Origin of the sequence: Streptomyces sp. NPDC002701 (assembly GCF_042889045.1) — a bacterium.
In the GTDB taxonomy this organism is placed as follows: Bacteria; Actinomycetota; Actinomycetes; order Streptomycetales; family Streptomycetaceae; genus Streptomyces.
Genome location: NZ_JBIAQL010000001.1, coordinates 594,808 through 652,478, shown reverse-complemented (window position 1 = coordinate 652,478; position 57,671 = coordinate 594,808). Strand labels below are relative to the sequence as shown.

The 57,671-nt window shown below is 73.3% G+C and carries 40 protein-coding genes, 3 tRNA genes and 2 pseudogenes (1 of these 45 running past the window's edge); 26 read left to right on the top strand and 19 right to left on the bottom strand.

Annotated features, from left to right (window positions below; translation table 11 throughout):
- Window positions 1–737: the 3' portion of a LysR family transcriptional regulator gene (locus tag ACFYXC_RS02735; RefSeq protein ID WP_388909126.1), read on the top strand. 169 nt of this gene lie to the left of the window's left edge; the window shows 737 of its 906 coding nt (coding positions 170–906); its start codon lies off the left edge, out of view; its stop codon occupies window positions 735–737.
- Window positions 738–810: 73 nt separating this feature from the next.
- Entirely contained in the window at window positions 811–2,331 is a 1,521-nt protein-coding gene (locus ACFYXC_RS02730; RefSeq protein WP_389546054.1) for a helix-turn-helix domain-containing protein, read from the top strand.
- 64 nt (window positions 2,332–2,395) lie between these two features.
- On the opposite strand, the gene ACFYXC_RS02725 is transcribed toward ACFYXC_RS02730, so the two are convergent.
- The 8 genes from ACFYXC_RS02725 to ACFYXC_RS02690 form a co-directional block, all read right to left on the bottom strand.
- The gene (locus ACFYXC_RS02725; protein WP_389546051.1) at window positions 2,396–3,913 is read right to left on the bottom strand and encodes an alpha-N-arabinofuranosidase; all 1,518 of its coding nucleotides are present in this window, start codon (window positions 3,911–3,913) and stop codon (window positions 2,396–2,398) included.
- 118 nt (window positions 3,914–4,031) lie between these two features.
- Complete coding sequence (locus tag ACFYXC_RS02720; protein ID WP_388908614.1) at window positions 4,032–4,940, bottom strand: carbohydrate ABC transporter permease; 909 nt, start codon at window positions 4,938–4,940, stop codon at window positions 4,032–4,034.
- Window positions 4,937–5,887, bottom strand: coding sequence for a carbohydrate ABC transporter permease (locus ACFYXC_RS02715; protein WP_389546047.1), 951 nt, complete (start codon window positions 5,885–5,887; stop codon window positions 4,937–4,939). The genes ACFYXC_RS02720 and ACFYXC_RS02715 overlap by 4 nt, the downstream gene beginning before the upstream one ends.
- Entirely contained in the window at window positions 5,884–7,242 is a 1,359-nt protein-coding gene (locus ACFYXC_RS02710) for an extracellular solute-binding protein (RefSeq protein ID WP_388908618.1), read from the bottom strand. Before ACFYXC_RS02710 ends, ACFYXC_RS02715 begins: the two co-directional genes overlap by 4 nt.
- A gap of 187 nt (window positions 7,243–7,429) precedes the next feature.
- Window positions 7,430–8,335 (bottom strand): SMP-30/gluconolactonase/LRE family protein, encoded by a 906-nt coding sequence (locus tag ACFYXC_RS02705; RefSeq protein ID WP_389546044.1) that lies wholly within the window; start codon window positions 8,333–8,335, stop codon window positions 7,430–7,432.
- Entirely contained in the window at window positions 8,332–9,105 is a 774-nt protein-coding gene (locus ACFYXC_RS02700; RefSeq protein ID WP_388908622.1) for an IclR family transcriptional regulator, read from the bottom strand. Before ACFYXC_RS02700 ends, ACFYXC_RS02705 begins: the two co-directional genes overlap by 4 nt.
- Before the next feature lie 167 nt (window positions 9,106–9,272).
- Complete coding sequence (locus tag ACFYXC_RS02695) at window positions 9,273–10,514, bottom strand: helix-turn-helix domain-containing protein (protein ID WP_388908624.1); 1,242 nt, start codon at window positions 10,512–10,514, stop codon at window positions 9,273–9,275.
- A gap of 2 nt (window positions 10,515–10,516) precedes the next feature.
- Entirely contained in the window at window positions 10,517–10,669 is a 153-nt protein-coding gene (locus tag ACFYXC_RS02690) for a hypothetical protein (protein ID WP_389546039.1), read from the bottom strand.
- Window positions 10,670–10,987: 318 nt separating this feature from the next.
- On the opposite strand from ACFYXC_RS02690, the gene ACFYXC_RS02685 reads away from it, so the two are divergent.
- The 10 genes from ACFYXC_RS02685 (at window position 10,988) to ACFYXC_RS02640 (ending at window position 23,641) form a co-directional block, all read left to right on the top strand.
- On the top strand, window positions 10,988–11,965 hold the full coding sequence (locus ACFYXC_RS02685; protein WP_389546037.1) for a DUF3068 domain-containing protein: 978 nt from the start codon (window positions 10,988–10,990) through the stop codon (window positions 11,963–11,965).
- A gap of 444 nt (window positions 11,966–12,409) precedes the next feature.
- Window positions 12,410–13,561, top strand: a complete 1,152-nt coding sequence (locus ACFYXC_RS02680; RefSeq protein WP_389546034.1) for a glycosyltransferase family 4 protein — start codon at window positions 12,410–12,412, stop codon at window positions 13,559–13,561.
- Window positions 13,562–13,623: 62 nt separating this feature from the next.
- Window positions 13,624–14,415 (top strand): class I SAM-dependent methyltransferase, encoded by a 792-nt coding sequence (locus ACFYXC_RS02675; RefSeq protein WP_389546031.1) that lies wholly within the window; start codon window positions 13,624–13,626, stop codon window positions 14,413–14,415.
- Window positions 14,412–18,890 (top strand): alpha-(1->3)-arabinofuranosyltransferase family protein, encoded by a 4,479-nt coding sequence (locus ACFYXC_RS02670; RefSeq protein ID WP_389546751.1) that lies wholly within the window; start codon window positions 14,412–14,414, stop codon window positions 18,888–18,890. The genes ACFYXC_RS02675 and ACFYXC_RS02670 overlap by 4 nt, the downstream gene beginning before the upstream one ends.
- On the top strand, window positions 18,887–20,257 hold the full coding sequence (locus ACFYXC_RS02665) for a condensation protein (protein WP_389546028.1): 1,371 nt from the start codon (window positions 18,887–18,889) through the stop codon (window positions 20,255–20,257). Before ACFYXC_RS02670 ends, ACFYXC_RS02665 begins: the two co-directional genes overlap by 4 nt.
- On the top strand, window positions 20,254–20,994 hold the full coding sequence (locus tag ACFYXC_RS02660) for a methyltransferase domain-containing protein (protein ID WP_389546025.1): 741 nt from the start codon (window positions 20,254–20,256) through the stop codon (window positions 20,992–20,994). Before ACFYXC_RS02665 ends, ACFYXC_RS02660 begins: the two co-directional genes overlap by 4 nt.
- A gap of 3 nt (window positions 20,995–20,997) precedes the next feature.
- Entirely contained in the window at window positions 20,998–22,020 is a 1,023-nt protein-coding gene (locus ACFYXC_RS02655) for a DMT family transporter (protein ID WP_389546022.1), read from the top strand.
- Complete coding sequence (locus ACFYXC_RS02650) at window positions 21,920–22,198, top strand: Trm112 family protein (protein WP_388908640.1); 279 nt, start codon at window positions 21,920–21,922, stop codon at window positions 22,196–22,198. The genes ACFYXC_RS02655 and ACFYXC_RS02650 overlap by 101 nt, the downstream gene beginning before the upstream one ends.
- Window positions 22,195–23,046 carry an FkbM family methyltransferase gene (locus ACFYXC_RS02645; protein WP_389546018.1) on the top strand — a complete coding sequence of 284 codons (852 nt, stop codon included), beginning with the start codon at window positions 22,195–22,197 and terminating at the stop codon, window positions 23,044–23,046. Before ACFYXC_RS02650 ends, ACFYXC_RS02645 begins: the two co-directional genes overlap by 4 nt.
- Window positions 23,012–23,641, top strand: coding sequence for a hypothetical protein (locus ACFYXC_RS02640; protein WP_389546016.1), 630 nt, complete (start codon window positions 23,012–23,014; stop codon window positions 23,639–23,641). Before ACFYXC_RS02645 ends, ACFYXC_RS02640 begins: the two co-directional genes overlap by 35 nt.
- A 4-nt stretch (window positions 23,642–23,645) precedes the next feature.
- Here the strand turns inward: ACFYXC_RS02640 and ACFYXC_RS02635 are convergent, their stop codons facing one another.
- Both ACFYXC_RS02635 and ACFYXC_RS02630 read right to left on the bottom strand, forming a co-directional pair.
- Complete coding sequence (locus ACFYXC_RS02635) at window positions 23,646–24,536, bottom strand: RimK family alpha-L-glutamate ligase (protein WP_389546013.1); 891 nt, start codon at window positions 24,534–24,536, stop codon at window positions 23,646–23,648.
- Window positions 24,537–24,659: 123 nt separating this feature from the next.
- Window positions 24,660–25,382, bottom strand: coding sequence for a FadR/GntR family transcriptional regulator (locus ACFYXC_RS02630; protein ID WP_388908648.1), 723 nt, complete (start codon window positions 25,380–25,382; stop codon window positions 24,660–24,662).
- Between the two features lie 197 nt (window positions 25,383–25,579).
- Here ACFYXC_RS02630 and ACFYXC_RS02625 point away from each other — a divergent pair, with 197 nt between their 5' ends.
- From ACFYXC_RS02625 to ACFYXC_RS02615, 3 genes are all read left to right on the top strand, one after another.
- Window positions 25,580–26,968 (top strand): SLC13 family permease, encoded by a 1,389-nt coding sequence (locus ACFYXC_RS02625; RefSeq protein WP_389546009.1) that lies wholly within the window; start codon window positions 25,580–25,582, stop codon window positions 26,966–26,968.
- 83 nt (window positions 26,969–27,051) lie between these two features.
- A complete protein-coding gene (locus ACFYXC_RS02620) occupies window positions 27,052–28,572 on the top strand; it encodes an acyl-CoA synthetase (RefSeq protein ID WP_389546006.1) in 1,521 nt (506 codons plus the stop codon).
- Window positions 28,565–30,058 (top strand): carboxyl transferase domain-containing protein, encoded by a 1,494-nt coding sequence (locus ACFYXC_RS02615; RefSeq protein WP_389546003.1) that lies wholly within the window; start codon window positions 28,565–28,567, stop codon window positions 30,056–30,058. The genes ACFYXC_RS02620 and ACFYXC_RS02615 overlap by 8 nt, the downstream gene beginning before the upstream one ends.
- Here ACFYXC_RS02615 and ACFYXC_RS02610 read toward each other — a convergent pair.
- A pseudogene (locus ACFYXC_RS02610) lies at window positions 30,036–33,773 on the bottom strand (S8 family serine peptidase); the annotation flags it as partial. The gene ACFYXC_RS02615 and the pseudogene ACFYXC_RS02610 sit on opposite strands and share 23 nt — an antisense overlap.
- A 212-nt stretch (window positions 33,774–33,985) precedes the next feature.
- Between ACFYXC_RS02610 and ACFYXC_RS02605 the strand changes: the two are divergent.
- The 6 genes and pseudogenes from ACFYXC_RS02605 to ACFYXC_RS02580 form a co-directional block, all read left to right on the top strand.
- Window positions 33,986–34,327, top strand: a pseudogene (locus ACFYXC_RS02605) (CU044_2847 family protein); the annotation flags it as partial.
- Between the two features lie 49 nt (window positions 34,328–34,376).
- Window positions 34,377–36,233 carry a trypsin-like peptidase domain-containing protein gene (locus ACFYXC_RS02600; protein ID WP_389546000.1) on the top strand — a complete coding sequence of 619 codons (1,857 nt, stop codon included), beginning with the start codon at window positions 34,377–34,379 and terminating at the stop codon, window positions 36,231–36,233.
- A 36-nt stretch (window positions 36,234–36,269) separates the two neighbouring features.
- A complete protein-coding gene (locus ACFYXC_RS02595) occupies window positions 36,270–37,310 on the top strand; it encodes an AAA family ATPase (protein ID WP_389545998.1) in 1,041 nt (346 codons plus the stop codon).
- Window positions 37,300–39,774, top strand: a complete 2,475-nt coding sequence (locus ACFYXC_RS02590; protein ID WP_389545995.1) for an SAV_2336 N-terminal domain-related protein — start codon at window positions 37,300–37,302, stop codon at window positions 39,772–39,774. The genes ACFYXC_RS02595 and ACFYXC_RS02590 overlap by 11 nt, the downstream gene beginning before the upstream one ends.
- 147 nt (window positions 39,775–39,921) lie before the next feature.
- A complete protein-coding gene (locus tag ACFYXC_RS02585; RefSeq protein ID WP_389545992.1) occupies window positions 39,922–40,959 on the top strand; it encodes a rod shape-determining protein in 1,038 nt (345 codons plus the stop codon).
- 47 nt (window positions 40,960–41,006) lie between these two features.
- Window positions 41,007–42,713, top strand: coding sequence for a GAF domain-containing sensor histidine kinase (locus ACFYXC_RS02580; protein WP_389545989.1), 1,707 nt, complete (start codon window positions 41,007–41,009; stop codon window positions 42,711–42,713).
- Between the two features lie 173 nt (window positions 42,714–42,886).
- Here ACFYXC_RS02580 and ACFYXC_RS02575 read toward each other — a convergent pair.
- From ACFYXC_RS02575 to ACFYXC_RS02565, 3 genes are all read right to left on the bottom strand, one after another.
- Window positions 42,887–42,963 (bottom strand) — tRNA-Ile (locus ACFYXC_RS02575).
- A 167-nt stretch (window positions 42,964–43,130) separates the two neighbouring features.
- Window positions 43,131–43,203, bottom strand: a tRNA-Asn gene (locus ACFYXC_RS02570).
- A 6-nt stretch (window positions 43,204–43,209) separates the two neighbouring features.
- Window positions 43,210–43,282 (bottom strand) — tRNA-Asn (locus ACFYXC_RS02565).
- A gap of 174 nt (window positions 43,283–43,456) precedes the next feature.
- On the opposite strand from ACFYXC_RS02565, the gene ACFYXC_RS02560 reads away from it, so the two are divergent.
- From ACFYXC_RS02560 to ACFYXC_RS02545, 4 genes are all read left to right on the top strand, one after another.
- Entirely contained in the window at window positions 43,457–43,765 is a 309-nt protein-coding gene (locus tag ACFYXC_RS02560; RefSeq protein WP_388908664.1) for a YtxH domain-containing protein, read from the top strand.
- A gap of 150 nt (window positions 43,766–43,915) precedes the next feature.
- Window positions 43,916–45,370, top strand: coding sequence for an FGGY family carbohydrate kinase (locus tag ACFYXC_RS02555; RefSeq protein WP_389545986.1), 1,455 nt, complete (start codon window positions 43,916–43,918; stop codon window positions 45,368–45,370).
- A gap of 159 nt (window positions 45,371–45,529) precedes the next feature.
- Window positions 45,530–47,263, top strand: a complete 1,734-nt coding sequence (locus tag ACFYXC_RS02550) for an ABC transporter ATP-binding protein (protein WP_389545983.1) — start codon at window positions 45,530–45,532, stop codon at window positions 47,261–47,263.
- A complete protein-coding gene (locus ACFYXC_RS02545; protein ID WP_389545980.1) occupies window positions 47,263–49,191 on the top strand; it encodes an ABC transporter ATP-binding protein in 1,929 nt (642 codons plus the stop codon). The genes ACFYXC_RS02550 and ACFYXC_RS02545 overlap by 1 nt, the downstream gene beginning before the upstream one ends.
- Before the next feature lie 138 nt (window positions 49,192–49,329).
- Here the strand turns inward: ACFYXC_RS02545 and ACFYXC_RS02540 are convergent, their stop codons facing one another.
- The 5 genes from ACFYXC_RS02540 to ACFYXC_RS02520 all read right to left on the bottom strand — a co-directional run bounded on the left by ACFYXC_RS02540 (window position 49,330) and on the right by ACFYXC_RS02520 (window position 56,613).
- On the bottom strand, window positions 49,330–50,655 hold the full coding sequence (locus ACFYXC_RS02540; RefSeq protein ID WP_389545977.1) for an RNA polymerase sigma factor: 1,326 nt from the start codon (window positions 50,653–50,655) through the stop codon (window positions 49,330–49,332).
- Window positions 50,656–50,844: 189 nt separating this feature from the next.
- Window positions 50,845–52,752, bottom strand: coding sequence for a DNA primase (gene dnaG, locus ACFYXC_RS02535; RefSeq protein ID WP_389545974.1), 1,908 nt, complete (start codon window positions 52,750–52,752; stop codon window positions 50,845–50,847).
- Between the two features lie 46 nt (window positions 52,753–52,798).
- A complete protein-coding gene (locus ACFYXC_RS02530) occupies window positions 52,799–54,064 on the bottom strand; it encodes an NAD(P)/FAD-dependent oxidoreductase (protein WP_388908677.1) in 1,266 nt (421 codons plus the stop codon).
- Between the two features lie 114 nt (window positions 54,065–54,178).
- Window positions 54,179–55,567, bottom strand: coding sequence for a deoxyguanosinetriphosphate triphosphohydrolase (locus ACFYXC_RS02525; RefSeq protein WP_389545971.1), 1,389 nt, complete (start codon window positions 55,565–55,567; stop codon window positions 54,179–54,181).
- 155 nt (window positions 55,568–55,722) lie between these two features.
- Window positions 55,723–56,613 (bottom strand): sirohydrochlorin chelatase, encoded by an 891-nt coding sequence (locus ACFYXC_RS02520; RefSeq protein WP_389545969.1) that lies wholly within the window; start codon window positions 56,611–56,613, stop codon window positions 55,723–55,725.
- A gap of 207 nt (window positions 56,614–56,820) precedes the next feature.
- Between ACFYXC_RS02520 and ACFYXC_RS02515 the strand changes: the two genes are divergently transcribed.
- Window positions 56,821–57,537 (top strand): vancomycin high temperature exclusion protein, encoded by a 717-nt coding sequence (locus tag ACFYXC_RS02515; RefSeq protein ID WP_389545966.1) that lies wholly within the window; start codon window positions 56,821–56,823, stop codon window positions 57,535–57,537.
- Window positions 57,538–57,671 lie beyond the last annotated feature (134 nt).

The window sequence follows — 57,671 nt, the reverse complement described above, 5'->3', positions numbered from 1 at the left end:
GGCTGACCCCGGCCGCACGCAGTCTGATCACGCACGCCGACGCGATCCAGGCCCGCTGGGACCAGGCGGAGCTCGACCTGCGGGCCGACCACGAGGAGCCGGCCGGAGTGCTGCGGGTGAGCGGGGTCCCGACGGCCGTCTCGGTGCTGCTGGCCCCGATGGCGGCCCGGCTGCGCGCCCGCCATCCCCGGCTCTCCGTGCGGATCCAGGAGGCGGCCGTCCTGGAGGGCTTCGACCTGCTCTTCGAGGGCGGGACCGACCTCGCGATCGTCGAGGTGACCCCGCGCAACCCGCCGCTCGCCGATGCCCGGTTCGACCAGCGACCGCTCCTCGACGACCCCTTCGACCTGGTCGTGCCCGACACGCACCGGCTGGCGGGCCGCGACCGCATCGACCTCGCGGAGGCCGCGCGCGAGGACTGGATCGCGCCGGTCGAGGACAGCCCCTGCCGCCCGCACGTGCTGTCCACGTGCGGTGCCGCGGGCTTCACCCCCGACGTCGTCCACCTGGCGATGGACTGGAACGTCATGGCCCACCTCGTCGCCCACGGCCTCGGTGTCGCGCTCATCCCCCGGCTCGCCCAGCTGACACCGCACCTGCCGATCACGCGCGTACGGTGCACCGGGGACCCGCACCGCAAACTCCTCACGTGCACCAGGGCCGGGGGCCGTCAACGCCCCGCCGTCGCGGCGGCGTTGGCCGAACTGAGCGCACTGGCACCGACAGCGGTGGCGTGACCGGTTCGGCGGGGCGCACTAGGGTGGCCCCCCTGTCGAACCGTCGACGCGCGGCAGGGAGGGTGAGTGGACCGTGGAGGTGCTGGGGCACGGGGAAGGCGTGGCCGAACTGCTGCGGCTCGTACGGCGGCAGGGCGGCCCGGCCGAGGTGCTGGAGCTGCTCGCCCGGCGGACCGGAGCGCACGTCGCGTGGATCGGACGCGAGAGCGCGGTCGAGGCGGCCTCGGCCGGCTTCCCCCGCCGGCTGGCGGGCGCGCTGACGGAGCACCTGGAGCGCCTGGCCGAAGGACGCGTGGCCGCCGTCACGACCCGCGTCGGCGAGCTGGAGGTCCATCTCCAGACCTTCGGCGGGCGCGAGCCGCGTCCGGTCCTGGTGACCGTCGGCGCGTCGGCGCTGGGGCGGGAGGCGGCCACGCTGGTCTCGCAGGCCGGCGGCATCCTCGACCTGCTGAGCCGGGCCTCGCAGGCCGACGGCGGCACCCGGGGCTACGAGGCGAAGGCGGCGCAACTGCGGTTCGCGGTACTGACCGCGCTGCTGGAGGGGAACGTCACCATGGCGCGGCGGATGACCACCGGTGACGTCCCGCCGCTGCTGGACGCGGAGCGCGTGCGGGTCCATCTCCTGCACTGCCCGCCCGCCGACCGTGACCGGCTGACCAGGACCTATCTGGACCCGGCGGGCTATCACGGGCCGGGGCTGATGGTGAACTGCCCGGTGTTCAAGGAGCAGTTGATCTGCCCGGTCGCCGACGACCCGGGACTCGGCGGCCGGTTCCGGCAGGGCGAGGTGTTCCGCCGACTCGTCGAGGAGAACCCCGGGTACGCGCTGGGCGTCAGCAGGCCGCACCCGCTCGCCGCCACCGCGGCCGCCTACGGCGAGGCCGTGCACGCCCTGGCCGTCGCCCGCAACTCCCCCGGCCGCCTCGCCGCCTACCGCGGACGGCCCTCACTGGCGCACGTACTGCCCCGCCGTGCGGCCCTCGCCTGGGCGCGCGCCCATCTGGAGCCGCTGCGGACCGTCCCCGAGCCCACCCTGGACGTCATCCGCCTGGCCGTGACGTTCTCCCGGTCCGGCGTGGCCCGCCTGCTGCACCTCAGCCGCACCACCGTCACCGCCCACTGCCGCCGGGCGGAGGAGGCCATGGGCATCGACCTCGGCGAGGTCCGCACCCGGGCCACGCTCGATCTGGCGCTGTCCCTCACCGCCCTGCGGTCCGACCCCGCCGACACCGTCCAGCGGGTCGCGCCACCGCTCGGCGAGCTGCTGCGCGCCGCCCCCGCCACGGCATGGGCGGAATCCTTCCTGCGCCCGCTGCGCGACACCCGCCACCGTGCTCCGTACCGCACCCTGCAAGCCTGGACGGACGCCAACACCGACGCCCGGCGCACGGCCGCGCACCTGGGTCTGAGCCGCAACACGGTCCGTGCCCACCTGCGCGCCGCCGAGCGCCTCCTCAACCGGGATCTGCTGACCACCGGTTCGGGCGTCCACGACGTCGTGCACGCCCTGCGCGTGACGGGTGCGCAGCGTGCACAGCAGCCCGCCGAATCTGGGCAGTGTGCACGGTGGTCGCCGGCGGACGTCGCCTCCTAACGTGCGGAGTACGCGGCGAATGGCCCACGGGGGAGGTCATTCGCCGCGGCCCGCCCCTCCGCGGTCAGCTCAGCCGGATCACGTTCCAGGACAGCGGCTCCAGGGTCGCGGTGAGCGTGCCGTCCCGGAGCGTGGTCCCGGTGACCTCGTGCGGGACGACCCGCTCCGGCTCGTCGAGGGTGTTGCGGGCGCCCGGGTCGGCGTCGGACAGGGCACTGTGCTCCACCACGGTCGTCAGGCCGAGCGCACCGAGTGCCACCTCCAGCGGCAGCGCTCGGGTCCGGCCGCGGTTCACGGCGAAGACGGTGACCGAGCCGTCCTCGGCACGCACCGCGGTGGCGTGCAGCAGGTCCGCCTCGCCGTACTTCTGCGTCCGGTACGTCGGTGAGTCGACGCGTACGTCGAGGACCTGGCCGCGCCCGTACCGCGACGCCTGAGCGAACGGGAAGAAGGTCGTCTGGCGCCAGGCCGGACCGCCCGGCTCGGTCATGATCGGCGCGATGACGTTGACGAGCTGGGCGAGGCAGGCGACGGTCACCCGGTCCGCGTGCCGCAGCAGCGCGATGAGCAGGGAACCGAAGACGACGGCGTCGGTGACGTCGTAGTTGTCCTCCAGCAGGCGCGGTGCCTCGGGCCAGTCCAGCGGGTCGCGCTCGGCCTCCTCCTGGAACCGCGACATGTACCAGACGTTCCACTCGTCGAAGGAGAGGTTGATCCGCTTCTTCGACTTCAGCCGCGCGCCGATGTGGTCGCAGGTGGCGACCACGTTCTCGATGAAGGACTCCATGTCGACGGCGGAGGCGAGGAAGGAGTCCACGTCGCCGTCGAGCGGCTCGTAGTAGGCGTGCAGGGAGATGTGGTCGACGAGGTCGTACGTCTCCTTCAGGACCGTCGCCTCCCACTCGGCGAAGGTCTCCATGGACTGGCCGGAGGAGCCGCAGGCGACGAGTTCGACGCCCGGATCGATCTGCCGCATCGCGCGGGCCGTCTCGGCGGCGAGCCGGCCGTACTCCTCGGCGGTCTTGTGTCCGGTCTGCCAGGGCCCGTCCATCTCGTTGCCCAGGCACCACAGGCGGATGCCGAAGGGGTCCTTGTCGCCGTGGGCGACACGGAGGTCGGAGAGGGCCGTGCCCGCGGGGTGGTTGGCGTACTCCTGGAGTTCCAGGGCCTCGGCGACGCCCCGGGTGCCGAGGTTGACCGCCATCATGGGTTCGGCCTGGGGGCCGAGCTTCCTCAGGAACGCGATGTACTCGGAGAGGCCGAAGCGGTTGGTCTCCGTGGAGCGCCAGGCCAGGTCGAGGCGGCGGGGCCGCTCGTCCACCGGGCCGACCGAGTCCTCCCACTTGTAGCCGGAGACGAAGTTGCCGCCGGGGTAGCGGATGGTGGTGACGCCGAGTTCCCGCACCAGGGCGAGGACGTCCTGGCGGAGGCCGGTCTCGTCCGCGGTGTCGTGTTCCGGCTCGTGGATGCCGGTGTAGACGCAGCGGCCGAGGTGCTCCACGAACGAGCCGAAGAGCCGGGGGTTGACCTCGCCGACGGTGAAGGCGGGGTCGAGGGTGAAGCGGGCCTTGTCGTTGCGCATGGGTGCCTTGTTCGCCTTTCGGGTGGGGTGGCTCTTCGGGTGGGGTGGCTCGGGGTTCGTCGGCGGGTGCGGGTGTGTGGGGGTTGCTCGCGCAGTTCCCCGCGCCCCTTCGGGGGCGCTACTGGCCCGCCAGGCCCGTGTGGGCCACTCCCGCCACGATCTGGCGTTGGAAGAAGACGAAGACGACGATCAGCGGGAGGCCCGCCATCAGGCCGCCGGCCATGAGCTGGGCCCACTGGATGCCGTAGGAGTTCATGACGGTCGCGATGCCGTTCGGCATGGTCATCAGGTCGGGGTTGTTGGTCACCATGTACGGCCACAGGAAGTTGTTCCAGGAGGCGATGAAGGTGAAGATGCCGACCGCCGCGAGGGAGGGACGGGAGAGCGGGAGCACGATGGTGAAGAAGACCCGCCAGCGGCCCGCGCCGTCGATGAAGGCGGCCTCCTCCAGCTCGCGCGGGATGCCCTGGAAGAACTTGTAGAGGATGTAGACCATCGCGGCGGGCGCGCACTGCGGCAGGATCATGCCCCAGTAGGTGTCGACCATTCCCATCTGCTGGACCGTGGTGAACAGGGGCACGCCGAGGACCGCGGGCGAGACCATCAGGCCGGTCATGACCAGGCCCAGCAGCGCGCCCTTGCCGCGGAACTCCGTGCGGGCGAAGCCGTATCCGGCGAGTGCGCTGACGAACAGCACCACGGCCGTCACACACACCGACACCACCAGCGAGTTCACGAACCAGTTGGTGATGTTCCCGGTCTCGAAGATGGCCGACCACGCCTGCGTCGTCCACTCCCGCGGCAGCCAGTGCGCCGGCACCTCGACGGCCTCGGTCTCCGACTTCAGCGAGGTGAACAGGGCCCAGACGAGCGGCGCCAGGAACACCGCGGAGACGGCTGCGGCGAGGAGGGTGAGCACGATCTGGCTGGGTGTCCAGGGCCTGCGGGCCGTCCTGCCCACCGGTGTGCCCGCTGTCCCGCCGGCCGTCCCGCGGGGCCCGGCGGGTGTCTGTGCGGCGGTGCTCATCGGCCGCCCTCCTCACGGTTGCGCAGCAGCCACATCCGCGCGAGGGCGACGGCCGCGATGATCACGAAGAAGATGATGGAGATCGCGGAGGCGTAGCCGACGCGGTAGCTGGTGAAGCCCTCTTCGAGGGTGTACTGCACGAAGGTGCGGGTGGAGCCCTCCGGTCCCGGCAGGAAGTCCATCATCACCACGGCCTGGTCGAAGACCTGGAGCGAGGCGAGGATCTGCAGGGCGACGACCAGGCCGGTGATGTGCCGCAGCAACGGCAGGGTGATGTGCACCATGCGGTGCCAGGCGTTCGCGCCGTCCAGTCTGGCGGCCTCGTAGAGGTGCGCGGGGATGCCCTGGAGTGCGGCGAGGTACAGCAGGAAGCTGAAGCCGACCGTCCACCACAGGGTGCAGACGACCACGGCGAGCATGGCGTACGACGTGTCGGTCAGCCACGCCGTCTCGATGCCGAGGACGTGGTTGACCATGCCGGTGCCGGGGTTGAACAGCCACTGCCACAGGTTGGCGGCGACGGTCGACGGCAGCAGGAACGGCGCGAAGAAGCACAGCCGCCACAGCCACGTGCCGCGCTCGATGTGGTGGGCCAGCATCGCGAGGAGAAAGGCGAGGACCGTGATGCAGGGCACGACCAGGAGCGTGAAGTACGCGCTGTGGCCCAGCGATTCCCACACCAGCGGGTCGTCCAGGGCCTCACGGTAGTTGTCGAGACCGATGAAGCTGGTGGCGTCGCCGGAGATGTTGGCGTCCGTGAAACTGAGGTAGAGGCCGCGCAGCAGCGGCCAGATCACGAACAGCGCGAACAGCACGAGGAACGGGGCGACGAACCAGGCGCCGTGCTGGAAGCCCTGTCTGCGGCGGACGGTGGCGCCGGCCGCCGCGGTCCTCGCGCGGGCCGGGGCGAGGACGGTCTGCGGGCCGGTCTGCGCGCTGGTCGTCATACGCCCGCACCTCCCTGGGCCGCGGTCCTGCCGTCCATGGGGTTCTTCATCGCGAGGAGTTCGGTGAGCGTGCTCCTCATGCTGCGGGCGGCGGCGTCCGGCCTGGCGGAGCCCATCGTCGAGGAGACGACGATGGGGCCGACGCGCTGGGCGAGGATGCCGGTGGATCCGGCGAACCACACCTTCGGCTCGGTCGCCTGGTGGTCCATCGCCGAGACGTACTCGCTCTGCGGGTTCAGTTCCTTGTACGCGGCCGTGGAGAGGGTCGGCGTGTACGCGGGGATGTGGCCGCCGGCCGCCCACTGCTGGGCGTGCCGGACGATGTGGGCGGCGAGCTGGTGCGCGCCCTCGTCGGCGGCTCCGCCGCGGCCGGACTGGTGCGGCAGGACGAAGGCGTGCGACTCGGCGTGGGTGGCCTGCTCGCCGAAGACCGGCGGCAGCGGGGTGGCGCCGTACTCGATCTTCGCGCCGTCGAAGACGGGCACCGACCAGTTGCCCTCCCAGACGAACGGGCCGCCGTTGACGAACTGTTCGGCGCCCGCGCCGCCCGCGAAGCCCGGGTTCACGTACCCGTCGGTGATGTGCCGGCGCAGGAACTCCAGTACCTGGGTGGCCTTTTCGGTGTCGAAGGTGACCTCGGTGTCGGTGTCGTCGAACCAGGTGCCGCCGAGCTGGGTGTAGAAGGCGACGAAGAACCACCACTGGAAGTTCTGGTCGGCGGACCACATGCCGAGGGTCTGCAGACCTTTCCTGGTGGCCCTCTTGGCCTCCTTGAGCACGTCGAACCACTCGTCGGCGGAGGTGACCGGCACCATCCTGCCGTCGTCGCCGAGGAGGCCCGCCTTCTTCAGCACGTCCTTGCGGTAGAAGCAGAGCTGGACGTGGATGTCGAGCGGGAGGGCGTAGAGCTTGCCGTCGATGACGGCGCGCTTCCACAGCTCGGGGTTGAAGTCCGCCTCCCGCACGCCGTACTCGGCGAGCAGGCCGACGTCCCAGGGGTCCAGGAGGCGGCCCGGTGAGAACCCGGTGACCCGGCCCAGGTGCATGACGCCGAGGTCGGGGGCGCGGTTGCCGGCCGCAGCCATGGCGAGTTTGGTGTAGAAGGGGCTGCCCCACTGGAGGGTGGAGTCCTTCACGTCGATGTCCGGGTTCGCCGTCCGGAAGGCGTCCAGCATCGCGATCATGTTGTACCCGTCGCCGCCGCTGAAGAGGTTCCAGTAGCGGACGCGGGTGTCCGCGCCGGAGGCGAGCGCGTCCGCCCCGGTGCCGAGTGCCGCGAATCCGAGGCTTCCCGCGACCGTCAGCCCGCTCAGTCCCGCCAGGAAGTGCCTGCGATCCAGGCCAGGTCGTCCCATGCCCTGCCCTATCTGTTCGTGATGGCTGCTCACATGACTCTGTTCGAGATTTCGATGCGTGCTCGTAACTTCGAACGGACCGTAGATAGGAAGCGCTTACTCGTCAATGGTTTGCGCAAAAAACAGCGGCCCCCGTCCTGATCGGACGGGGGCCGCCGGGTGCGGTACGGAGGGATCGGCCGGGCCGTCAGCCCGCGAACGGGGGATGCGGCAGGCCCTTGCCCGCGCCGGGGACGACGAGCAGGGAGCCGGCGAGCGGGTGCGGCGCCTCCAGGCCCGTACGGGCTGTCGTGATGTAGAGATCGGTCAGGCCGGCACCGCCGAACGCGCAGGCCGTGACGCGCGGTACGGGCAGCTCCACGACGCGGTCCAGCACGCCGGACGGGGTGTAGCGGCGGACGGCGCCGCCGTCCCAGAGGGCGACCCAGACACAGCCCTCCGCGTCGACGGTGAGCCCGTCCGGGAAGCCGTCACCCTCGTCGACGACCGCCAACTGCCGCCTGTTGGTGATCCGTTGCCCGTCGAAGTCGAAGACGTCGATCCGGCGCGTCGGCGTGTCGATGTAGTACATGAGGCGGCCGTCCGGGCTCCAGCCCGTGCCGTTGCTCACCGTCACGTCGTCGAGGACGACCTCCGCCGTGCCGTCCGGGGCGATCCGGGAGAGCGAGCCGCCGCCCGGTGCCTCGTCGTAGCGCATGGTGCCCGTCCACAGGGCGCCGTCGGGCGCGACCGCCGCGTCGTTGGCGCGGCGCCCGGGGACGGCCTCGTGGTGCAGCCACCGGAAGCCCTCCCCGCCGGATCCGGAGCCGGAGTCGGCGTCGGGGCCGGAGTCGGGGCCGGAGACGGGGCCGTAGAGGCCCACTCCGTCGCGGAGGTTGACGACCAGGCCGCCGCCCGTCCGCGGCTTGGCGGCGCCCACGTGCTGCTCGGTGGTCATGACGGTGCGCCGGCCGGAGACCGGGTCGTAGGTGAAGACCCGGGAGCCGAGGATGTCGATCCAGATCAGCCGCTGGGCGCCGACGTCCCAGGTCGGGCCCTCACCGAGGGCCGCTTCCGCCCGGACTGCCACGTCGTACGCATGTGTGCGGGTCATCCCACGCTCCGGTGTCCGAGCCGCTCCGACAGTTCGGCGGCTCCCTTCGCGGCGAGCTGCTCCAGCTCGGCCTGGCGGTCCCCGCTCCAGCGGATCATCGGTACGGAGATGGAGAGCGCGGCCACGACCTGGCCCGTGCGGTCGCGCACCGGCGCGGCGACACAGCTCACGTCGGGGTTCGACTCACGGCTCTCGACCGCGATGCCGCGGGCGCGGATCTCGGTGAGGGCCTCGCGCAGGGCGGCCGGCTCGGTGATGCTGTTCGGCGTCATGCGGACCAGGTCGGCGTCGTCGGGGATCCGGGAGGTCAACTCGGGCTCGGACAGCGAGGCCAGCAGCATCTTGCCCACGGAGGTGCAGTGGGCGGGGAGGCGGCGGCCGGCCGCGGACACCATGCGCACGGCGTGCGTGGAGTCGACCTTGGCGATGTAGATGACGTCCGTGCCCTCCAGGATCGCCACGTGCACGGTCTCGTCGCAGGTCTCCGCGACGGACCGGGCGACCTGCTGCCCCTCGGCGGCCAGGTCCAGCTGCTCGGAGTAACGGCTGCCGAGCTGGTACGGCCGCACGCCGAGCCGGTAACGTCCGGGCTGACCCGGTACGGGCGTGATGTACGAGCGGGCCGCGAGCGTCGTCACCAGTTCGTGCACGGTGGTGCGCGGCAGCTGGAGCCGGCGCACGATGTCGGGGGCGGAGAGTGTGCCGTCCCCGTCGAGGAAGAGCTCGAGTATGTCGAGAGCCCTGGTTACGGCAGGTACGAGGCGTCCCACAACTGGCCCCCTCCCTTGTGTTCGAAATTTCAACAGCCGATCGGCATAGCGAACACAGGCTACTCACACGGGTGAGGCACGGGCAATGGGCACGCGCCGGCGGGGCACGGTCCTGGCGGCCCACGGGTCGAGGTGCCGCGAACGGACGGGTGGGCGGGAAAGGGCTTTCAACGCCGGGCGCGGGGGTCCCCCAGTTCACCCCGTAACCGCTGGGCGCGAAGTACCAGCTCCAGCTCGAAGCGCCGGTCAGGGTCATCCACCTCGTCCCCCCACAACTCACGGATCTGCCGGAGGCGGTACCGCACGGTCTGCGGATGGACCCCCAGGCGCGCCGCCACCTCCGGCGCCCCGCCCCGCGTCTCCAGCCAGGCCAGCATCGTCTCGGCGAGCCGCCGCCCGTGCGTGGGACCGCAGTGGGCGAGCGGCTGCAGACACCGCAGGGCCAGGTCGTCGATCAGCTCCTCCGGTTGCAGCAGGACCAGCGCCTCGGTGTGTTCGGTGCAGTACAGCACCTCTCCCGCCGGCAGCAGCCCGCGTTCCATGAGCCGTACCGCCGCCTCCGCCCAGCGCAGCGACTTCGCGGCGTCGGCCAGCGGCACGGGCGGGCCGATCGCGCCCGCCCAGCCCGTCAGCGCCCGGTGCAGCAGTTCGGGGCGCCCGGCGGCGTCGGGGTCGGGCACGACCATGCGGGGCTGCTCGTACTCCATGTCGAGGAGCACGCTCTGCCCCACCGCCGGTGCGACGGCCTCGCGGGCGGGTCGCAGGAGTACGCCGACCGCGACCCTGCCCGGCAGCGGCCAGCCGATCCGCGCGGCCCGCTCGGCGAGCGCCTCGGCCGGATCGCCCCGGTGGTGCTCGGCGAGCAGCAGCTCCATCAGCCGGCGCTGCAGCCGCAGCCGCTCCCCCGCCTGCCGGGCCGCCGCCTCGGCGTAGCCGCGCACGGACTGGTCGACCAGTCCGTCCAGGTACTCGTAGCCGGCGTCGACCAGTTCGTACATCGCGGGCGGCGGGATCTCCACGCGCTGGCCGATCTCGGCGAACCGGCGCCAGGCGAGCCGTACGCCGAGCCGGTAGATCGCCTGGAGCGCGTCGAGGCTGCGGCCGTTGAGTCCCTCGCCGCGGCCGAACTCCTGGAAGACCTCCGGGTGGACGCGCGGCCGGCCCTCGGCGGTCTCCAGATGCTGCACGAACACCTCGATGGCCCGGCGGATCCCGACCAGCGCCATCGGTTCACCGGAGTCGTCGAGCACGACCGGCAGGTGGGGGTACTCGCGCTGTATCTCCTCCAGGATCTCCTCGGCGAGCACGGGTGCCTCGGCCATCGCGAGCGCGGCGAACTGCCGCACCTGCAGGCGCGGTACGTCGTGCCAGGCCGAGCGCACGGTGACGGGTCCGTGTCGGAGGGCCATGGTCAGCGCTCCCTGCCGGCCGTCTCGTAGGTGATGAGCGGCGTGTTCGGCTGCTCGGGGGTCGCGTCGAGCAGCGCGACAATGCCGAGGGCGGCGCCCACGGCGAGCAGGGCGGCGACCGCCACGGTCAGCAGGGCTGCGAGCAGTCTGGGCATCGCGGGTCAGCCTCTCTGTCGAAAGGTCACTCCCACCTGAGCGCTCCACCGGGAGCACCCTCGGGATCTGCGGGCCGATCGCGGCCGATCGCGCAGTTCCCCGCACCCCGTGCGGGGCGCGGCACTTCCCCGTCGCCGCCGGACCCACCTCGTCCCGGCCGACGAGTCCCCAGTGTCGGCAAGCCCTCAGTGTCATCAACGCATTGACACTTCGTCAAGGGTGCGCCTACGGTTCCCGGCCCATACCGCACCTGCACCCTCCCCCACCGTGCCGGCACCTGTTCGTGCCGCGTCACCAAGAGCCCCTGGAGTGCCCGGATGCGCCGTACAGCAACTCCCTTCTCCCTGATCGTCCTGGGTCTGGGCGTCTTCCTGCTCGTCCTGGCCCCGCTGCTCGCCTGGTACGTCGAACCACGCGCCCAGCGCACCCCCGTCGACATCGACACGACGACCGTCTTCACCGGCACGGGCAGCTATTTCGACACCGACGAGATCGAGACCGTCCACGACCAGAGGATCACCATCACCCGGCAGGTCCGCGGCGATGTCGCCGACAGCGAGCGGAGCGGCCGGGCGGTCTGGGACGTGTCCACCTCGGTCGACACCGACAAGTCGCTGCCCGCGGCCGACCCGCACGACTCGCTCCAGTGGACGACGGAGCGCTGGGTGACCGACCGGAAGACGAACGAGCCGGTCCACTGCTGCCAGGAGAAGCCCTACTTCGAGGGCGAGGCGTACCTGAAATTCCCCTTCGACGTGCAGAAACGCTCCTACATCTGGTGGGACAACACGCTCGGTTCGACCGTCACGCTGGCGTACAGGGGCAAGAAGCGGATCCAGGGGTACGAGGGCCTCCGGTTCACCGGCTCGGTGCCCGCCACCAAGACCGGCACCCGGCTCGTTCCCGGCACCATCGTGGGCGAGAAGGACGCGGGTCAGGTGCTCGCCGAGGAGTGGTACGCCAACCACGGCATCGAGCTGGTCGCCGACCAGCGCACCGGCCGGATCATCTACGCGGCGATCGGCCCCCGCAAGACGCTCCGGGCGCCCGGCGGCGAGAAGGACGCCGTCGTGCTGCTCGACAGCGAGCGGGTCGCGTTCACCCCGGAGACCCAGAAGGAGCAGGTGGACCTCGCCGACACCGACAGCGGCCTGCTGCGCCTGGTGGGGCGCACGCTGCCGCTGGGGACGGGAATCGCCGGGTTCCTCCTGGCCGTCGTGGGTACCGTTTTGGTCGCCCGCGGGCGTCCGCATCCCGATACGCCCGAGAGCTCCCAGCAGCCGCTCACAATGTGATGAGACGTCAGGTCCACAAAGCCCCGAAATTGTCACTTCGGTGAGTAGCCGCAACGAACCAGCGGGCGAAAACTGTCCACCCCACCCGAACACAGCCCACCCACATCCCCGTCACAGCAGACCTCACGGCACGACGTCACGGCAGACCCCACAGGACGCCCTCACCGCACGACCGGCCCCACCGATCCCCACGGATGTGCGTCGCGGGACATCCAGGAGTCCCGCATCGGAGCCGTAGGGACCGGCTTTGCGGGAACCCGGACCCCGGGACACACAGGGACCCGGCGCCTCCCGCGCCACGCACGGCGGGCCCCCACAGGTCCCGCCGTACCCCGACCTCGACCGATCCGCACCGGGAGACCGTCACCACCCCACCCACGCACGAGCCCCACCAACCCCCCACCCCCACGCTGGTTCCGCACCCCGAGACGAGTTGGAGCACCCATGCCCCAGCACGTGCCTTCGTCGTTGCGCGCCGCCTTCCCCCGCTCCGCGCAGCGACACCCGGCGCTCCCCCCACAACCGCGCCGCATCGTCTTCCTCGCCCGTCGTGACTTCGGCAACGAAGCCGCGGGCGGTTCCGAACTCCTCGTCGACAGACTCGCCGAGGGCCTGACCCACCTGGGCCACCAGGTCACCCTGCTGTGCGGCGGTCCGGCCGCGTACCGCGACTACCGCGTCGTGTCGGCGGGGGGCGACCTCGGCCACTACCTGCGCGCCCGCTCGGCGTTCCAGCGCCAGGTCGGCGACTGCGACCTGCTCGTCGAGGTGTGCAACGGCATGCCGTACCTGGCGCCGCTGTGGCACCACGGACCGACCCTGTGCCTGGTCAACCACGTGCACACCGACCTGTGGCGGATGCGGTTCGGCGGACCGCTGGCGCCCGCCGCCCGGCTCGGACGAAGACTCGAACACTGGGCGCTGGCAGGCGCACAGCGCCACGGACTGCTGGTCGCCGTCTCCCCGTCGACGGCACAGGCGCTGCGCGCGATCGGGGTCGAGCGCGAACGCATCCGGGTCGTGCACAACGGTGTGGAGGAGCCGGGCCCGCCCGCCGCACGCTCACCGGAACCGCTGTTCCTGGCCATGGGCCGGCTCGTCGAGTACAAACGGATCGACCTGCTGCTGCGCCTGTGGGAACGGGTCCGTCCGGTCACCGGCGGCCGGCTGGTGATCGTCGGCGACGGACCCGAACGCGAGCGCCTGGAGCACCTCGCGGGCCCCGGTGTCGAGTTCACCGGCCATGTCTCCGAGGCCGAGAAACACCGCCTGCTCTGTGCCGCCTGGCTGCTGCTGCACCCTTCCGCCGTGGAGGGCTGGGGCCTGGTGGTGACGGAGGCGGCGGCCCGCGAGACGCCGGCCATCGCCTTCGACGTACCCGGCCTGCGTGACTCGGTCGTGGACGGCGAGACGGGCCTGCTGGCCCGGGGCGAGTCCTCGTTCGCCGCGGCCTGGTGCACCCTCGCCCTGTCCACCCACCGCCGCACCCTGATGGGCAAGGCGGCCGGCGACCGCGCCGCCCAGTACCGCTGGAGCCGCACGGTACGCCAGTTCCGGGCGGTGGCGACGGAGGCGGTGAGGGGCTGGACGCCATGATCCCCCGGCGGAGACCCGCCCGACGGCAGCCTCCCCGGCCGCCGGCCCCCGGGCAGACGCCCTTGCGGCAGCCGTCCCCCGGGCGGCGGCCCTCCCGGCGCGGCAGCGCGGTCCCCGGTCCGGGCACGGGCCTGCGGGACCCCTCGCTGCGCCGCTCCCTCGCCCTCTTCCGCGCCTTCCGCCATGAACAGGACGACCCCGAGGGCTGCTACTCGCTGCTCGCCCGGGACGCCGCCGACCAGGTGGAGGCGTACGACGGTCCGGTGAAGGGCCGGACCGTCGTGGACGTGGGCGGCGGGGGCGGCTACTTCACGCGGGAGTTCCGGCGGCGCGGCGCCCACGGCCACCTCTTCGAGCCGGACGTGCGGGAGCTCGGCCCGGAGCCCCCGGAGGGATCCGTCGTCGCCGACGGGTACCTGCTGCCGCTCGCGGACGGGGTGGCCGACGTCTGCTTCTCCTCCAACGTCCTGGAGCACGTCGCCGACCCGCAGACCTTCCTCAGCGAGATGGTCCGCGTCACCCGGCCCGGCGGACTGATCTACGTGTCGTTCACCAACTGGCTGTCCCCCTGGGGCGGTCACGAGTGGGCGCCCTGGCACTACCTCGGCGCCGAGCGGGCCCGCGCCCGCTACCGGCGCCGTACGGGCAGGCCCGCCAAGCACACCCTCGGCGAGAACCTCTTCGCCGTGCACATCGGACCCACCCTGCGGCAGGTGCGCGCCCGGGACGACGTCACGGTCGTCTCGGCGCGCTCCCGCTACTGGCCGTTCCTCGCCCAGGCCGTCGCCAGGGCGCCGGGACTGCGCGAGTTCGCCACCTGGAACCTCCTCCTCATCCTCCGGCGGTGTCCATGACCAGCACGGTCCAGGCCCCTCCCCCGGCGACGACCCGCCCCCTCGCCCCGGACCCCGGCCCTCCGCGGGGGCCCCGGTCGAGGCGGTGGCTGCTGGGCTTCTGGGCCGTGGTCCTCGTGCTGTTCCTGGCCGTGGACCCGGGCCGGCAGACCTTCGACACGAAGCTCGGGGTCGCGCTCGCACCGCGGCGGTTCCTCGCCGACCTGGGCCAGCTCTGGCACGACCAGGGCGGCTTCGGCGGCATCGCGGACCAGTACGTCGGCTACGCCTTCCCGATGCTGCCCTACTACTGGCTGACCGATCTGGTCAGCCTGCCGGTGTGGCTGGCGGAGCGGCTGTGGATGTCGCTGATCGTGGCGGTCGCCTTCTGGGGCGCGCTGCGGCTCGCGGAACGGCTGGACATCGGCAGTTCCGCGTCCCGGCTGCTCGGCGCGGTGGTGTACGCGCTGTGGCCGGTGTTCACGGTCGTCGTCGGCTCGACCTCCGCCGCCGCGCTGCCCGGCGCCTTCCTGCCGTGGGTGCTGCTGCCGCTGACGGACGACCGGTACAGCGCCCGGGTCGCGGCGCTGCGTTCGGCCCTGGTCATCCCCTTCATGGGCGGCGTCAACGCGGCCTCGACGCTGGCCTCCCTGCTCCCGGTCGGCCTGTACCTCCTGTCCCGCCCGCGCGGCCCGCGGCGCCGCAGGCTGATCACCTGGTGGGTGCCGGGGGTCCTCCTGGCGACGGCCTGGTGGGTCGTCCCGCTGCTGCTGCTCGGCATCTACGGCGAGAACTTCCTGCCGTACGTCGAGAGTTCGCAGACCACGACGGACACCATGTCGGCCACGGAGTCCCTGCGCGGCGCCGGCAACTGGGTCGCCTACCTGCACTTCGGTGAGGCGTGGCTGCCCGCCGGCTGGACCGTGGCGGCCTCGGCGGCCGCCATCGTCTCCTCGGCGCTGGCGGCCGGGCTCGGCCTCGCCGGGCTGGCCCGCCGGGACCTGCCCGAGCGGCGCTGGCTGGTGCTGACCGTGCTGTCGGTCGCGCTCATCACCCTGGCCGGGTACGACGGTCCGTTCGGGGCGCCCTTCCACGGGGTGGTCCAGGGCTGGCTGGACGGCTGGCTCGTCCCCTTCCGCAACATCTACAAGTTCCAGACGGGGCTGGCGCTCGCGCTGGTCCTCGGCCTCGTCCACCTGGTCGGGGTGGCCGCGCGCTCCCAGGGCGCCCGTCCGGTGCGCGGACGCCGGTACGCGGCACTGGCCGCCGCCGTCCTCGTCCTTCCCGGTCTCGCCTGGCCGTACCTCAACGGGTCGATCCTGCAGCCGGGTTCGTTCCAGGAGCTGCCCGCGTACTGGAGGACGACGGCGAACTGGCTGGAGAAGTACTCGCCGGACTCCCGTGCCCTCGTCGTGCCGGCCACCGCGCACGGCATCTACACCTGGGGCTCCCCCATCGACCAGCCCCTGGACGTGCTCGCCGACTCCCGCTGGGCCCAGCGGGACTACGTGCCGTTCGGCACCGCGGGCAACCGGCGCGCGATGGACGCGGTCGAGCAGTCCCTGCTGACGGGCGGCGAGGTCCCGGGCCTGGCCGACTACCTGGGCCGGGCCGGCGTCCACTATGTCGTCGTGCGCAACGACCTCGACCCGGACCAGCTCGGCTACGTACCGACCGCGACCGTCAAGCGCACCCTGGAGGAGTCGGGCTACCGGCGCCTGGCCGGCTTCGGACCGCTGATGACCGGCGGGCGCATCGCGGAGAACACCCCCGTCCAGGTGGAGGGGCTGTATCCGCGCCAGCGGGCCGTCGAGATCTACGAGCCGGCCGCCGACGTGCCACGCCCCGGCCAGGCCGGGCTGAAGGCCGTCGCCGACACCGCCGTCGTGTCCGGCGGGCCCGAGGCACTGCTGCCGCTGTCGGCGGACCCGACGATGCGGGACCGGCCGGCCGTCCTGACCGGCGACAACCATCCCGGTCTCGGCGCTCCCCCGCTGCAGGTGGTGGGCGACGGGCTGCGGCGCGCCGACACCCGGTTCGGCCTGGTCAACGCCAACACCTCGTACACGTACACCCGGAACGAACGCAATCACTCCGGCAGCCACCAGGACGCCGGGGAGAAGCCGCACCAGATCCTGCCGACGGACGGGATCCGCCACCAGACGGTGGCCGAGCTGCGCGGGGCGCGCTCGGTGACCGCCTCGTCGAGCGGCAACTGGCTCTTCCACCTCCCGCAGTACGACCCGGTGAACGCCTTCGACGGCAACCCGGACACGGCGTGGGCCGAAGGAGCGGCGGGCTCGGCGGACGGGCAGTGGCTGCGGATCGGCTTCACGGACGAGACGGAGATCCCGTCGTCGATCCGGGTCACTCCGCTGCCGCAGGACAGTGTGCGCTCGGCGCCGACCCGGGTGCGGGTGGAGACGGAGCGCGGCTCGCAGACGAGCACACTCCGCGCCGACGGCTCCCGTCAACGCGTCAAGGCCCCCGAGGGGGCGACGAGTTGGCTGAAGGTCACCATCGTGGAATCGGCGGCCCGGACCTCCGCTCTGTCCGGCGCCGGTTTCTCCGAGATCAGCGTCCCGGACGTCCAGGTGACCCGTCTGCTGCGGCTCCCGACGGACGCCGCGACCACCGAGGCGGCCGCCGAGACGGTTTCCCTGCACCGGGCCACCGACCCGGGCGGCTTCTCCCCGACGGGTACGGAGGTCGGGCTGCACCGGCGCTGGACCTCGGAGTCGGCGGGCACGTACACGGTCAGGGCGAGCGCGGTCCCGGTACCCGGCGACGCGCTCGACGGGCTGCTGTACGACGTCGCGCCCGAGCAGCGGGACCGGATCACCGCGACGGCCGGTTCGACGGCCCTCCTCGGCACCGGCCTGTCGCCGCGCAACCTCACCGACGGCGACCTGACCACCGCGTGGATCGCCGGGGACGACCCGACCATCCGGCTGCGCTGGCCGGACAAGCAGGCCGTGGGCGAGATCGTCCTCGCCCCGGCCGGCGGCCTGTCCACCCGGCCCACCGAGGTCGGCATCCGGTCCCCGGACGGCTCGACGATCGCCGGCGTGGACGAGAACGGTGTCGTCCGCTTCGACCCGATCACCACGGACCGGCTCGACATCACCGTCACCGACACGGCCCCGATGACCGTGCACAACCCGCTCGCCGACGAGGACCTGCAACTGCCGGTCGGTCTGACCGAGGCGTACGTCCCCGCCCTGGACCAATACCGCACGCCGAAGGCCGACTCCGCCCGTCCCTTCGAACTGCCCTGCGGGAAGGGGCCGACGCTCGCCGTCGACGACGAGCTGTACGAGACGAGCGCCGAGGGGACGGTCGGAGACCTCGTGGAGCGGCGGCCGGTCGAGCTGACGCTCTGCCAGGAGGGCCGCGGCGACGCCGAGTTGACGCTCGACCCGGGCGCCCACCGGGTGGAGGCGGGCGACGCGGGACCGCTGGCCGTCACCGATGTCACGCTGACGCGCGGCACGGTCACCACACCCACCGCGCTCACCCGTGAACTGGGCATACGGGACTGGCTCGGCGACCGCCGCGAGGTGACCGTCGGCCCGGGCGCGGCCTCCTACCTGACGACGTACGAGAACTTCAACGACGGCTGGAAGGCGACGCTCGACGGCCGGGAACTCGACCCGGTACGGCTCGACGGCTGGCAGCAGGGCTGGCGGATCGAGGCCGGCCGGAGCGGCACGGTGAAACTCTCGTACGAGCCGTCCACGCTGTACGAGACCGGGCTGATCGGCGGCGGGGCCGCGGTCCTGGTACTCGCCGGACTGGTGCTGTTCCGGCGCCGCTCGCCCAACGTGGACGGGCCCTCGCCGGTGCCGCCCGCGCCCGGGTTCGTCCTGGGCACGATCGCGCTCACCGTGGTGGGCGTCGTGATCGCCGGGCTCCTCGCCCTGCTGGTGCCGGTGCTCGCCCTGCTCGCCCGGCGGCGGCACACGTTGCTGGTGCCCCTCGCGTTCCTCGCGCTCGCGGGCGCCGGAATCGTCGCCGCGACGGGCGCCGGGGAGCCGGTCGCCGAGGGCACCGGAGCGTTCGGCCGCACGGCGCAACTCCTGGCCCTGATCGCCCTGTTCGCGGGCCTGGTCTCGATCGGTGAGCCGCCGCACGCCACGCGCGGCGCGGGCCACGGCGCCGGGCAGCCGGGCCCGCTGCCGCCCCCGGGCTCCGAGGCACCGACGACCCCGCTGCCGCAGCGGACACGCGAAGAACCCCCGGACCCCGGAGCACCCGAAGCGCCCAAGGCGCCGGGGACACCAGGGGCACCCGGAGCGCCGCCGCCGCCCTTCGCGTCGGCCGGGCCGTCGCAGGTCGCGGCCGGGCCCACCGTGTCGGCCCGGGGGCCGGGGGGCGCGGGGGCGGAGCCCGATCCGCCCACCGTGCGGATGCCGTTCGGCAAGCACGGGCCGCGGGAGGCGGCGACCGCGCAGCCCGAGGACCGCCGAAGGACCGGGGAGGGAGAATCGACATGACCGCGCTGGACCGCCCCGCACGCGACGGCACGGACGGCCCCGCGGGACCGCCCGCCCGCATCCCGTTCCCGGTGGTGGACGAGGTCGCCCGGCACTGCCTCCAGGAGGAGGAGCCGGAGACCGTCCACATCGAGGTCCACCTCCCGGGCCGCCTCGACCCGGACCGCCTGCGCGCCGCGTTCGCCGGGGCCCTGCACCGCCACCCCCGGATCCTGATACGCGAGGCGGCGCGCCCCTGGTACGGGCGGCGGTACGAGTGGGAGCTCACGCCCGAGGCCGACGTGGAGGTCGTGCTGTTCCCGGCGCCGGACCGGGACGCGCTGAAGCACGCCCGGGACAGGGCGCTGCGCGACGCCCCGCCGCTCTCGGCCTCGCCGCCGATCCGCCTGGAGGTCGTCCGCGTCCCGAAGGCCGCCGGCACCGGTCGTCCCGACAGCACGGTCCTGTTCCTCACCGTCAACCACACCGCCCTCGACGGTCCCGCCTGTCTGCGGGTCCTGGCGACCGCGGCGGAACTGTACGGCGGCCGGGACAACGCCCCGGCCGCGCCCCCGAGCCGCACGACGGCCGAGACCCCGCGCGTCCCGGACACCCCCTCCACCTGGGCGCCGCCCGCCCGGGTGGCCCACGGGACCCCTGAGCCTCCCGACCACCACGGCAACGGCATGCTCGTCGCCGAGCTGAGCGTCCCGCGCCGGCCCGCGGGCGCCCCGTACACCGTGAACGACCAGCTGATGGCGGCCACCGCGCTGATGATCGCGCACTGGAACCGGGAGCACGGCGCCCGTCCCCGGCCGCTGCGCATCACGATGCCCGTGGACGACCGCCCGCGCGGCACGGACATGCCCATCGGCAACGGCACCCGGCTGGTCGAGGTCCCCTTCGCCCCGAAGGAGCTGGACGCCTCGGACCTGCCCGCGCTGCTGCGCCGCACCGCGGACCGCACCCGCGCGCTCAAGGCCCAGCCGCGGCCCCAACTGGGGCACGGTGCCTCCCTGTTGACGGCCCCCGTGGTCCCCGTCGCGTGGCGGGCCGCGTTCACCCGGGGCCTGCGGAGGGCGGCCGGGCCCTGGACGTCGACCACCCTCCTGAGCAACATCGGCCGAGTCCCGTACGCCCTCGACTTCGGCGAGGAGGCGGGGCGCGCGCACGCGGTGTGGTTCTCCGCCCCGGCCCGCATGCCACGCGGGCTGACCGTCACGACGGCCTCCACGGCGGGCCGCCTGCACGTGGCGTTCCGCTGGTCCCGCGCCCTGCTGAGCCACGGCGACGGCAGCCACCTCCGTGACCTCTTCGAGCACTACCTGCACGCGACTCAGCACGCCACGCACCATCCCCCGCGACACCCCACGGGAAGTGCCCCATGACCACGGCCCCGCCGCGCAGGACCCCGCACGGACTACGGGACTTCTACGAGGACCCGGCCGTCCCGGTCGCCTCCGGCGCGCCCCGCAGCCTGCGCCAGGCCCGGATGCTCGCCGAGGCACTGGGCCCGGCCACCTCCGGCGCCCGCACGGTCCTCGACATCGGCTGCGGCGACGGCACCGCCGCGGCCACCGCCGCCCCGCTCCTCGCCGGTCACCGCCTCGTCGGCGTCGACTGGTCGCAGGACGCCCTCAGACGCGCCCACTCCCGCCTCCCCTACGCGATACGCGGCGAACTCACCGACGGCGGACTGCCGTTCAGGTCCGCCTCCGCCGACGCCGTCCTCTTCAGCGAGGTCGTCGAGCACCTGGTCGACCCGGACGCGGCGCTCGACGAGATCCGCCGGATCCTGCGCCCCGGAGGCCATCTCATGCTCTCCACCCCGAATCTCGCCGCCTGGTACAACCGCGCCCTGCTCCTCGCCGGCGTCCAGCCCGTCTTCTCCGAGGTGAGCCTGCGGGCCATCCACGGCCGCCCCGGCTCGGAGGTGGTGGGCCATCTGCGGCTCTGTACGGCCCGCGCGCTGCGGGAGTTCGTGACGGCGTCGGGCTTCGAGGTCGTACGCCTGCGGGGTGCGCCCTTCCACGGCGTACCGCGCCCCCTGCGCCCGCTGGACCGGCTGGCGTGCCGCGCCCCGTCGATGGCCTCGATCCTGCTGCTGCACGCCCGGAGGACGTAGACCATGTGGTGGGGAGTGGCCGCGGCCCTGCTGGCGAACCTGCTCTACAGCGCCGGATTCGTCCTGGAGAAACGGGCGTTGGCGGCGCTGCCCGAGGTCAGCGTCCGCCGGCCCGCCCGGCTCCTGCGGCTGGTCCTCGGCAGCTGGCTGTGGATCGGCGGGTCCCTCGCCCTGGCGTCGGGCTTCGGCGCCCAGCTCGTCGTCTACCGCACCCTGCCGATCGCCGCCGCGCAGGGCATCTTCGTCTCCGGGCTGGTCATCCTCGTACTCCTGTCGTCGGTGCTGCTCGGCGAGGAGACCTCGGGCCGCGAGCGGTACGCGCTCGGCGCGATCCTCCTGGCGCTCCTCATGGTGGTGCTGTCCCTGAAGGAGGGCTCCGACACGGTCAGCCGCAGCGCCCCCGCCCCGCTGATCCTGCTGCTCTGCGTACCGTCGCTCGCGCTCGGCGTCTGGCTGTACGGGTCCGCCGAGCGCCGCGCCCGCCACCGGCACCGCATGCCGACCACGGGGGTCGAGTACGGCGTGGCGGTCGGTCTGCTGTACGGGGTCAGTTCGCTGGCCATCAAGGGAGTGTCGAGCCACCTCACCGGAAGCGGCTTCGGCGGCGCGGTGCTCGGCGTGCTGCGCTCCCCGTATCCGTACCTCCTGCTGTTCACCGGCGTGTTCGGCCTGGTCATGTCGCAGGCGGCGCTGCAGCGCTGCCGGGCCTCACTGATCGTGCCGGTCTGTACGACGGTGACCTGTCTGTTCACGGCGGTGCTCGGCACGCTCGCGTTCGGCGAGTCGCTGCCCGAGGACCCGCTGCGGCTGGCGCTGCGCCTCGGCGGTACGGCGCTGGCGGTCTCCGTGCTCCTCGCGATGCCCAGGCACGACACCCCGCCGAAGCCGTCACCACCCCCCACTTCCACGAAGGAGTCATCCCGTCATGAACCCGGACGACCCGCTGCTGAAGATACTGGCGTGCCCGCTGGACAAGGGACCGCTGCTGCTCCTCGAAAGGGAGACGGAGAGCACGCAGGGGACTGAGGGAACCGCACGGACCGAGGGAAGTCTCTACAACCCGCGGCTGCGCCGCCGCTACCCGATCGTGGACGGCATCCCGCAGCTCCTCCCGTCCTCCGGCGAGCAGGTCACGGACGACGAACACGAGAAGCTGCTGCTGCGTGTCGACGGCGACCGCGCCCCGGGAAGGTCGGCCCCATGACCCTGGCAGCCCGTGTGGCGCCCTTCGTGCCGGTGCGGCTGGTCGCCGCCGCCGCCCGGTTCGTCTATCCGCGCTTCGAACCCGAACTGGCCCGGCTCGGCGACCTCTGCCCGGCCGGCTGCGGTACCGCCGTGGACGTGGGCGGCTGGTACGGCCCCTGGACCCGCCGGCTGTCGGACCGGGCGCGCCGGGTGGTGACGGTCGAGCCGGTCCCGCACCTGGCCCGGCTGCTCAGCTCCGTGACCCCCGCGAACGTGCGGGTCGTCCACGCCGCCGCGAGCGACCGGTCCGGCACGGCCCACCTCTGGCTGCCGGCCGGCGACCAGGGCGACCGGGGCGTCTCGTCCCTCGTCCGGCGGGACATCCACGCCCGCGCCCTGGACGTCCGCTGCCTCACCCTGGACAGCCTGAACCTCCACGACGTCGGCTTCATCAAGATCGACGTCGACGGCAGCGAGCTCGCGGTGCTGCGCGGGGCCGGCACCCTGCTGGCCCGTGACCGGCCGGCCCTGTTCATCGAGCTGGAGGCCCGTATCCAGCCCGTCGACACGGTGGTGTCCCACCTCGCCGGGCTGGGCTACGAGGGCTGGGTGCTGCCCGGCGACACCTGGCGGCCGCTGTCCTCGTTCGACCTGGAGGCACATCAGGCACGCGCCGCGCACGTCGTCTCGCAGGGCCTGCTGCGCCGGGTGCTGCCGTTCCGCGGCCGGGGGTACGTCCGGTACGTGAACTCGGTGCTCTTCCTCCCGGACGGCCGGCGCCCCGGCGGGCGGCACGCACCGCGGGCACCGCGGACACGGCGGGTGCGAGACGATGGGCCGCATGCCCCCCGCCAGGCGGCCGGCTAGGGACCAGGCGTCCCCCGGCCCGTTCACCCCGCTCGACTTCCAGCTCGTCCTGCTGCGCCGGATGGCCGACCACAACCCGGACCTGGTGGAGGACGCCCGGCACGCGCTGGGCGCCTCGGTCGCGGAGATGCGCGAGGCCAACCGGCGCTGGCAGGCGATGCGGCACGCGCCGCGCAGCCGGGGCGCGCGCTCCCGCCACCGCTCGATCCTGGGCGACCCGGAGTCGGTGACACCGCGCCGGATCGGCGACCTGTCCTGCGAGGCGTACCTGTGGCCGGTCCCCCTCTGGCCGGACCTCCGCTTCGAGGTGCTGGTGGCTCCGGGCGGCGTGGCCTGGAACGAGTGGCTGGTCCGCGCCCCGGGCGCCCCCTCCCCGGACCTGACCTCGCCGGCCGACCTGACGCCCTGGTCCTGCACGGTCGACGAGGCCGCCCGCGCCTTCGCCCCGGTCCGGCCGCTGGAGGGCTCGGCGCCGACGCGGTGGGCGCTCGCCTTCACGGCGCCGGACGGCACGGACGGCGTACCGCGGGAGTACACGGCGGAGTTCACCTGGGGACTGCTCCAGCGCGTGGCGGCCGGCGAGCGGCACCCCTGACCCGTCAGCCGGCGGCCCCGACGACGGCTTCGGCGACGACCGGCACGGAGTCCTCGTGCAGGAAGAGGAAGAGATTGGGCTCGACGAGTTCCAGCTCCATGACGCGGGGTGCCCCGTCCTCGCCGTCCACCAGGTCGACGCGCGCGTAGAGCAGCTCCGGCGCGCCGGGCACGGCGGCCAACGCCCGCTCGGCGACGGCGAGTTCGGCGGGAGTCGGCTGCCAGGCCCGCAGGTTCGGGTGCGCCACCTTCTTGTCGTCGAAGGGGGTACCGGGCTCCAGGACGGCGCCCTTGCGGCTGGCGTGCAGGAACCGCCCGCCGAAGAACTGCAGGGCCCGTTCACCGGCGGTGTCGATGCTCCGTACGTACGGCTGCACGATCGCGGTCAGCCCTTCGGCGTGCATCCGCTCCAGGTGCCGTACCGCCTTCTCGCGGTCCGCGGGCAGGTACCGGGCCGCGTACCGGGCGCCGGCCCCCGAGGTCGGCTTGACGACGTACTCCCGGTCCTCGGGCAGGTCGCCCGGTCCGGCAGATTCCCCCGGGGCGAGGTAGCGGGTGTCGACGACGGGCACCCCGGCGGCGGCCAGGTCGCGCAGGTACCGCTTGTCGGCGTTCCACCGCACGACCTCCGGCGGGTTGGCCAGCTCCGTCGCGGCCCCGCACCGGTCGGCCCAGGCCAGGAACTCGGCGGCCCGCCAGGTGTAGTCCCAGGTGGACCGGATGAGCACGAGGTCGAAGCCGCCCCACTCGACACCGGGTTCGTCCCAGCGCAGCACGACGACGTCGGCCCCCGCCTCCCGCACCGCGTCCGCGAGGACGGACAGATCGCGGTCGTACCCGGTGGCGAGCACCTCCTGGCAGGTGACCAGTGCGATGCGCGGGCTGCTGCGTGCCACGACGGGCTCCTCCTGGGGGTGTCGGCTCGATGATCCCGCCCGCACAGTAACAACCGGCCCGACCCGGTCGGCCCTCCCGGTCAGGGCACCGGCCGTGACCCGCGACAACACCCACCATGCCCCTCAGGGGCCTTGCGGGTCGCTCTCCTCCGGGTCCCAGTCCAGCAGCCGTACCCGCGCCACCGTCTGCACGTGCCGGCGCATCGCGTCGGCCGCCCGGCCCGGCTGCCGCGCGACGATCGCGTCGAAGATCGCGCGGTGCTGGGTGAGCGACCGGATCGGCCGGCCCGGCTGCCGCAGCGACTCGTGCCGGCTCTCGGTGATCCGGTCGGCGATCGAGCGCATGAACTCGGCGAGGATCGGGCTGTGTCCGGCGGCCGTGACCGCCGCGTGGAAGAGCCGGTCGCCCTCCACCCCGTGTCCGCCCGCCGTGATCTCGTCCCGCATGTGCGCGAGGGCGGAGTCCATCGCGGTGACGTCCTCGTCGGTGCGGCGCTCGGCGGCCAGTTCGGCGAGCTTGGTCTCCAGGGCCTCGCGGGCGTCGAGCACGTCGGGCAACCGGCGGCGCCGGTCGACGAGTTGCTCCACCGGTTCGGCGTCGAGGGTGTCCCGCAGGAGGTAGGTGCCGCCGCCGTGGCGCACCTCGACCAGTCCCTGGACCTCCAGGACCACTATGGCCTGCTTCACGGACGCGCGGCTGACACCGAGCCGCGCCGCCAGATCGCGTTCGGGAGGGAGCCGGTCCCCGGTTCCGAGGCCGCCCTCGGCCACGTAGCTGCGCAGCCGGTCGAGGACCTGTTCGTACAGGCGCGGCTTGGACCCCATGGGCCGCAGTGCGTCGGTCATGTCCGGTCTTCCCCCTTACCTCTCGATCTGGTGGATGAGTGGCTCAGCCAATTTACGTCATCTCTCTTGACGCTCTCCACGACGGCCGCCCAATGTGGTTCAGCCACTTGGCCGGTCATCGCCCTGTCGGACAAGTGGCTCAGCCACTCAGCCACTCGACCGGTCGAACCGCCCGGGACCCAGAGACGGGAGCCCGTATGTCCGCCGAACTGATATCGATCCTCGTGCTCGTCGTGGTGTTCGTGATCGCCACCACCCGCTCCATCAACATGGGCGCTCTCGCCTTCGCCGCCGCCTTCGGGGTCGGCGAACTCGTCGCGGACCTCGACGCCGACAAGATCTTCGCCGGTTTCCCCGGCGACCTCTTCGTGGTGCTCGTCGGTGTGACGTACCTGTTCGCGATCGCCCGCGCCAACGGCACGACCGACTGGCTGGTGCACGCGTCCATCCGGCTCGTGCGCGGGCGGGTGGTGCTGATCCCGTGGGTGATGTTCGTGCTCACCGGCGCGCTCACCGCGATCGGCGCGGTCAGCCCGGCCGCCGTCGCCATCGTGGCACCGATCGCCCTGAGCTTCGCCGCGCGGTACTCCATCAGCCCGCTGCTGATGGGCGCGATGGTCGTGCACGGCGCCCAGGGCGGCGGTTTCTCCCCCATCAGCATCTACGGGTCGATCGTCAACGGCATCGTCGAACGCGAGGGTCTCCCGGGCAACGAGGTGGCCCTCTTCCTCGCCTCGCTCATCGTCAACCTCGTGATCGCGGGCGTCGTGTTCGTGCTCTTCGGAGGGCTGAAGCTGAGGGGCGCGGACGAGCGGGTGCGGAGCGCCGGGACGGACCTCGGCAAGGACGCCGACGGCCGTGCCGACGAAGCCGCCGACGATGGTGCCGGGGCGGACGCAGACCGGAACGCGGACAGGAACGCCGGCAGGAACGCGGGCAAGGACAGCGACAGGGAAGCCGACGGGGGCGCCGGTGAGGACGTCTCGCGGCTCAGTCCCGCCCGCATCGCCACCCTCGCCGCGCTCGTCGCCCTCGTCGTGGCCGTGCTCGCCTTCGACCTGGACGCCGGACTCACCTCCATCACCCTCGCCGTCGCCCTCAGCACCTTCTGGCCCGCGGACAGCCGCAACGCCGTCACCCAGATCGCCTGGCCGACGGTCCTGCTGATCTGCGGTGTGCTGACGTACGTCGGCGTCCTCGACGAGATGGGCACGATCGACTGGGCGGGCGAGGGCGTCAGCGACATCGGCGTCCCGCTGCTCTCCGCCGTACTGCTCTGCTACATCGGCGCGCTGGTCTCCGCGTTCGCCTCCTCGGTCGGCATCATGGGGGCGCTGATCCCGCTCGCGGTGCCGTTCCTGGCGCAGGGCGAGATCGGCGCGGTCGGCATGGTGGCGGCGCTCGCGGTCTCCGCGACCGTGGTGGACGTGAGTCCGTTCTCGACGAACGGGGCCCTGGTCCTCGCCGCCGCACCCGACGTCGACCGCGAGCGCTTCTTCCGGCAGCTGATGATGTACGGAGGGATCGTGGTGGCCGTGGTCCCCGCCGTGGTCTGGCTCGCTCTGGTGGTACCCGACTGGGGGTGACCCCGGCGCGCGTAGCGTGACAGACGACCGGTACGCACGACCACGCCGTACCGGCACGACCGACGACCAAGGAGTACGCACGCGTGTCCTCTCCCACCCCGGCACTCTTCCCGGCCCTGACCGAGGCACTGGCGGATCCGGACGGCACCGCCGCGCACCGGTCGGCCCTGCGCTTCGGCGACCGCTCCCTCACCTACGGCGAACTCGCGGCGACCGCCGCCCCGCTGGCCGCCCGCGTCGGGAGGGCGGGCCGGATCGCCGTCTGGGGCACTCCCACCCTGGAGACCGCCGTCGCCGTGGTCGCCGCCCTGCTGGCCGGCGTCCCCGCCGTCCCGCTCAACCCGAAGTCGGGCGCGAGCGAGCTGGGGCACATCGTGGCGGACAGCGCGCCGGCGCTGGTGCTCGCGGCACCGGGCGACCGGCTGCCGGCGGCACTGGCGGAGCTGGAGCGCGTGGACGTCGGGATCGGCCCCGCCGCCGACTCCGGCGAGAGCGGCACTCCGCCGGCCGCCTCCCTTGCCGCCGTCCTCCCCGAACCGCCCCCCGAGGCTCCCGCCCTCATCGTCTACACCTCCGGTACCACCGGCCCCCCGAAGGGCGCCGTCATCCCCCGCCGGGCCGTCGCCACCACCCTGGACGCGCTCGCGGACGCCTGGCGGTGGACCGGCGACGACGTCCTCGTGCACGGCCTTCCCCTCTTCCACGTGCACGGCCTGATCCTGGGCATCCTGGGCCCGCTGCGGCGCGGCGGATCCGTACGGCATCTCGGGCGCTTCGAGACCGCCGGTGTGACGCGGGAGCTGAGCGGCGGCGCCACGATGCTGTTCGGGGTGCCGACGATGTACCACCGGATCGCGGAGGCCCTGCCCGACGACCCGGCGCTCGCGAAGGCGCTGGCGCGGGCGCGGCTGCTCGTGTCGGGCTCGGCGGCCCTGCCGGTGCACGACCACGAGCGGATCGCGGAGGCGACGGGGCGGCGGGTCATCGAGCGGTACGGGATGACGGAGACCCTCATGAACACGAGCGTCCGCGCCGACGGAGAGCCCCGCGCGGGCACGGTCGGGGTCCCGCTGCCGGGCGTCGAACTGCGCCTGACGGAGGAGGACGGGACCACGGCCGTGGAGGCGTACGACGGGGAGACCGTGGGCGAGATCCAGGTCCGCGGGCCCAACCTCTTCACCGAGTACCTGAACCGGCCCGACGCGACGGCGGCGGCCTTCACCGGCGACGGCTGGTTCCGCACCGGTGACATGGCCGTGCGCGACCCCGACGGATACGTACGGATCGTGGGCCGCAAGGCCACCGACCTCATCAAGAGCGGCGGCTACAAGATCGGGGCGGGCGAGATCGAGAACGCCCTCCTGGAGCACCCGGGCGTGCGCGAGGCCGCGGTCACGGGTGAACCGGACGCCGACCTCGGCGAGCGGATCGTGGCGTGGATCGTGCCCGCCGACCCCGCCTCCCCGCCCGGCGCCGACGAGCTGGCGGACCACGTGGCCGGCCGCCTCGCGCCCCACAAGCGGCCCCGCGTCGTCCACCACCTCGACGCCCTGCCCCGCAACGACATGGGCAAGATCATGAAGCGTGCGCTGGCCCATGACTGAGGGCGCCGCGGCCGAGGGCCCCGCGGCCCGGGACCCCGCGGCCGGGGGCTCCCGGAGGTGGACGGCCCGCGAGGCGATCTCCCGCGTCGGGACGGGCTTCACCGAACTGCCCGCCCCCACCGGCACGTATGCGCCCACCGGCACATACGAGCCGGACGGACCGGACGGGCCCCTGTCCTGGCAGGGCTACGACGCCGCACGCGCCCGCGCCGCGGACCGCACCGGCGAGGAGGAGTCCGTCGTCTGCGGTACCGCCACCCTCGGTACGGCCACGGCCGTGCTGATCTCCTTCGAGTTCGGCTTCCTCGGCGGTTCGCTCGGCCGGCGCACGGGCGACCGCCTCGAAGCGGCGCACACGTACGCGCGGACCCACCGCCTGCCGGTCGTCTCCCTCGTCGCGACGGGCGGCAGCCGCATGCAGGAAGGCATGCTCGCCCTGGTCCAACTCCAGCGCGTGGCACGGCAGTCGGCCCTCACCCGGGCGGCCCGCCTCCCGCAGATCGCCGTCCTGCGCGACCCGACGACGGGCGGCGGCTGGGCCACGCTGGGCGCGGGCGCCGACGTGGTCCTCGCGCTGCCGGGCGCGCAGGTGGGCTTCGCGGGCTCCCGGGTCCGGCCGCCCGACGCGGACCCGGCCGCGTACACCGCCGAAGCCCAGCTGACCGCGGGGGCGGTCGACGCGGTGGTGCCCGAGCCGGAGCTGCCGGGGGCGCTGGCGCGCTGGCTGCGCCTGCTGGGCGACCCGTCGGCCGATCCCGCGCCGCCTCCCCCGGCGCTGGGCGACGCCGGGCTGCCGGACACCGGCTGGGAGGCCGTGCACCGGGCCCGGTCGGCGCGCCGGCCGCGCGCGCCCGTCTACCTGGACGCGTACTTCACCGAGCGGGTGGAGATCAGCGGCGACCGCTGCGGGGGCACCGACGAGGGCATGCTCTGTGGTTTCGGGGCCCGGGCACAGGACGGCAGGACGGTCGCCTTCGCGGCCCAGACCGGCACCGCCACCCGCCCCGCCGGCTATCGCACCGCGGCCCGGCTGGTCCGGCTCGCGGACCGGCTCCGTATCCCCGTCCTGACGCTGGTCGACACCCCGGGCGCCGCCAACGACGCGGAGGCGGAGCGGCGGGGCGCGGGCGCGGCGATCGCGGACCTGTTCGCGGCCGTGGCCGCCGCGCGGACGCCCGTCACCACGCTGCTGATCGGGGAGGGCGGTTCGGGCGGCGCGCTGGCCCTCGCGGCGCCGGACAACACGTGGGCCACGCCGGACAGCTACTTCTCGGTCATCGCGCCCGACCTGGCCGCGGCCATCCTGAAACGGCCCACGGAGGAGGTACGGGCCACCGCCGGCCAACTCCGCATCCGGCCGCAGGACCTGGTGGAGCTGGGGGTCGTACGCGGCATCGTGCGGCCGGCCCGGTCCCGGCCCCCGTCCCCGCCCGGTGCGGCCCTCGGCCCGCCCGGCCCGGCTGCCGCACCCCCACCGCCCGGATGATCTCGTGTGTCACCGAGCCGCCCCGGTCGTCGGCGGCCGAGGCCCGCAGCGACACGTATGCCGCGTCGCGGGGCACGCTCAGCGTCCCCCTCCAGGCGGCACCGGTGCCGGCAGGGGTGTCGGCGCCGGCGCCGGCGAGGTGGACCGGCCGCCACGACTCGCCGTCGTCGTACGACACCTCCAGCCCCGCCCGGCCGAGGGTTCCGGGGGGCCGGCCGCCTGGCGCCGGCGAGAGGCCGGCCAGGTACGCGGCGCGGACGCCGACGGGCAGCCGGGTCCCGGCCCGTACGTACCCGGCCAGGTCCGTGTCCACGTCGAAGCCGAGGTTGATCAGCGGGAGGGTCGTCCAGCGGCCCTCCGGGGTGGCCGCCGACCTGAAGGTCCACTCGGTGTGGCCCCTCGTGGCCGGCCGCCAGCGGTCCGCGTCCAGCGCCGTGTCCGTGACCACCGTGTACGGGTGCTCGCCGGCGGGCGCGTCCCAGACGTACGCGGCGGAACCGGTCCGCCGGTCGGCCGGCTCCCCGTCGAGGTACACCTCCGTCGACTGAGTCATGCCGCTGCCCTCGTCCCACACGTTGCCGAAGCCGGTGTGGTCGGGCCCGGAGTCGCCCCAGCCGGGCACGTTGAACCGCAGTGACGCGCCGGAGCGCTGCTGTCCCCAGCCGAGCCCGGTGCCGAGCCACGGCTGCCAGACCGGCCGGAACCAGTCGAGACCCTGACGCGTGCCCCCGGCGTAGCGGACGAGCCCGCCGCGTTCCTCCAGGTCCCCGGCGCCCAGGGTGACGGACTCGTGCCAGAGCTGGCCCGGCTCCGTGGACACGTACGCGGTCCGCCCGGCCGGGAAGCGGGCCCGTTCCTGGAAGCCGATCCCGACCGGGAACGCGTCGTCGGTGAGCGAGTACCGGAACTCGCTGCCCTCGGCGGGCCGCGCGGAGTGGAAGCGGGTGTCGAGCACCGCGAGTCGGCGTCCCGGCGGTTCGTAGGTGAGGTCACGCGCCGGGATGCCGCCCCGGTGCCCCTCCGAGAGGTCGTACGTGTAGGGGGTGTCGGGCGTCCCGGTCGTGTCGGCCCGCCCGGCCGCCCGCAGGCGTGCCGCGTCCGCCCGGTCGACCGTGGCGATCTGCAGCGGCCGGTCGGCGTTGTCGTCGGTGCCGAACCAGGCGGTGAGGCGCCCCGGTACGTCGTCCGTCACGAACAGCGCCTCGGCGCCCGCGTCCTGGGCGGCCCGCGCCACCTCGGAGGGCAACGCGCCCGCCGCCATCCGGACGAGCACGGCCCTGCCCCGGACGTCCTTCCCGCCGTACTCCCCGGTGCCGACGTCGACCAGCGGCAGCCTGCGGCGCCCCTCGGCGAGCGTGCCGCCGGGCTGGACGACGGCCTCACGGACGCCCTCGACCTGCAGCCTCGGCTTCGCCAGCCGCCACACGGTCCGGTACTCGAAGCTGCCCCCGGTGACCTGCGCCGTGGGCGCCGCGAAGACGCTGTCGTACGTGGTCGGCACCTGGACGGCTCCGAAGAGGTCCGCGCCGTTCGCCGCCCGGGCGTACTCCATGAGCAGCTGCCGGGTCTCGGTCCGCCGGTCGACACGCGCCGCCACCTCGCGCAGTCCGGTGCCGTCCAGCGTGACCTCCCGGTCCCGGTCGAGGTGGATCTCCGGTGCCGCGAGGAAGCCGAGACCGAGCGAGTCGGCGCCCCGCGCGCCCCGTACGTCGAGGAAGGTGCTCAGGCTGTACGTGCCCGGACCCAGCCTCAGTTCGAGGGTGCCCGTGTCGCCGACACGCGCCGGAAGCGGGTCCACGCCTTCGCGGAGCTGCTGCACCACGAGGTCGGCGGCGGTGGCGGCCCCGTCACGGTCCTCGACGTGGACGGTGAGCGTGTACCGCTCCGCCTCCTTGACCAGACCGAGGGCGGTGTGCGCGACCGGTGTGCCGTCCGGCGCCGAGGCCACGATCCGTCCGCTGGTGGTGCCGGCCGGGGCCGACGTCGCGTCCCCGGTCACGGTCGTGGTGGCGGTCCCGTGCGCCGGAACGGTCAGCGCGGAGTCGGCGAGCGTCACGACCCCGCCGAGCCCGCCCCGCGTGCCCTGCGCTCCCCGTGCGCCCTGTGCGCCCTGTGTGCCTTGTGTGCCTTGTGTGCTGTGGACGGTGAGGCGCAACTCGACCGCCGTGTCGGACGAGTTGGTGTAGGTGACCGTCCTCGTGACCGGCTCGTTCGCCTCGTAGGGCCAGCGGTGGTACCCCAGATCGGCGCTTCCCGTGGCCGTGACACGGGCCCTCACCGCGTCGGGCGCGCTCACCCGACCGGCGCCCAGCACGTAGGCGGACGCGTCGAGGCGCTCGGAGGTCGACATCAGCGCGTCCTTGAGCCGCGTGCCGATCCGGTCGGGGTGCCGTTCGGCGAGGAGCGCCGCCACGCCCGCGACATGGGGTGTCGCCATCGACGTACCGCTCATGGCGGTGTAGTCGCCGCTGCCGGCGGAGAGCCGGGAGCGGGCGGCGAGGATGTCGACGCCCGGTGCGCTGATATCGGGCTTCAGCGCGTGGTCACCGTGCCGCGGCCCCGCGCTCGTGAAGTACGCGGCCCGGTCCCCCGGATCGACCGCGCCGACGGTCAGCGCGGAGCCGGCGGCGCCGGGCGAGCCGATGGACGAGGGGGCGCCGGTGTTGCCCGCGGCGACGACGAACAGCGCGCCGGTCTCCTCGGTGAGGGTCTCCACGGCCTGCGCCATCGGGTCGGTGCCGTCGCTGGGCTCCGTCGACCCGAGGCTCATCGAGACGATCTCGGCGCCGACGTCCCGGGCGGCCCATTCCATGCCGGCGATGATCTGCGACTCGCTGCCCGAGCCCTGGTCGCCGAGCACCTTCCCGACGGCGAGCGTGGCCCCGGGCGCGACCCCCCGCTCCCGCCCGTCGGAGGCGGCGCCGCTGCCGCCGACGGCCGACGTGACGTGCGTGCCGTGACCGTTGCGGTCGGCGACCTCTTCACCCTCGACGAAACTCTCGGTCACGGAGACCCGGCCGGTGAGATCGGGATGTCCGGCATCGACCCCCGTGTCCAGTACGGCGACGGTGACCCCCTTGCCGGTGAGTCCCGCCTCCCACGCCTCGGGCGTACCGATGTGGGCGTTGCTTTCGGCCATATCGACGTGGACGCGTCCGTCGAGCCAGACCTTGTCGATCCCTCCCCCGCGGGTGAAGGCCCGCCAGAACGCCCGTCCTCCGTCGGCCTCGACAGCGGCCCCGCGGATGCTCGGCAGTCCGCGCGTCCGCTCGGCACCGCGCGGAGTCACCACCCGTGCGCCCTTCCCGTAGGTGACGATCAGCGGCAGCCCGTCCGTCTCCCCGTCGGTGAGCCCCTGGCGTATCAGCTCTCCCACGTCGAACAGCCGCCGGTCGAGGCTGCCCGCCCGCAGGTGCGGCAGCGCCTCGTCCGGTACGACGGTGAGGGCGCCGTTCGCCCGCTGGGTACGGACCGCCCCGGTGGCGCCCGGCGCCCGTTCGACGGTCACCGTGCGTCTGCCGCCGCCGAGTTCGGTGACGGTCACCCGGTCGCCGGTGACGAGGGTGACCGTGTGGGCCGCCGCGGGGGCGGAGACGGCACGGGTGCGGGGCGGGGTGCCGGTGTCGCGCGCGTCCGCCCCGCCCGCGGGGAGCAGGGCGAGCACGAGCCCGGCCGACGCGAGCGCCGCCCCGTGTCGCGCGGATCGTGTGGTCATCCGTGCCTCCGGGCTCGGGTGGTGTCCGGGTGCTGCGACGAGTGTCGGGGGCCGGTGGTGCGCTGCCTCCGCCCGGAACCTGGCGGGAAGCTGCCCTGGCGGTTTTCCGCCAGCGCGACGGTGAACGACCGGAGGAAACCGCGACAGCGCCAAGTACCGTCCGTGACAATGAAGTGGTCACCAGTGACGGACTACGGGGGTTCTGCCGCAGCATGGACGGATTGGTGGAGTTCAGAACGGATGACGGGGCCGTCGTCGTCGTCGAGGGGGCCGAGGACACCTCGGGTTCCCGCCTGGTCGCACGCGCGGACGGGACGGTCGCGGCGGCCCGTACCTTCGAGGGCTCGCTCGAGGGCGTGCGCGCGGCCGCCGAGTCCGCGCTCCGCGTCTTCCGCGACGGTTCGCTGCGGCCGGACTCCGTGGAGATCGAGTTCGGGGTCCGGCTCACCGCGGAGGCGGGCGCGTTGATCGCGAAGAGCGCCGTCGAGGGCCACCTCCTCGTCAAGCTCTCCTGGTCGCCCGAACCGTCGCACGGCGCACGCCCGGACGGCGCACCGCCGACCGGCGGCCCGGCGCCCGCCCCCCGCAGACCACCCCGCGCTCATGACCAGTGCTTCCTGGCACGCCAGAATCAGCTGCGGACGGGACACCGGCGCCGGTTTCCTCGTCACCGAGCGGCACGTCCTGACCTGCGCCCATGTCGTCGCGCGCAACGACACCGAGACGGTCGCGGTGTCCTTCGCGCACGGCGGCCACGAGGACGTCCCCGCGCGGGTGGTCGCACACGGCGGCTGGACCGGCCGCGAGACCGACCCCGGCGATCTGGCCGTACTCGAACTGGACCGGCCGGTGCCGATGAGACCCGCCGAGTTCGCGGCGCCCGCCGACGCCTACGGCGATCCCCCGCGAAGACTCCTCGCCTACGGCTTCCCCAAGCGGTACGACGAGGGGACGCTCGCCGAGTACCGGGCCACCGCCGACCAGTTGATCGCCGGTGAGTGGGTCCAACTGGAGGCGTGGGCCGCGCACGGCCAGCCGCTCGTACCGGGCTTCAGCGGCGCCGCGGTGACCCTCGCGGACACCGGCCGGGTCGTCGGCATGGTCTCGGCCGCCGCCCGCAGCCCCGAGGTCCGCAACGGGCGCATGCTCCCCGCCCAGGTCATGGCCCGCTACTGGCCCCGCCTCGCCGACCTGATCCCCACCCCCGGCCACACCCGAGAGCAGAAGGAACGCCTGAGACACCTGCTCGAACAGGTGGAGACCCCGTCCGGGACAGCCCCCTCAGGGACGGCCCCCTCCGGGTCAGCCCTCTCAGGGGCGCGGGGAACTGCGCGACCAGCCCCCACGGCCCCGCAGCCGCACCCCGTGCACCACCCGTCCGCCCCCACCCAGGGGTACAGCCCGGAACGGCTGTACTCCGACGCGGTGGGCCCCCTCGGCCCCCCGCTCCCGCACGGCTTCACCTCCCTGTGGGACGCGGCCTGGTACCTCGTCTCGGAGGTTCCGGACCCCGCCGCCGCCGCCCGTTTCACGGAGCGGCTCGCCGACTTCGTGGACGACCACCGGACCCGCGCCGCCCTGCGGGCCTGGCCCGCGGCGCCCCTCTCCCGCCGGCCCGACCCACCGGCCCCGCGAGGGGCCACGCACACCTGGTCACCGATCCTCGTCGAGATCGCCCCGAGCGGCTCCGGCGACGGCCACTTCCTGGTCGAGGTGTCCGCGTACAACGGCCGGCACCGCCGGGTGGTGGGCTCCCGCCGCCTCCCCGTGGACCGGGTGCGTCCCTACGCGCTGGAGCGGATCGACGAGGCGTACCACGAACTGGAGCCGGGGGCCCGGGAGTTGCTGGCCTTCGTGCTGCCGCGCCGCTGGCTCAACGCGGACGTGGCGCACTGGAAGCGCAGCGCGGACGACGACAGCCCGCTCGGCTCCTTCGCGCCGCTCGTCGTGATGGACCTGGAACGGCGGCGCAGCGGCGGCCTGCAGCACAAGCTCCGCCAGAAGTGGCAGTACCTGGACGCGCGGCCGACGGCACGGCTGCACCGTATCGACTGCTGGTCGGTCGGCCAGGACCAGGTGAAACTGACCATCGGGCTGCGCCGCGACGCCGACATGGTGGGCTTCGGCACGCCGCCGCGCGCGGACAGTGTCCGACGGCTGTTCCAGGCGAGCCTGAACGCGGCGGTGCCGGTGATGCTGTGGCCGCGCACCGGCTGCCGGGGCGAGCACCGCTGCGGGGAGTCCGCGGACTGCCGTGGGGCGGCGTTCCTGGACCGCCTCGCCGACCATCTCGCGAGCCTGCCGCCCCGCGAACTCCCGCTGTACGTACATGAGTTGCGCGAGACCGCATACGCCTCGGACGCCCCGGAGCCGCACTGGGCGTACGACCTGGCCCTGCTGTGGGAGGACCCCGAATGTCTGCCTGACCCCGTCGGCTACCTGCACAACCCGGTCGGCTGAGCCACCGCGGCCACCGCCCTCACGTTCGGAGAGACCATGTCCCTGTGGCCCGTCTACACGGGTGCGAGCGAGCCCCACGACGGCATCGCCGAGCTGCCCCCGCCGCCGCCCTGGCGCGACTTCGACGGCGGCCCGGAGCTGGCGACGCCCGCCGAGGGCGACGACACCTCGGCCACGTCCCCGGACCGCCGGCACCGCGCCCGCACCTACCGTGCCACGGACCGCGCCGTCCAACTCGTCAACGCCGCCCTCTTCCTGCGCAGGCCCCTCCTCGTGACGGGCCCGCCGGGCAGCGGCAAGTCGAGCCTGGCGTACGCGGTGGCGCGGGAGCTGCGGCTCGGCCCCGTGCTGCGGTGGAACATCACCAGCCGCACCACGCTGCACGACGGCCTCTACCAGTACGACCCGCTGTCCCGCCTGTACGCGGCCGCCCGCGACGCCCGTCCCGGTGGCGCAACGCCTCCCGCCCCGGGCCTCCCGCCCGACAGCGAACTCCAGGACCACCTGCGGCTCGGGCCGCTCGGCACGGCGCTCCTCCCGTACGGCCGGCCGCGCGCCCTGCTGATCGACGAGATCGACAAGAGCGACCTGGACCTGCCGAACGACCTCCTCAACATCCTGGAGGAGGGCCAGTACGAGATCCCCGAACTGGTCCGTTCCGCCCGGCACGCCCCCACGGCGGAGGTCATGGTCGACGGTACGGACGAGCGGGTCGAGATCGCGCGCGGCCGTGTCCGCTGCCGGGCCTTCCCCTTCGTGGTCCTCACCAGCAACGGCGAGCGCGAGTTCCCGCCCGCCTTCCTCCGCCGCTGTGTCCGCCTCGAACTGCACCAGCCCCGCGCCGACCACCTGGAGCACATCGTCCGGGCCCACCTGGGCGAACCCGACGCGTACGCGCATGAGTTGATCGACAGGTTCCTGAGTCGCGGGACCGAGGGGGAGCTCGCGACCGACCAGTTGCTCAACGCGATCTACCTCACGGGCGTGGCGGGGATCGACGCGTCGTCGCGCGACGAACTGGCCGAGCAGCTGATGCCGTACCTGAGCCGTACGGGAGAGGAACCGGATGCCTTCTGACGCCGGCGCGGGTGCCGCGCACCTGGCCGACGTGCTGGCCCGGGCGGCAGGCGCCCCGCCCCCGACCCCGACCGAACTGGCCGACCTCCTCTGGCTGGCCCACCACCTGCCGGCGCCAGCCCTCCGGGGGAACACGGACAGCCCCGCGCCTTCCAGGGACGCGGGGAACGGCCCGCCTCCGAGGGGCGCGGGGAACGGCGCGGCGAGTCCCCACCGCCCCGCGCCCGATCCACCACCCCACCCCGACACCCCCGAGGCCCCCGCCCCGGACGCACCACCGGCACATCCCCGCGTCCCCCTCCACCTCCCCGCCACCGACCCCGCCCGCCAGCCCTCCCCGGACACCACGGACCCCACCTACACCACGCTCCTGGCCCCGGCCCCGCCGATGCTCGCCCACCCCCTCGAACTCCAACGCGCCCTCCGCCCCCTGAAGCGGCGCGTCCCCGCCCCGGTCGGCCAGGAGCTGGACGAGGCGGCGACCGCGCACCGGATCGCGAGGCTCGGCGCCGCCCCCCAGTGGTGGCTGCCCGTGCTGCGCCCCCTGACCGAGCGCTGGCTGACGCTCCACCTCGTGCACGACACCGGCCCGACGATGCCCGTCTGGCGGCCGCTCGTCCGCGAACTGCACACGGCACTCGCGCAGTCGGGCATCTTCCGCACGGTGGAGCTGCACCGGCTGGAGACCGACGGCACGGTACGCCGCCCCGGCTCGCAGGAGTCGTTCGCCGACGGCCGTACGGTCACGCTCCTGATCAGCGACTGCATGGGCCCGCAGTGGCGGGACGGCCCGGCGGGCACCCGCTGGTACGCCACGCTGCGCCGCTGGTCGGCCAGCATGCCGGTCGCGCTGGTCCAGCCGTTGCCGGAACGCCTGTGGCGCACCACCGCGCTGCCCGCCACGACCGCGCGGATCACCGCACCGGGTCCCGCGGCGCCCAACTCGGCGTACGGCGTGGACGCGTACGCGCTGGAGGACCTGCCGCGGGAGGTGCTCGCGCTGCCGGTGCTGGAGGCCGCGGCACCCTGGCTGGCGAACTGGTCGTCGCTGGTGGCGGGCCGGGGCCGGCTGCCCGGCGCGGTCGCCCTGCTGGGCACCGCTCCGCCGGCCGCGCCGGTCGACGAGCGGGGCCGGAGCGATGTGGAGCGGCTTTCCGCCGAGGAGCTGCTGCTGCGGTTCCGCTCCCTCGCCTCCCCCGAGGCGTTCCGGCTGGCCGGTCATCTCGCGGTGGGGCCACCGGAGTTGTCCGTCATGCGGCTCGTCCAGGCGGCGATCGAGAAGAATCCGCAGCCGCAGCACCTGGCCGAGGTGATCCTCAGCGGCGCGCTGACCGCGGTCCCGGGCACGGCCGGTTCGTACGCCTTCCGGCCCGGCGTACGGGAGTTGCTGTTGCGCACGCTGCCCCGTACCGCGCGTGGCCGGACCTCCGAACTCCTCGCCCGGGTGGGCGCGCTGATCGACGCGCGGGCCGGCGTGGCGGCCGGCGAGTTCCGGGTCGCGGTGCCGGGTCCCGGGAGCGCGACGGCCGGCGGCGAGCCGTTCGCGGCGGTACGGGAGGAGAGCGTACGGCGCCTGGGCGGCACCCCGCCGCACCAGACGCGTCCGGCAGCCGGGGCGCAGTCGCCGTCCGCCCCTGTGAGCACCACCCCGCCCTCCGCACCGCAGTCCCCTCAAGCCACTCGGCCCACTCGGCGGTCCGGCCGGCAGCCTTCCGCACGGGTGACCGGCCCGGCCGACCGCCGCCCCGACGAAGCGGCCGACGCCCTGGTGCGGGCCCCGTACGTCCTCATCGGCTTCGACGGGCCCCTCGTGCGCCTCTACACGGGTGACGGCGAGCGGCAGGCCACCCGGGAACTCGCCGCGCTGCTCGCCGAACTGCGCGACCCGCAGGCCGCGCTGAGCGGTGAACCGCTGTCCCCCGGAGGCACTCCCGCACCGCCGCTGGAGGGGCGCGCGAACCCCCTCGACCTGCTGCGCGCCGTCGCCGGCCATCCGCTCGGCGCCGACCTGCGCAGGCGGCTCAACCGGATCGAGGAGCGGGCCGTGTCGACCGCGGCGTCCACCCCGTTCTCGGACGCGCTGATCACCACGCTCAGCTCGCTCGGGCGGCGCACCGCCGTCGTCGCGGACAACGCGCCGAGTGCCGTCTGGAAGTACCTGCAGGCACACGGCCGGCTGACCGGTCTGGTGACGGGCGGAGTGCACGGCCGCTCGGACGACCTGACCCGGCTGATGCCGGACCCCGACTGCCTCCTGCGGGCGTTGGCCCACCTCGGCGCCGCGCCGGAGGACGCCGTGCTGGTCGGCTCCTCCGTCGCCGAGCTGACCGCGGCGAAGGCGGTCGGTCTGCGCTTCCTGGGCTATACCCGGTCCGAGCCGCACCGCCGGCGCCTGGTCGGCGCGGGCTGTGAACTGACCACGGCCTCCTGGGCTCCGCTCCTCCGGGCCCTTCCCCCCACCTGAGCCCCGGACGTCCGGTGAAGACCACCCGTCCAGCCGCACCCCGCCCGGCCCACCCCGAAAGGCGACACCCCGTCAGCTCCCGCACGATGCGTAGGGAGGACCGCCGTCCGGCGGAGTCCCAGGTCTGCGCTCTCGGGAGGACCCGCCATGACCGCCAGTCTGGAGCAGTTGCGCCGCTGCCATTTCGCCGTGGACCTGGGGGCCGCGAGGACACGCGTCTTCGTGAAGGGCGCCGGGCTGATCGTCGACCAGCCGAGCGTCGCAGCGGTCAACACGAAGACCGGCGCCCTGATCGCGGTCGGTGAGTTCGCCGAGAAGATGACGGGCCGTACCCCTCACTACATCCGGGTCGTCCGGCCCGTCTCCGGCGGAACGGTCGTCGACATCGAGATGGCCCAGCGCATGCTGCGCCAGCTGCTCGGCGACAAGGTCCGCCGCACCCTGCGCCGCAAGCCCCGGCTGCGGGCCGCCGCCTGCACCCCGCACGACGCCGACCCGCTGGCCCAGCGCGCGACCATCGAGACGCTCGTCGGGCTCGGTGCGCGGCGCGTCGAACTGGTCGACACGCTCCTCGCCGCCGGTGTCGGCTGCGGGCTGCCCGTGGAGCAGCCCGAGGCCACCATGATCATGGTGTGCGGGGCCGCCGCCACCCAGGTCGCCGTGCTGTCGCTCGGCTCGATCGTCACGGCCGAGCGCATCCCGGTGGGCGGCGAGGCCATCGACCACGCGATCGTGCAGCACCTGCGCCACCACCACGAGCTGATGCTCCCCTCCCAGTCCGTACGTCCGCTGCAGCTCGCCCTCTCCGGGAACGGGCTCACCTCGCAGGGGCCCACCTCCACGGAGATCCACGGCCGGGACGTGGCCACCGGCCTGGCCCGTTCCGTCCAGGTGGACACGGCCGCCGTACGCGACGCCATCCAGACCCCGCTGACGGCCGTGCTCGACGGTATCGGCAAGGTGCTGCGGGCCTGCCCGCCGGACCTGGTGGCCGACCTCGCCGACCGCGGCATCATGATGGTCGGCGGCAGCGCGCTGCTGCCGGGCCTCGACCAGATGCTGCGCCAGGCGACGGGCATGCCGGTGCACATCGCCGAGCGGCCCGAGGTGTGCGCGGTCCTCGGCCTGGGGGCGATGCTGGAGGGCAGGATCGCGCCGCTGGTCCTCGACCGGACGCCCGGCTGAGCGCCCGTCCGGCACCGCAGGAGCGGAACCGAGCCCCGCCGCCGCACATGACGGACCCCACGAATCCCAAGGACCCCGCGGAACGTACGGACCCCGCGGAACTCACGGAACTTACGGACCCCGAAGAACCCCCCGCGCCCCTTCCGCTGCCCTTCCCCCGCCTCCTCGAAGCCGTGCTCGGTCTCGGCAGCGACCTCGAACTGCGCGCCACCCTGCAGCGCATCGTGGAGAACGCGGCCGGGCTGACCGGCGCCCGGTACGCCGCGCTGAGCGTGCTGGCCCCCGGCGACACCGGTCTGACGGAGTTCTGCACGACCGGCCTCGGGGCCGCCGAGCGCGCCCGCATCGAGCACCCGCCCAGCGGACGCCGGGGCGTGCTCGGCGCGCTCGTCCACGAGGGTGCGCCGCTCAGGCTGACCGACCTGACCACCGACCCGCGTGCCTGCGGCGTCCCGCCCGGCCATCCGCGGATGCGCAGCTTCCTGGGCGTACCGCTGCTCGTCCAGGACGAGGTGTACGGCAATCTCTACCTGACCGAGAAGCGCGGCGGTCCGTTCACCGCCGAGGACGAACAGGTGGTGCGCCTGCTGGCCGCCCAGGCGGGCATCGCCATCGGCAACGCCCGCCTGTACGAGACGGCCCGCCGGCGGGAGCGCTGGATCGAGGGCGCGGCGGCGGTGACGACGGCGCTGCTCACCGGTGAGGCGGCGGCCGACGCGCTGATGACGGTCGCCGAGCGGGCCCGGGTCCTGGCGGACGCGTCGGCCGGGGTGATCCTGCAGCCCACGGACGAGGGCGGCATGGAGATCGTCACGGCGTCGGCGCCGGCCGGCGCGGCCGGACTGGTCGGCACGACCATCGCGCCCGGCAGCGCGGTCCTGGAGCAACTCCTCGGCGGAGAGCCGGTGTTCCTGGACGACTCGGCGACCGACGCCCGGATGACGACCCCGGTGCGGCACCGGTTCGGGCCGAGCATGATGCTGCCGCTGCAGGCCGAGGGCCGGCTCATCGGCACCCTCGCCCTTCCCCGCCGGCGCGGCGACACCCCGTACAGCCCCGCCGAGAAGCTGCTGGCGACGCAGTTCGCCTCACAGGCCGCGCTGGCGCTGGTGCTGGCCGACGCCCAGCAGCGCCGGGAGCGGCTGGCGGTCTTCGAGGACCGTGACCGGATCGCCCGTGACCTGCACGACCTGGTCGTCCAGCGGCTCTTCGCCACCGGCATGATGCTGGAGTCCACGCAGCGCCGCACGGCCGCGGGAGAGCGGGACGCGGAGGTCCACGCGACGCTGGGCCGGGCCGTCGACGAACTGAGGTCGACCGTCCAGGAGGTCCGTACGGCGATCTTCGCCCTCCAGCAGCCGCCCGCCGACGCCCCGACGAGCTTCCGGGGCAAGGTGCTCCGCGAAACGGCGGGCGCCGCGGCGGTCCTCGGCGTGCAGCCGTCGGTCCAGTTCATCGGGCTCGTCGACACCGGCGTCCCGGACGCGGTGGCCGGCCACCTCCTGAGCGCCCTGCGCGGCGCCCTCGCGTCCGCGTCCCGCCGCACCGGCACGACCCGCGTCACCGTCACGATCGACGCCACGGTGACCCTCCCGGACACCCGCCCCGGAGTACGCCTGACCGTGACCGACGACGGCACCGCCCCCGCCACGACGCCCACCGAGAACACGGCGGACGACACGACGGGCGACACCGACCGACAAGACACCACGACGACATGGCAGTCCCCGCTCCGCCCTCCACCCGGCCCCTGACTCCGGCTCCCGGGCTTTCGCGGATTCTCGCCGGAGCGGGGCCATCCAGGGGGTTCGGCGCAGGCGCCGCGAATGTCACACGGGCCGCTCGAAAGAGGAAGGCCACCACGGCTCCCGTGATGACCTCTCATGTGCGTACGCGCTGGTCGGATCGATTCTCCACGCGTAGCGCCTGGTGGGGCGGGTGGGACTCGAACCCACGGCCGGCGGATTATGAGTCCGCTGCTCTAACCGGCTGAGCTACCGCCCCATTACGGCGCGTCGCGCACAGGTGTGCGCGCCGTCTGCCGCAGCATAGCCGCTCATACGATCTCCTGCTTCGGATGGTCGACTTCGCCTGCCCGTAAGGACCCCACCTGGGGCGCAGCGGTTCCCGCGGACATGAAAAAGGACCCCGTCGGGGTCCTTGTCCACCTGCTCTCCCGACTGGACTCGAACCAGTAACCTGCCGGTTAACAGCCGGCTGCTCTGCCAATTGAGCTACGGAAGACCGAAGCTCCCCCGACTGGACTCGAACCAGTAACCTGCCGGTTAACAGCCGGCTGCTCTGCCAATTGAGCTACAGGGGATCGCTTCGCTTGCATCGAACGTACCTCCCTGGGTATTCGCCAGAGGGCGTGCGCTCGCTGCGACACATACATTAGCGCAAGCAGGGGGGTGCTCCGCCAATCGGTAACCCGCCTGCGACGACGCCGCCGCAGTGGACCGAGACAAGAGGGACTCACAAGAGGAAGGGTGGCCCCATGCGCTACCGGCTCACGTTCGTCGTCGGACTCGCCTTCGGATACGTGTTGGGCACACGTGCCGGTCGCGAGCGGTACGAGCAGCTGAGGAAGACCGCCCAGCGGGTGTCGCAGAACCCGGCGGTGCGCAACACCGCGGAGTCCGCGGCCCAGCAGGGACGCGTGTTCGCCGGCAAGGCGTACGACGTGGTCAGCGAGAAGGTGGGCGACCGGGTTCCCGACTCGGTCACCGACCGGGTGCGCTCCCTGCGCGAACGCAACACGAACGGCACCCGAACCGAGGACGACTGGGGCACCACCCATCCCTAGCGGCACTTCTCCGGCACGGGTCCAACACGTCCGCCGAGGGGCGCGTGGAACTGCGCGACCAGCCCGGACGGCGCCGCGGACACCTGACGACAAGCACCCCGGCGACGCCCATGGCCCGAGCCGGCGCAGCGATACGGCAGAATTTCCGCCATGGGGATAGTCGCCGGGCTGGACAGTTCGCCCGATTTCACACGCATCGTCGTCTGCGACGCGGACAGCGGGGCCGTGCTCCGGCAGGGGTATGCCGCGCATCCGTTGGACGGCCCGGCGGAGGGCGCCCGGCCGTCCGACGTCGACCCGCAGGCATGGCTGCTCTCCCTGGGCGAGGCCGCGGGCGGCGGTCTCCTCGAGGGCGTCCAGGCCATCGGGGTGTCCGCGCAGCAGAACGGCCTCGTCCCCGTCGACAGCCAGGGCAACACGATCCGCCCGGCGATGGTCGGCGGGGACAAGCGCGCCCAGGTCGCCGCCGCCGATCTCGTCGACGCGCTCGGCGGGCGGGAGGCGTGGGCGCAGGCGGTGGGATGCGTACCGCAGGCCGCGCAGCCCGTGACGAAGCTGCGCTGGCTGGCGAAGACCGAACCCGAGGCGGCCCTGCGCACCGCCTCGCTGCTCCAGGCGCACGACTGGCTGGTGTGGCAGCTGCTCGGCAGGCCGGCCCGGCGGACCACCGACCGGGGCGGCGCCTCGGGCACCGGTTACTGGTCGGCCGCGACCGGCACGTACCGGCCCGATCTCGTGGAGCTGGCGCTCGGCCACCAGGCACTGCTGCCCGATGTGCTCGGGCCGTGGGAGGCCGCCGGGACGACCCCCGAGGGGCTGCTGATCTCGGCGGGCACCGGCGAGACGATGGCGGCGGCGTTCGGCCTCGGCATCGGGCTCGGGGACGCGGTCGTGTCGCTCGGCGCCTCCGGTTCCGTGATGGCCGTCCACCACGAGGCGCTGGTCGACTCCTCCGGGATGATCACCTCGCTCGCGGACGCGACCGGGATGCACCTGCCCGTCGTCACCACCCTGAACGCCGTACGGGCCCTGCGCGGCGCCGCCGAGCTGCTCGGGGTGCCCGACCTGGAGGCCCTGTCCGACCTGGCGATGAAGTCCACCCCGGGATCGCACGGGCTGGTGCTGCTGCCGTATCTGGAGGGCGAGCGGACGCCCAACCTGCCGCACACCGCGGGCACGCTCGCCGGGCTGCGGCGGGAGTCGATGAGACCCGAACACCTGGCGCGGGCCGCCTTCGAGGGCATGCTGTGCGGGCTCGCTGACGCGCTGGACGTGCTGCGGGGGCGCGGCGTCGAGGTGCGGCGGATCTTCCTGCTGGGCCAGGCCGCGGAGCTGGGCGCGGTGCAGGCGTGCGCGCCCGCGCTGCTCGGTACGCAGATCGTGGTGCCGCAGCCCGCGGACTACGCGGCGATCGGCGCGGCCCGGCAGGCCGCGTGGGCGCTCGGTGTCCAGCAGGGCACGGTCCAGCCGGGTCTGCCGCCCGTCTGGCAGGGGGCGGCCGCGCAGGTCCTGGAGCCGGGCGAGGCACTGGCCGTGGGGCAGGCGGTACGGCAGCAGTACGTGTCGGTGCGGGACCAGACCCACCCGGGCGCCTTCCGGTCCTGAGCGCTCACGCGGCAACGGGCGGTCTACGACTTCGGACCGGGTCCTGGTCCGCTCTTGGACCTCTCTTGGGTTAATCAGTTGAGGTAACACCGGTGGTGTGTTCGACGATAGGGGCCAAGGGCAACCAACCGCCCCGCCGCCGACTCCGAGAGACCCAGCGTGCTCATAAGACTTCTGCGTACCCATCTCACGCCGTACAAGAAACCCATCGGCCTGCTCGTCCTGCTGCAGTTCCTGCAGACCTGCGCCACGCTCTACCTGCCCACCCTGAACGCCGACATCATCGACAACGGTGTCGTGAAGGGCGACACGGGCTACATCCTGTCCTTCGGCGCCCTGATGATCGGCATCTCGCTGGCCCAGGTCGTCTGCAACATCGGTGCCGTCTATTACGGCGCCCGTACGGCCTCGGCGGTCGGACGGGACATCCGGGCCGCCGTCTTCGACCGGGTGCAGTCGTTCTCCGCGCGCGAGGTGGGCCACTTCGGGGCGCCGTCCCTGATCACCCGCACGACGAACGACGTGCAGCAGGTGCAGATGCTCGCCCTGATGACGTTCACGCTGCTGGTGCCGGCGCCGATCATGTGCGTGGGCGGCATCGTGCTGGCGCTCGGCCTGGACGTGCCGCTGTCCGGGGTGCTGCTGGCCGTCGTGCCGGTGCTCGGGCTCTCGGTCGGTCTCATCGTGCGCCGGCTGCGGCCGCTGTTCCGGGCCATGCAGGTGCGCCTCGACACGGTGAACCGGGTGCTGCGCGAGCAGATCACCGGCAACCGCGTCATCCGCGCCTTCGTGCGGGACGCGTACGAGGAGGAGCGTTTCCGCAAGGCGAACACCGATCTGACCGAGGTGTCGCTGGGCACCGGGCGGATGCTGGCGCTGATGTTCCCGATCGTCATGACGGTGGTGAACGTCTCGTCGATCGCCGTGGTGTGGTTCGGCGCGCACCGGATCGACAGCGGCGGGATGGAGATCGGCGCGCTGACCGCGTTCCTCGCCTATCTCATGCAGATCGTCATGTCCGTGATGATGGCCACGTTCATGTTCATGATGGTGCCGCGTGCCGAGGTGTGCGCCGAGCGCATCCAGGAGGTCCTGGACACGTCCAGCAGTGTGGTCCCGCCGAAGGCGCCCGTCCTGGAGCTCCGGCGGCACGGTCATCTGGAGCTGCGCGGGGCCGGGTTCCGCTATCCGGGCGCCGAGGAGCCGGTGCTCAAGGCCGTCGACCTGGTGGCGCTGCCCGGTGAGACGACCGCGGTGATCGGTTCGACCGGCAGCGGCAAGTCGACCCTCCTCGGGCTGGTCCCCCGGCTGTTCGACGCCACCGACGGACAGGTGCTGGTGGACGGCGTCGACGTACGGACGGTCGAGCCGCGGCTGCTCGCGCGCACGGTGAGCCTCGTACCGCAGAAGCCGTACCTGTTCGCGGGCACGGTGGCCTCCAACCTGCGGTACGGGAATCCGGACGCGACGGACGAGGAGTTGTGGCACGCGCTGGAGGTGGCGCAGGCCAAGGGGTTCGTCGAGGGCCTGGAGAACGGTCTGGACGCCCCGATCGCGCAGGGCGGCACGAACGTGTCGGGTGGTCAGCGGCAGCGGCTCGCCATCGCCCGCACCCTCGTCCAGCGTCCCGAGATCTACCTCTTCGACGACTCCTTCTCCGCGCTCGACTACGCGACGGACGCGGCGCTGCGGACGGCGCTCGCGCGGGAGACCGCCGAGGCGACCGTCGTGATCGTCGCCCAGCGGGTCTCCACCATCCGGGACGCCGACCGGATCGTGGTCCTCGACGAGGGCCGGGTCGTCGGCACCGGCCGCCACCACGAACTGATGGCGGACAACGAGACCTACCGGGAGATCGTGCTCTCCCAGCTCACGGAAGCGGAGGCAGCCTGATGGCCGGGCCCATGGGGCGCATGATGGCCGGGACCGGCCCCGACCACCACTCGATGGACTTCAAGGGGTCCGGGAGGCGGCTGCTGGCGCAGTTCAGGCCCGAACGCGCCACGCTGTACGTGATGCTCGCCGCCGTGGTCTGCAGCGTGGGTCTCTCGGTCATCGGGCCGAAGATCCTGGGCCGGGCCACCGACCTCGTGTTCGCCGGGGTCGTCGGGCGGGAGATGCCGGCCGGGCAGACGAAGGCCGAGGCCCTCGCGGCGATGCGGGAACGCGGCGACGGCGGTACGGCCGACATGCTGTCGGGCACGGACTTCACGCCCGGCGTGGGCATCGACTTCGGCGCGGTCGGCGAGGTGCTGCTGATCGCCCTGGTGGCGTTCCTGGTGGCCGGGCTGCTGATGACCGTGGCGACACGGCTGGTGAACCGGGCCGTCAACCTGACCATGTACAAGATGCGCGAGGACGTGCAGACCAAGCTGTCGCGGCTGCCGCTCTCGTACTTCGACAAGCGGCAGCGCGGTGAGGTGCTCAGCCGTGCCACGAACGACATCGACAACATCGGGCAGACCCTCCAGCAGTCGATGGGCCAGCTCGTCAACTCGCTGCTGACCATCGTCGGTGTGCTGGCGATGATGTTCTGGGTGTCGTGGCTGCTCGCGCTCGTCGCGCTGGTCACCGTGCCCCTGTCGTTCGTCGTGGCGACCCGGGTCGGCAAGCGGTCGCAGCCGCACTTCGTGCAGCAGTGGCGGACCACCGGCAAGCTCAACGCGCACATCGAGGAGATGTACACCGGGCACAACCTGGTGAAGGTCTTCGGACGGCAGGACGAGTCGGCGGCGCAGTTCGCCGAGGAGAACGACAAACTGTACGAGGCCGGGTTCCGGGCGCAGTTCAACAGCGGTGTCATGCAGCCGCTGATGATGTTCGTGTCGAACCTGAACTACGTGCTGGTGGCGGTGGTCGGCGGACTGCGGGTCGCCTCCGGCTCGCTCTCGATCGGTGACGTGCAGGCGTTCATCCAGTACTCCCGGCAGTTCTCCATGCCGCTCACCCAGGTCGCCTCCATGGCGAACCTCGTGCAGTCCGGGGTCGCGTCGGCGGAACGGGTCTTCGAGCTGCTGGACGCGGAGGAGCAGGAGGCCGACCCCGTCACGGGGGCGCGTCCCGCGGAGCTGCGGGGCCTGGTGGCCCTGGAGGGGGTGTCCTTCCGGTACGACCCGGAGAAGCCGCTCATCGAGGACCTGTCGCTGACCGTGGAGCCCGGGCACACCGTCGCGATCGTGGGGCCGACGGGCGCCGGCAAGACGACGCTGGTGAACCTGCTGATGCGGTTCTACGAGACCACGGGCGGGCGCATCACCCTCGACGGCGTCGACGTCGCCACGATGTCCCGCGACGAGCTGCGGGCGTCCGTCGGCATGGTCCTCCAGGACACCTGGCTGTTCGGCGGGACGATCGCGGAGAACATCGCGTACGGGGCCTCTCGCGAGGTCACCCGGGGGGAGATCGAGGAGGCCGCCCGGGCGGCCCACGCCGACCGGTTCGTGCGGACGCTGCCCGACGGGTACGACACCGTCATCGACGACGAGGGGTCGGGGGTCAGCGCGGGTGAGAAGCAGCTGATCACGATCGCGCGGGCGTTCCTGTCGGATCCGGTGATCCTCGTCCTCGACGAGGCGACGAGTTCCGTGGACACGCGGACCGAGGTGCTCATCCAGAAGGCGATGGCGAAGCTCGCGCACGGGCGGACGTCGTTCGTCATCGCGCATCGTCTGTCGACGATCCGCGATGCCGACACGATTCTGGTGATGGAGGACGGGGCGATCGTGGAGCAGGGGGCGCACGGGGAGCTGCTCGCGGCGGGTGGCGCGTACGCGCGCCTGTACGAGGCCCAGTTCGCCAAGGCGGCGGTGGAGGTGGACTAGGAGTCACTGACTCGGGGGCTCCGCCCCCCGAACCCCCGGTCCTCAATCGCCGGACGGGCTGAAAAATCAGCCCGTCCGGCGATTGAGGACGAGCGCGCAGCGCGACAGGGGGGTGGGCGGCGGGGGCGAGAAACGCTCTCAGTCCAGGTAGCCCCGGAGCTGGTCCGCGAAGGCGTGGTCGCGGAGTTTGTTGAGGGTCTTGGACTCGATCTGGCGGATGCGCTCACGCGTGACGCCGAAGATCCGCCCGATCTCCTCCAGCGTCCGCGGCCGCCCGTCGGCCAGCCCGTACCGCAGCTGGACCACCTTGCGTTCACGCTCGCCGAGCGTGGACAGCACCGCCTCCAGATGCTCCCGCAGCAGCAGGAACGCCGCCGACTCCACCGGACTCTCCGCGTCCCCGTCCTCGATCAGGTCACCGAGGGCGACATCGTCCTCCTCCCCCACCGGCGCGTGCAGGGACACCGGCTCCTGCGCCAGCCGCAGCACCTCGCTGACCCGCTCGCTCGGCAGGTCGAGATGCGCGGCGACCTCCTCGGGCGTCGGCTCGTACCCCCGCTCCTGCAGCATCCGCCGCTGCACCCGGACGACCCGGTTGATCAGCTCGACCACGTGGACGGGGACCCGGATCGTGCGGGCCTGGTCGGCGAGGGCCCGGGACATGGCCTGGCGGATCCACCAGGTCGCGTACGTCGAGAACTTGTATCCGCGGGCGTAGTCGAACTTCTCGACGGCCCTGATCAGCCCCAGGTTGCCTTCCTGGACCAGGTCGAGCATGGTCAGCCCGCGCCCCACGTACCGCTTGGCGACGGAGACGACGAGCCGCAGGTTGGCCTCGATGAGACGGCGTTTGGCCATCCGTCCCATGACGACCAACTTGTCCAGGTCCAGGGCGAGTTGGCTGTCGAGGTCCGAGGCGAGGCGGAGCTTCTCCTCGGCGAAGAGGCCCGCCTCGACCCGCCGGGCGAGCTCCACCTCCTCGGCCGCGGTGAGGAGCGGGATCCGGCCGATCTCCCGCAGGTACTGGCGGAACAGGTCGGACGAGGGCCCGCCGGTGTCCGCACGCCCGCGGGGCAGTTCCACCGGTTCGGGCGTCTCGGCCTCGGTCTCCACCAGGACGGCGGCGGGCGGCTCCGGCGCACTCTCCGCCTCCGCCGCGGTCTCGGGTGCCGCGGTCTCGGGGTGGAGCGCGGCACGCTTCTGCGGCGGCAGGGCCGCAAGGACGCCGGCGTCCGCGTCCGCCGCGGCGCCGTTCTTGCTGTCCGTGCTGTTGTCGGTCTGGGTCAGGGTCTGGGTCTGCACGGGGGCGACCTCCAGGAATGTCGCTGCTGAGGCGTGCGGCAGCGGTACGTCAGGGATGGGGTCGACGGCCTCGCCGCTGTCCATCCCGAAGTCATTGAGCGGAACCGCGGGGACTTCGGACCCGTCGCGTTCGGGTCGGCCGCGCTCCGAGGACTCAGGCACCGGAACCCAGTGTGGAGTACGACACATCGTCGCCACGAGGGGCGTGCGGGGACTTTCTGAGTCCGGTCCGTGACCGCGTGGTTACCCTCACGGAAGGTGGGCGTGCTCGTCCGTGCCCTGATCTGGCACGTTCCCCGCGTGTCCGGTTCCCGAAGCGGAACCCGTCCACCGGCCCGTCCACCGGCTTTCTCAGAGCGCGGCGGCGCCCTTCTCCCGCAGGGCCTGGTCGTACTGCTGGAGCACCCACAGCTCGTTCTGCACGGCGGCCAGTCTGGCCGGGTCGCCCTGGGCGCTGGCGCGGGCGAGGGCGCCCTGCACGTCGCGCACCCGGCGCTCGACGGCGCGGCGGCGGACGGTCACCAGCTGCTCGCCGGCGTACGCCTCGTCGACGGTCTTGCGCATGATGGCCTCGACGGCCAGTTCCGTGACCATGGCGCGGACCGCGTCGTCCGGGGCGGCCTCGCGGACGCGCACCAGGTACTCCTGCGGGTCCTGGACGCCGTGCTCCGCGCCGCCCGCCTCGATGATCGTCTCGCGGACGGCCGCGTACGGCGGGGCGGTGAACTCGTCCACCCCGTACGCGTCGAAGGCCGGGGAGACCAGGTCGGGGCGCTGCAGGGCGAGCTTGAGGAGCTCGCGCTCGGTGGCGTACACGGGGTTGCGCAGGGTCAGGGCCGGGCCCGAGGGGGGCCGCGGGCTGCCGGTGTCGTACTGCTGCGGGGGGCGGCCGCCGTTCACCGGCGCGGGGCCCCTGCCGCCGCGGTCGCGGGCCCAGCGGGCCAGCTGGGCGACCCGCTTGACGACGAACTGGGTGTCGAGGATGCCGAGCATGCCCGCGAGCTGGACGGCGACCTCGTGCTGCGCGCCGCTGTTCTTGATGCGGGCCACCACGGGCGCGGACTCGTCGAGCGCGGCGGCGCGGCCCGCAGGGGTCTCCAGGTCGTAGCGGGCGACGATCTGGCGCAGGGCGAACTCGAAGAGCGGGGTGCGCGGTTCGACGAGGTCGGCGACGGCCGCGTCCCCCTTGGCGAGGCGCAGCTCACAGGGGTCCATGCCGTCCGGGGCGATCGCGATGTACGTCTCGGCGGCGAACTTCTGGTCGTCCTCGAAGGCGCGCAGGGCGGCCTTCTGCCCAGCCGCGTCACCGTCGAAGGTGAAGATCACCCGCGCCGAGCCGTTGTCCATCAGGAGCCGTCGCAGGATCTTGATGTGGTCGTTGCCGAAGGCCGTGCCGCAGGTCGCGATGGCGGTGGTGATGCCGGCGAGGTGACAGGCCATGACGTCGGTGTAGCCCTCGACGACGACGGCCCGGCTGCTCTTGGCGATGTCCTTCTTGGCGAGGTCGATGCCGTAGAGGACCTGGGACTTGCGGTAGATCGGCGTGTCGGGCGTGTTGAGGTACTTCGGGCCGTTGTCCGACTCGTACAGCTTGCGGGCGCCGAAGCCGACGACCTCGCCGCCGATGTCGCGGATCGGCCACATCAGCCGGCCGCGGAAGCGGTCGATGGGTCCGCGGCGGCCCTCCTGGGCGAGCCCGGACAGGACCAGCTCCTTGTCGCTGAAGCCCTTGCCGCGCAGGTGACGGACGAGGTGGTCCCAGCCCTGGGGGCTGTAGCCGACCCCGAAATGCGTGGCGGCCGACTGGTCGAAGCCCCGCTCCGCGAGGAACTTGCGGCCGGCGTCGGCCTCCGGGCTGGTGTCGAGCTGCTCGATGTAGAACGTGGCGGCGGCCTGATGGGCCTCGACCAGCCGGATCCGCTCGCCGCGCTGGTGGGAGGGGTTGTACCCGCCCTCCTCGTAACGGAGGGTGATGCCCGCCTGTCCGGCGAGGCGCTCGACCGCCTCCGAGAACGAGAGGTGGTCGACCTTCATCACGAACGTGATGGTGTCGCCGCCCTCCTGGCAGCCGAAGCAGTGGAAGAGCCCCTTGCTCGGGCTGACCTGGAAGGAGGGCGACTTCTCGTCGTGGAAGGGGCAGAGACCCTTGAGGTTTCCGCCGCCCGCGTTGCGCAGCTGGAGGTACTCGGACACCACGGCGTCGATCGGGACCCCGTCCCGAACAGCCTTCACGTCCTCGTCGTTGATCCTTCCAGCCACGCGCCGAGTCTACGGGGACGGTGTGACAGTGGAGTCCCCCCGTCGGTCATGGGACCAGGCTGTCCAGCGGAACGTGCGGGTCCGCGAGCGCCTCCGTGTCCACCCGCGTCCCCGTCCGGATCAGCTGTTGGACGGTTTCTGTGACGTCCCACACATTGACGTTCATCCCGGCCAGCACACGGCTCTCCTTCACCCAGAAGGCGATGAACTCGCGTTTGGCGGCGTCTCCCCGGATCACCACGTGGTCGTACGTCCCCGGGGGCGCCCAGCCCGAGTACTCGAGCCCCACGTCGTACTGGTCGGAGAAGAAATAGGGCACCCTGTCGTACGTCGTTCCGCGGCCCAGCATCGCGCGGGCCGCCGCCGGGCCGCCGTTCAGCGCGTTCGCCCAGTGCTCGACGCGCAGCCGGGTGCCGAACAGGCTGTGGTGGAAGGCGGCCACGTCGCCGGCCGCGTAGATGTCGGGGTCTGAGGTGCGCAGCTGCCCGTCGACCGCGATGCCGCCGCCGTGGGCCCGGTCGGCGATCTCCAGGCCCGCCGCCTCGGCGAGGCCGGTGCGCGGGGCGGCGCCGATGGCGGCCAGGACGTCGTGCGCGGGGTGCTCCTCGCCGTCGTCGGTGCGGGCCGCCAGGACCATGCCGTCCTGGCCGGTGATCTCGGTGAGCCGGGCGCCGAAGTGGAAGCGGACGCCGTGCTCGCGGTGCAGTTCGGTGAAGAGCTCGCCGAGCTCGGGTCCGAGGACGCCGTGCAGCGGGGTCGGCTCGGGCTCGACGACGGTGACCTCGGCCCCGTACTCACGGGCGGCCGCGGCGATCTCCAGGCCGATCCAGCCGGCGCCCGCGATCACCAGGTGGCCGTTGTCCCGGCCGAGGGCGGCCAGTACGTGCTTGAGGCGCTCCGAGTGGGCGAGACGCCGCAGGTGGTGGACGCCGGCGAGGTCCGTGCCGGGGATGTCCAGGCGGCGCGGCTCGGCGCCGGTCACGAGCAGCAGCTTGTCGTAGTGGACGAGCGTGCCGTCGTCACCGAAGTGGACGGTCTTCGCGGTCCGGTCGATCGCGTCGACGGTCTGGCCGAGGTGCAGCTCGACGTCGTGGCGCGCGTACCAGGAGGGCTCGTGGACGAAGACGCTGTCGCGCTCCTCCTTGCCGAGCAGATAGCCCTTGGACAGCGGCGGGCGTTCGTACGGGTGGTCCCGCTCGTCGCAGATCAGTATCACGCGGCCGGTGAAGCCCTCCGCCCGGAGGGTTTCGGCCGCCTTGGCGCCGGCCAGGCCCCCTCCGACGATGACGAATGTCTGATCTGCGTCGACCACTTGATGCCTCCTCGTAACGGTGTCGCCACCTGCGAGCGTCCCGCACGGAGCGTGATGGGGGAAGAGGGAGTGGCCCGATCAGGCCACGCAGGGTCACGCCGACGCCCTCCGACGTCACACCCGCACCCTGAGCCTCGCATGCAGGGAGCGCGCGGCGGCATCCGTGAGCGAGGCGATCTGGTCGACGATCACCCGCTTGCGGGCACGGTCGTCGGACGACTGGTCGAACAAGGCGCGAAACTGCGGGTCGAGCCCTTCCGGCGCCCGCGCGGTGAGCGCCTCGGCCAGCTCGGCGACGACGATCCGCTGGTCGGCGCGGAGCAGCTCCTGCTCGGCGCGCTGCATGACGTACCGGTCGGCGACGGCCTTGAGCACCGCGCACTCCAGGCGGGCGGCGCGCGGTACGACCAGTTCGGCTCCGTAGCGGGTGAGCCGACCCGGCCCGTACGCCGCGCGGGTGGCGCTCTCCGCGGCGAGGCAGAACCGGCCGATGAGCTGGCTGGTGGCGTCCTTCAGCCGGGCCTGGGCGACGGCCGAACCGTCGTAGCCGTGCGGCCACCACTCCTGGTCGAGGAGCCGGTCCAGGGCCTCCGCCAGTTCGGCGGGGTCGGTGTCCGCCCCGACGTACCTCCCTATGGCGACCCGGAAGATCTCCTGCCGCTCGGGCTCCGCGTGCAGGCAGTCGGGGTCGATGTGACCCGCGTGCAGACCGTCCTCGACGTCGTGCACCGAGTAGGCCACGTCGTCGGACCAGTCCATGACCTGCGCCTCGAACGTGATGCGGCTGCCGGGGGCGCCCTCGCGGATCCAGTCGAAGACCGGGCGGTCGTCCTCGTAGACGCCGAACTTCGGGGATGCCGGGTCGGTGGGGTGGGCGCCGCGCCGCCAGGGGTACTTCGTGGCCGCGTCGAGGGTGGCACGGGTGAGGTTGAGGCCGACGCTGACGAGGTCGTCGCCGTCCGCGAGGGCTGCCGCCGGCACGGTGTCGCCGCGCACGAAGCGCTTGGGTTCGATGCGGGTGAGGAGTCTGAGCGACTGGGCGTTGCCCTCGAAGCCGCCGCAGTCGTCGGCGAACTCGTTCAGCGCCTGTTCGCCGTTGTGCCCGAAGGGCGGGTGGCCGAGGTCGTGGGAGAGGCAGGCCGCCTCGACGAGGTCGGGGTCGCAGCCGAGGGCCGCGCCGAGCTCGCGGCCGACCTGGGCGCACTCCAGGGAGTGGGTCAGGCGGGTGCGGGGGCTGGCGTCCCACCCCTGGACGGGGGTCTCGCCGCTCGCACGGAGCTGGGAGTGGGGGAGGGTGCCGGGGGTGACCACCTGGGTCTTGCCGGCCAGGCGGCGGAGGGCGGAGGAGTGCAGTACGCGGGCGCGGTCGCGTTGGAAGGCGGTGCGGCCTGGGCGTTTGTCGGGTTCGGTGGCCCAACGGGCCACCGACGTGGGGTCGTAGCCGGGGGGCTTGATCAGGTGCTCGATGGTGTGGGGGGTGGGGTCGGTGCTGGTGCCTTCCATGTCTTGACAGTAAGGGGAGGCGGTGACAATCGGCGTGGGGGCGGGTGCGGGTGCGTTGTGGCTGGTCGCGCAGTTCCCCGCGCCCCTGAAAAGACTGCGCCGTTCCCCGCGACTTTTGAGACGAAGGACTGCGGCGTTCCCCGCGCCCCTCAAGATCAAAGACTGCGCCGTTCCCCGCGACCCTTGAGACGAAGGACTGCGGCGTTCCCCGCGCCCCTCAAGATCAAAGACTGCGCCGTTCCCCGCGACCCTTGAGACGCGGTGGTCAGGTGGCGGGGGGTTGTTGTCGGTGGGGTGGTCAGGGCCTCGTCGTAGCGGTGCAGGGTGAGGTGGGCCATGGACGGGTGGGCGCCCAGAGGGGCCGCCGCCAGCCAGGGGGCGGCTGCCGCGCACTCGGTGGAGAAGCGGCCGGGGGCGGTGAAGTACGAGGCCACGGCGATGCGGTGGCGGCCCCGGGCGGCGAGTGCGCGGACGGCCTGCGGGACGGTGGGCGCGGCGGCGGAGGCGTACGCGGGCACGACCGGGACGCCGAGGCGGTCCGCGAGCATCGCGGCGGTACGACGCGTGTCGACGCCCGCCTCGGGGTCGCGCGAGCCGGCCGCGGCGAGCACGACCCCGCTCACCCGGCGCTCCGCCTCGTCCGGCGTACGCCACCCCGCCTCGGCCAGGCGCTCGTACAGCGTCTCGACGAGGAGCGGGTGCGGGCCCAGCGGGCCGGCGATCCGGGTGCGGGCCGGGGAGGCCGCGGCGGCCTCGGGGATGTCCTGCTTGACGTGGTAGCCCCGGCTCAGCAGCAGCGGTACGAGGACCGCCTCACCCGTGCCCAGCGTGGCGAGGGTGTCCGGCAGCAGGGGTGCGTTCAGCTCGATGTGCCCGAGGTGCACGGGCAGACCGGGGCGCAGCTCGCGGATCCGGTCCCTCAGGGCCCGGACGGTCGTCAGGGCACGCGGGTCCCGGCTGCCGTGGCCCACGAGGACGAGCGCGGGCGGGGCAAGGTGCCGGCCGCCGGGCCGACTGCTGATCCGGTTCTTGCGGTGCGCCGTCATGCGTCAAGGGTGCCGGTACGAGGTTGCCTTGCCGTTGCGCCGCAATGACGAGGCTTTTCCGGGGCTTCACGCGGGGGTGCGGGGGCCTGTGAGGTGCCGTGGACCGCGCGGAGGCCGGGTGGAGACCGCACGGAGACCGCACGGAGTGAACCGGATCGCCGCGTCCGGCGTCTCCCGGGTCGAGGCCACCCGGGGAGGGACCGTCCCATGCGTCGTCCGAGACTGCCGAAGCCGCCGCGGGCGCTGAGGCTGCCGAGACCGCGGCTGCCGCGCACCCGTACCGGCCGGCGGCGCGCCGTGCAGGCCGTGATGGCCGGGTGCGTGCTCGCGCTGCTCCCGGCGACGTGGCTCCACACGGCCGCGGCCGGGCAGCTGCGGACGACCGCGGACGTGCCGCGTACCGAGGTCGCGGTCGTCTTCGGGGCCGGGCTGTGGGACGGCGAGCCGTCGCCGTACCTGGCGCACCGGCTGGACGCGGCGGCCGACCTGTACCGGTCCGGCCGCATCCAGGTCGTCCTGGTCACCGGCGACAACAGCCGCGAGGACTACGACGAGCCGGACGCCATGCGCGGCTACCTCACGCGGCGGGGGGTGCCGGACGGGCGGATCGTCAGCGACTACGCCGGCTTCGACACCTGGGACTCCTGCGTACGGGCCAAGAAGATCTTCGGCGTGGACGAGGCCGTACTGATCAGCCAGGGCTTCCACATCCGGCGGGCGGTGGCGCTCTGCCAGGAGGCGGGCGTCACGTCGTACGGGATCGGGGTGGACGACGTGCACGACGCGACCTGGTACTACGGCGGTGCGCGCGAGATGGTCGCGGCGGGGAAGGCGGTCCTGGACGCGGTCTTCGAGCCGGACCCCCTGTTCCTGGGCCCCCGGGAGCCGGGCGTGGAACGGGCGCTGGCGACCGCCGGCCGGTAGCCGCCGAGCCGGCTGCCACCGGGGGCACCGGTGGGTGCTCCCCCCCCCCCCCCCCCCCCCCCCCCCCCCCCCCCGCCGGGGGGGGGGGCCCCCCCCCCCCCCCCCCCCGGGGGGGGGGCCGCCGCGCGCCCCGC

What these genes read in the sequence shown, in the direction of transcription:
- ACFYXC_RS02725 (WP_389546051.1), bottom strand. Translation starts at nt 3,913, where the DNA reads ATGCGCAACGACAAGGCCCGCTTCACCCTCGACCCCGCCTTCACCGTC.
- ACFYXC_RS02720 (WP_388908614.1), bottom strand. Translation starts at nt 4,940, where the DNA reads ATGAGCACCGCCGCACAGACACCCGCCGGGCCCCGCGGGACGGCCGGC.
- ACFYXC_RS02715 (WP_389546047.1), bottom strand. Translation starts at nt 5,887, where the DNA reads ATGACGACCAGCGCGCAGACCGGCCCGCAGACCGTCCTCGCCCCGGCC.
- ACFYXC_RS02710 (WP_388908618.1), bottom strand. Translation starts at nt 7,242, where the DNA reads ATGGGACGACCTGGCCTGGATCGCAGGCACTTCCTGGCGGGACTGAGC.
- ACFYXC_RS02705 (WP_389546044.1), bottom strand. Translation starts at nt 8,335, where the DNA reads ATGACCCGCACACATGCGTACGACGTGGCAGTCCGGGCGGAAGCGGCC.
- ACFYXC_RS02695 (WP_388908624.1), bottom strand. Translation starts at nt 10,514, where the DNA reads ATGGCCCTCCGACACGGACCCGTCACCGTGCGCTCGGCCTGGCACGAC.
- ACFYXC_RS02690 (WP_389546039.1), bottom strand. Translation starts at nt 10,669, where the DNA reads ATGCCCAGACTGCTCGCAGCCCTGCTGACCGTGGCGGTCGCCGCCCTG.
- ACFYXC_RS02685 (WP_389546037.1), top strand. Translation starts at nt 10,988, where the DNA reads ATGCGCCGTACAGCAACTCCCTTCTCCCTGATCGTCCTGGGTCTGGGC.
- ACFYXC_RS02680 (WP_389546034.1), top strand. Translation starts at nt 12,410, where the DNA reads ATGCCCCAGCACGTGCCTTCGTCGTTGCGCGCCGCCTTCCCCCGCTCC.
- ACFYXC_RS02670 (WP_389546751.1), top strand. Translation starts at nt 14,412, where the DNA reads ATGACCAGCACGGTCCAGGCCCCTCCCCCGGCGACGACCCGCCCCCTC.
- ACFYXC_RS02665 (WP_389546028.1), top strand. Translation starts at nt 18,887, where the DNA reads ATGACCGCGCTGGACCGCCCCGCACGCGACGGCACGGACGGCCCCGCG.
- ACFYXC_RS02660 (WP_389546025.1), top strand. Translation starts at nt 20,254, where the DNA reads ATGACCACGGCCCCGCCGCGCAGGACCCCGCACGGACTACGGGACTTC.
- ACFYXC_RS02655 (WP_389546022.1), top strand. Translation starts at nt 20,998, where the DNA reads ATGTGGTGGGGAGTGGCCGCGGCCCTGCTGGCGAACCTGCTCTACAGC.
- ACFYXC_RS02650 (WP_388908640.1), top strand. Translation starts at nt 21,920, where the DNA reads ATGAACCCGGACGACCCGCTGCTGAAGATACTGGCGTGCCCGCTGGAC.
- ACFYXC_RS02645 (WP_389546018.1), top strand. Translation starts at nt 22,195, where the DNA reads ATGACCCTGGCAGCCCGTGTGGCGCCCTTCGTGCCGGTGCGGCTGGTC.
- ACFYXC_RS02640 (WP_389546016.1), top strand. Translation starts at nt 23,012, where the DNA reads ATGGGCCGCATGCCCCCCGCCAGGCGGCCGGCTAGGGACCAGGCGTCC.
- ACFYXC_RS02630 (WP_388908648.1), bottom strand. Translation starts at nt 25,382, where the DNA reads ATGACCGACGCACTGCGGCCCATGGGGTCCAAGCCGCGCCTGTACGAA.
- ACFYXC_RS02625 (WP_389546009.1), top strand. Translation starts at nt 25,580, where the DNA reads ATGTCCGCCGAACTGATATCGATCCTCGTGCTCGTCGTGGTGTTCGTG.
- ACFYXC_RS02615 (WP_389546003.1), top strand. Translation starts at nt 28,565, where the DNA reads ATGACTGAGGGCGCCGCGGCCGAGGGCCCCGCGGCCCGGGACCCCGCG.
- ACFYXC_RS02600 (WP_389546000.1), top strand. Translation starts at nt 34,377, where the DNA reads ATGACCAGTGCTTCCTGGCACGCCAGAATCAGCTGCGGACGGGACACC.
- ACFYXC_RS02595 (WP_389545998.1), top strand. Translation starts at nt 36,270, where the DNA reads ATGTCCCTGTGGCCCGTCTACACGGGTGCGAGCGAGCCCCACGACGGC.
- ACFYXC_RS02590 (WP_389545995.1), top strand. Translation starts at nt 37,300, where the DNA reads ATGCCTTCTGACGCCGGCGCGGGTGCCGCGCACCTGGCCGACGTGCTG.
- ACFYXC_RS02585 (WP_389545992.1), top strand. Translation starts at nt 39,922, where the DNA reads ATGACCGCCAGTCTGGAGCAGTTGCGCCGCTGCCATTTCGCCGTGGAC.
- ACFYXC_RS02580 (WP_389545989.1), top strand. Translation starts at nt 41,007, where the DNA reads ATGACGGACCCCACGAATCCCAAGGACCCCGCGGAACGTACGGACCCC.
- ACFYXC_RS02560 (WP_388908664.1), top strand. Translation starts at nt 43,457, where the DNA reads ATGCGCTACCGGCTCACGTTCGTCGTCGGACTCGCCTTCGGATACGTG.
- ACFYXC_RS02555 (WP_389545986.1), top strand. Translation starts at nt 43,916, where the DNA reads ATGGGGATAGTCGCCGGGCTGGACAGTTCGCCCGATTTCACACGCATC.
- ACFYXC_RS02545 (WP_389545980.1), top strand. Translation starts at nt 47,263, where the DNA reads ATGGCCGGGCCCATGGGGCGCATGATGGCCGGGACCGGCCCCGACCAC.
- ACFYXC_RS02525 (WP_389545971.1), bottom strand. Translation starts at nt 55,567, where the DNA reads ATGGAAGGCACCAGCACCGACCCCACCCCCCACACCATCGAGCACCTG.
- ACFYXC_RS02520 (WP_389545969.1), bottom strand. Translation starts at nt 56,613, where the DNA reads ATGACGGCGCACCGCAAGAACCGGATCAGCAGTCGGCCCGGCGGCCGG.
- ACFYXC_RS02515 (WP_389545966.1), top strand. Translation starts at nt 56,821, where the DNA reads ATGCGTCGTCCGAGACTGCCGAAGCCGCCGCGGGCGCTGAGGCTGCCG.